58 protein-coding genes and 1 tRNA gene (2 of these 59 cut by a window edge) are annotated in these 56026 nt (G+C 68.2%); 41 read left to right on the forward strand and 18 right to left on the reverse strand.

Translation table 11 applies throughout. The features are described 5' to 3' along the window. On the reverse strand, positions 1-606 hold the 5' portion of the coding sequence (locus ED92_RS19375) for a helix-turn-helix transcriptional regulator (protein ID WP_037340676.1). It extends 159 nt beyond the left edge of the window; the window shows 606 of its 765 coding nt (coding positions 1-606); its start codon is at positions 604-606; the stop codon falls past the left edge of the window. 85 nt (positions 607-691) lie between these two features. Between ED92_RS19375 and ED92_RS19380 the strand changes: the two genes are divergently transcribed. The 4 genes from ED92_RS19380 (at position 692) to ED92_RS19395 (ending at position 7208) form a co-directional block, all read left to right on the forward strand. Then, positions 692-1606: an LLM class flavin-dependent oxidoreductase gene (locus ED92_RS19380; RefSeq protein ID WP_037340680.1), complete on the forward strand. Its 915-nt coding sequence runs from the start codon at positions 692-694 to the stop codon at positions 1604-1606. Positions 1607-1662: 56 nt separating this feature from the next. Then, the gene (gene mfd, locus ED92_RS19385) at positions 1663-5217 is read left to right on the forward strand and encodes a transcription-repair coupling factor (RefSeq protein ID WP_037340682.1); all 3555 of its coding nucleotides are present in this window, start codon (positions 1663-1665) and stop codon (positions 5215-5217) included. 69 nt (positions 5218-5286) lie between these two features. Beyond that, on the forward strand, positions 5287-6291 hold the full coding sequence (locus tag ED92_RS19390; RefSeq protein WP_037340685.1) for a hypothetical protein: 1005 nt from the start codon (positions 5287-5289) through the stop codon (positions 6289-6291). After that, positions 6288-7208: a MazG family protein gene (locus tag ED92_RS19395; protein WP_037340688.1), complete on the forward strand. Its 921-nt coding sequence runs from the start codon at positions 6288-6290 to the stop codon at positions 7206-7208. The genes ED92_RS19390 and ED92_RS19395 overlap by 4 nt, the downstream gene beginning before the upstream one ends. Here the strand turns inward: ED92_RS19395 and ED92_RS19400 are convergent. Next, a complete protein-coding gene (locus tag ED92_RS19400) occupies positions 7205-8119 on the reverse strand; it encodes an NADP-dependent oxidoreductase (RefSeq protein ID WP_037340690.1) in 915 nt (304 codons plus the stop codon). The genes ED92_RS19395 and ED92_RS19400 overlap by 4 nt on opposite strands. Before the next feature lie 65 nt (positions 8120-8184). Between ED92_RS19400 and ED92_RS19405 the strand changes: the two genes are divergently transcribed. From ED92_RS19405 to ED92_RS19430, 6 genes are read left to right on the forward strand one after another with little or no spacing between them, the layout of a single operon-like run. Continuing rightward, a complete protein-coding gene (locus ED92_RS19405) occupies positions 8185-8601 on the forward strand; it encodes a helix-turn-helix domain-containing protein (RefSeq protein WP_037340693.1) in 417 nt (138 codons plus the stop codon). Positions 8602-8655: 54 nt separating this feature from the next. Next, positions 8656-9198, forward strand: a complete 543-nt coding sequence (locus ED92_RS19410; RefSeq protein ID WP_037340696.1) for an RNA polymerase sigma factor — start codon at positions 8656-8658, stop codon at positions 9196-9198. Next, complete coding sequence (locus tag ED92_RS19415; RefSeq protein WP_037340698.1) at positions 9195-10010, forward strand: zf-HC2 domain-containing protein; 816 nt, start codon at positions 9195-9197, stop codon at positions 10008-10010. The genes ED92_RS19410 and ED92_RS19415 overlap by 4 nt, the downstream gene beginning before the upstream one ends. A 17-nt stretch (positions 10011-10027) precedes the next feature. After that, entirely contained in the window at positions 10028-10831 is an 804-nt protein-coding gene (locus tag ED92_RS19420) for an ABC transporter ATP-binding protein (protein ID WP_037342448.1), read from the forward strand. Next, positions 10828-12201 (forward strand): hypothetical protein, encoded by a 1374-nt coding sequence (locus ED92_RS19425; RefSeq protein WP_037340700.1) that lies wholly within the window; start codon positions 10828-10830, stop codon positions 12199-12201. The genes ED92_RS19420 and ED92_RS19425 overlap by 4 nt, the downstream gene beginning before the upstream one ends. Continuing rightward, positions 12198-12770: a hypothetical protein gene (locus ED92_RS19430; protein WP_235213333.1), complete on the forward strand. Its 573-nt coding sequence runs from the start codon at positions 12198-12200 to the stop codon at positions 12768-12770. The genes ED92_RS19425 and ED92_RS19430 overlap by 4 nt, the downstream gene beginning before the upstream one ends. A gap of 67 nt (positions 12771-12837) precedes the next feature. On the opposite strand, the gene ED92_RS19435 is transcribed toward ED92_RS19430, so the two are convergent. The 4 genes from ED92_RS19435 to efeU are packed head-to-tail and all read right to left on the reverse strand — an operon-like array spanning position 12838 to position 16519. Next, complete coding sequence (locus ED92_RS19435) at positions 12838-13248, reverse strand: PPOX class F420-dependent oxidoreductase (protein ID WP_037340705.1); 411 nt, start codon at positions 13246-13248, stop codon at positions 12838-12840. 33 nt (positions 13249-13281) lie between these two features. Beyond that, positions 13282-14547, reverse strand: a complete 1266-nt coding sequence (efeB, locus tag ED92_RS19440) for an iron uptake transporter deferrochelatase/peroxidase subunit (RefSeq protein ID WP_037340707.1) — start codon at positions 14545-14547, stop codon at positions 13282-13284. Then, complete coding sequence (gene efeO / locus ED92_RS19445) at positions 14544-15674, reverse strand: iron uptake system protein EfeO (RefSeq protein WP_037340709.1); 1131 nt, start codon at positions 15672-15674, stop codon at positions 14544-14546. Before efeO ends, efeB begins: the two co-directional genes overlap by 4 nt. 5 nt (positions 15675-15679) lie before the next feature. After that, positions 15680-16519 (reverse strand): iron uptake transporter permease EfeU, encoded by an 840-nt coding sequence (gene efeU, locus ED92_RS19450; protein ID WP_037340711.1) that lies wholly within the window; start codon positions 16517-16519, stop codon positions 15680-15682. A gap of 274 nt (positions 16520-16793) precedes the next feature. On the opposite strand from efeU, the gene ED92_RS19455 reads away from it, so the two are divergent. Further along, positions 16794-17498, forward strand: coding sequence for a murein transglycosylase (locus ED92_RS19455; RefSeq protein ID WP_037340713.1), 705 nt, complete (start codon positions 16794-16796; stop codon positions 17496-17498). Here ED92_RS19455 and ED92_RS19460 read toward each other — a convergent pair. After that, entirely contained in the window at positions 17471-18391 is a 921-nt protein-coding gene (locus ED92_RS19460; protein ID WP_037340715.1) for an NAD(P)/FAD-dependent oxidoreductase, read from the reverse strand. The two genes, ED92_RS19455 and ED92_RS19460, sit on opposite strands and share 28 nt — an antisense overlap. A 54-nt stretch (positions 18392-18445) precedes the next feature. Here ED92_RS19460 and ED92_RS19465 point away from each other — a divergent pair, with 54 nt between their 5' ends. Next, positions 18446-19015, forward strand: a complete 570-nt coding sequence (locus ED92_RS19465; RefSeq protein WP_007028810.1) for a helix-turn-helix domain-containing protein — start codon at positions 18446-18448, stop codon at positions 19013-19015. A gap of 9 nt (positions 19016-19024) precedes the next feature. On the opposite strand, the gene ED92_RS19470 is transcribed toward ED92_RS19465, so the two are convergent. Next, positions 19025-19438, reverse strand: coding sequence for a tetratricopeptide repeat protein (locus ED92_RS19470; protein WP_016337278.1), 414 nt, complete (start codon positions 19436-19438; stop codon positions 19025-19027). 71 nt (positions 19439-19509) lie between these two features. Between ED92_RS19470 and ED92_RS19475 the strand changes: the two genes are divergently transcribed. From ED92_RS19475 to ED92_RS19530, 12 genes are all read left to right on the forward strand, one after another. Then, positions 19510-19998 carry a glyoxalase/bleomycin resistance/extradiol dioxygenase family protein gene (locus ED92_RS19475; RefSeq protein WP_037340717.1) on the forward strand — a complete coding sequence of 163 codons (489 nt, stop codon included), beginning with the start codon at positions 19510-19512 and terminating at the stop codon, positions 19996-19998. A 103-nt stretch (positions 19999-20101) separates the two neighbouring features. Next, positions 20102-21388 (forward strand): phosphopyruvate hydratase, encoded by a 1287-nt coding sequence (gene eno, locus ED92_RS19480; RefSeq protein WP_016337276.1) that lies wholly within the window; start codon positions 20102-20104, stop codon positions 21386-21388. A gap of 195 nt (positions 21389-21583) precedes the next feature. Next, complete coding sequence (locus tag ED92_RS19485; RefSeq protein WP_152610996.1) at positions 21584-21946, forward strand: septum formation initiator family protein; 363 nt, start codon at positions 21584-21586, stop codon at positions 21944-21946. 24 nt (positions 21947-21970) lie between these two features. Continuing rightward, positions 21971-22480 carry a DUF501 domain-containing protein gene (locus ED92_RS19490; RefSeq protein ID WP_037340723.1) on the forward strand — a complete coding sequence of 170 codons (510 nt, stop codon included), beginning with the start codon at positions 21971-21973 and terminating at the stop codon, positions 22478-22480. A 184-nt stretch (positions 22481-22664) separates the two neighbouring features. Then, complete coding sequence (locus ED92_RS19495; protein WP_037340724.1) at positions 22665-23813, forward strand: lytic transglycosylase domain-containing protein; 1149 nt, start codon at positions 22665-22667, stop codon at positions 23811-23813. A 23-nt stretch (positions 23814-23836) separates the two neighbouring features. After that, positions 23837-24790, forward strand: coding sequence for a Ppx/GppA phosphatase family protein (locus ED92_RS19500; RefSeq protein WP_037342450.1), 954 nt, complete (start codon positions 23837-23839; stop codon positions 24788-24790). A 256-nt stretch (positions 24791-25046) separates the two neighbouring features. Next, positions 25047-26666 (forward strand): ABC transporter substrate-binding protein, encoded by a 1620-nt coding sequence (locus ED92_RS19505; RefSeq protein WP_016337271.1) that lies wholly within the window; start codon positions 25047-25049, stop codon positions 26664-26666. A gap of 110 nt (positions 26667-26776) precedes the next feature. Further along, positions 26777-27703 (forward strand): ABC transporter permease, encoded by a 927-nt coding sequence (locus ED92_RS19510; RefSeq protein WP_016337270.1) that lies wholly within the window; start codon positions 26777-26779, stop codon positions 27701-27703. Beyond that, complete coding sequence (locus tag ED92_RS19515; protein ID WP_037340726.1) at positions 27696-28649, forward strand: ABC transporter permease; 954 nt, start codon at positions 27696-27698, stop codon at positions 28647-28649. Before ED92_RS19510 ends, ED92_RS19515 begins: the two co-directional genes overlap by 8 nt. A 6-nt stretch (positions 28650-28655) precedes the next feature. Then, on the forward strand, positions 28656-29648 hold the full coding sequence (locus ED92_RS19520) for an ABC transporter ATP-binding protein (RefSeq protein ID WP_016337268.1): 993 nt from the start codon (positions 28656-28658) through the stop codon (positions 29646-29648). Then, complete coding sequence (locus tag ED92_RS19525) at positions 29641-30639, forward strand: ABC transporter ATP-binding protein (RefSeq protein WP_037340729.1); 999 nt, start codon at positions 29641-29643, stop codon at positions 30637-30639. The genes ED92_RS19520 and ED92_RS19525 overlap by 8 nt, the downstream gene beginning before the upstream one ends. A gap of 77 nt (positions 30640-30716) precedes the next feature. Continuing rightward, complete coding sequence (locus ED92_RS19530; RefSeq protein WP_037340730.1) at positions 30717-32438, forward strand: S8 family serine peptidase; 1722 nt, start codon at positions 30717-30719, stop codon at positions 32436-32438. Between the two features lie 122 nt (positions 32439-32560). On the opposite strand, the gene ED92_RS19535 is transcribed toward ED92_RS19530, so the two are convergent. Further along, positions 32561-33532, reverse strand: a complete 972-nt coding sequence (locus tag ED92_RS19535; RefSeq protein WP_052120840.1) for a hypothetical protein — start codon at positions 33530-33532, stop codon at positions 32561-32563. A gap of 118 nt (positions 33533-33650) precedes the next feature. Beyond that, complete coding sequence (locus ED92_RS19540; protein WP_037340732.1) at positions 33651-35147, reverse strand: S10 family peptidase; 1497 nt, start codon at positions 35145-35147, stop codon at positions 33651-33653. A gap of 28 nt (positions 35148-35175) precedes the next feature. On the opposite strand from ED92_RS19540, the gene ED92_RS19545 reads away from it, so the two are divergent. From ED92_RS19545 to ED92_RS19580, 8 genes are all read left to right on the forward strand, one after another. Beyond that, positions 35176-35856, forward strand: a complete 681-nt coding sequence (locus ED92_RS19545) for an endonuclease V (RefSeq protein WP_037340735.1) — start codon at positions 35176-35178, stop codon at positions 35854-35856. Then, a complete protein-coding gene (locus ED92_RS19550) occupies positions 35853-36545 on the forward strand; it encodes a uracil-DNA glycosylase (RefSeq protein WP_016337262.1) in 693 nt (230 codons plus the stop codon). Before ED92_RS19545 ends, ED92_RS19550 begins: the two co-directional genes overlap by 4 nt. 84 nt (positions 36546-36629) lie before the next feature. Beyond that, positions 36630-37958 carry an NAD(P)/FAD-dependent oxidoreductase gene (locus tag ED92_RS19555; RefSeq protein WP_005155795.1) on the forward strand — a complete coding sequence of 443 codons (1329 nt, stop codon included), beginning with the start codon at positions 36630-36632 and terminating at the stop codon, positions 37956-37958. 167 nt (positions 37959-38125) lie between these two features. Then, positions 38126-38199: transfer RNA gene (locus ED92_RS19560), tRNA-Leu, on the forward strand. Between the two features lie 81 nt (positions 38200-38280). Next, positions 38281-39516, forward strand: coding sequence for a sulfite oxidase (locus ED92_RS19565; protein WP_037340738.1), 1236 nt, complete (start codon positions 38281-38283; stop codon positions 39514-39516). Between the two features lies 1 nt (position 39517). Next, positions 39518-40024 (forward strand): winged helix-turn-helix domain-containing protein, encoded by a 507-nt coding sequence (locus ED92_RS19570; RefSeq protein WP_037340741.1) that lies wholly within the window; start codon positions 39518-39520, stop codon positions 40022-40024. A 39-nt stretch (positions 40025-40063) separates the two neighbouring features. After that, positions 40064-40900 carry an alpha/beta fold hydrolase gene (locus ED92_RS19575; protein WP_037340743.1) on the forward strand — a complete coding sequence of 279 codons (837 nt, stop codon included), beginning with the start codon at positions 40064-40066 and terminating at the stop codon, positions 40898-40900. Continuing rightward, positions 40900-41484: a hypothetical protein gene (locus tag ED92_RS19580; protein ID WP_037340745.1), complete on the forward strand. Its 585-nt coding sequence runs from the start codon at positions 40900-40902 to the stop codon at positions 41482-41484. The genes ED92_RS19575 and ED92_RS19580 overlap by 1 nt, the downstream gene beginning before the upstream one ends. Here ED92_RS19580 and ED92_RS19585 read toward each other — a convergent pair. Together ED92_RS19585 and ED92_RS19590 are read right to left on the reverse strand one after the other, a co-directional pair. Continuing rightward, complete coding sequence (locus ED92_RS19585; RefSeq protein ID WP_037340747.1) at positions 41457-42104, reverse strand: response regulator transcription factor; 648 nt, start codon at positions 42102-42104, stop codon at positions 41457-41459. The two genes, ED92_RS19580 and ED92_RS19585, sit on opposite strands and share 28 nt — an antisense overlap. A gap of 30 nt (positions 42105-42134) precedes the next feature. Beyond that, positions 42135-43334 carry a sensor histidine kinase gene (locus ED92_RS19590; RefSeq protein WP_200882731.1) on the reverse strand — a complete coding sequence of 400 codons (1200 nt, stop codon included), beginning with the start codon at positions 43332-43334 and terminating at the stop codon, positions 42135-42137. A gap of 224 nt (positions 43335-43558) precedes the next feature. Between ED92_RS19590 and ED92_RS19595 the strand changes: the two genes are divergently transcribed. Both ED92_RS19595 and ED92_RS19600 read left to right on the forward strand, forming a co-directional pair. After that, positions 43559-44110 (forward strand): DUF4190 domain-containing protein, encoded by a 552-nt coding sequence (locus ED92_RS19595; RefSeq protein ID WP_037340750.1) that lies wholly within the window; start codon positions 43559-43561, stop codon positions 44108-44110. A gap of 77 nt (positions 44111-44187) precedes the next feature. After that, entirely contained in the window at positions 44188-45306 is a 1119-nt protein-coding gene (locus tag ED92_RS19600) for an acyl-CoA dehydrogenase family protein (protein WP_037340752.1), read from the forward strand. A gap of 109 nt (positions 45307-45415) precedes the next feature. Here ED92_RS19600 and ED92_RS19605 read toward each other — a convergent pair whose 3' ends face one another. Next, on the reverse strand, positions 45416-45862 hold the full coding sequence (locus tag ED92_RS19605) for a heavy metal-responsive transcriptional regulator (RefSeq protein ID WP_037340753.1): 447 nt from the start codon (positions 45860-45862) through the stop codon (positions 45416-45418). Positions 45863-45990: 128 nt separating this feature from the next. Here ED92_RS19605 and ED92_RS19610 point away from each other — a divergent pair, with 128 nt between their 5' ends. Then, the gene (locus ED92_RS19610) at positions 45991-46788 is read left to right on the forward strand and encodes a TIGR03084 family metal-binding protein (RefSeq protein WP_037340755.1); all 798 of its coding nucleotides are present in this window, start codon (positions 45991-45993) and stop codon (positions 46786-46788) included. A 97-nt stretch (positions 46789-46885) separates the two neighbouring features. Then, positions 46886-47527: a histidine phosphatase family protein gene (locus tag ED92_RS19615; protein ID WP_037340757.1), complete on the forward strand. Its 642-nt coding sequence runs from the start codon at positions 46886-46888 to the stop codon at positions 47525-47527. Here ED92_RS19615 and ED92_RS19620 read toward each other — a convergent pair. The 4 genes from ED92_RS19620 to ED92_RS19635 all read right to left on the reverse strand — a co-directional run bounded on the left by ED92_RS19620 (position 47524) and on the right by ED92_RS19635 (position 51914). Continuing rightward, a complete protein-coding gene (locus ED92_RS19620) occupies positions 47524-48729 on the reverse strand; it encodes a cytochrome P450 (protein WP_037340759.1) in 1206 nt (401 codons plus the stop codon). The two genes, ED92_RS19615 and ED92_RS19620, sit on opposite strands and share 4 nt — an antisense overlap. Positions 48730-48766: 37 nt before the next feature. Further along, positions 48767-49471 carry a TetR/AcrR family transcriptional regulator gene (locus ED92_RS19625; RefSeq protein ID WP_037342452.1) on the reverse strand — a complete coding sequence of 235 codons (705 nt, stop codon included), beginning with the start codon at positions 49469-49471 and terminating at the stop codon, positions 48767-48769. Between the two features lie 107 nt (positions 49472-49578). Beyond that, complete coding sequence (locus tag ED92_RS19630; RefSeq protein WP_037340761.1) at positions 49579-50517, reverse strand: PHB depolymerase family esterase; 939 nt, start codon at positions 50515-50517, stop codon at positions 49579-49581. A gap of 155 nt (positions 50518-50672) precedes the next feature. After that, a complete protein-coding gene (locus ED92_RS19635; protein ID WP_037340764.1) occupies positions 50673-51914 on the reverse strand; it encodes a glycoside hydrolase family 3 N-terminal domain-containing protein in 1242 nt (413 codons plus the stop codon). A 261-nt stretch (positions 51915-52175) separates the two neighbouring features. Between ED92_RS19635 and ED92_RS19640 the strand changes: the two genes are divergently transcribed. The 3 genes from ED92_RS19640 to ED92_RS19650 are packed head-to-tail and all read left to right on the forward strand — an operon-like array spanning position 52176 to position 53622. Further along, entirely contained in the window at positions 52176-52526 is a 351-nt protein-coding gene (locus ED92_RS19640; protein ID WP_152610997.1) for a metalloregulator ArsR/SmtB family transcription factor, read from the forward strand. Between the two features lie 29 nt (positions 52527-52555). Then, a complete protein-coding gene (locus tag ED92_RS19645; protein ID WP_037340769.1) occupies positions 52556-53050 on the forward strand; it encodes an SRPBCC family protein in 495 nt (164 codons plus the stop codon). Then, positions 53047-53622 carry a TIGR03086 family metal-binding protein gene (locus ED92_RS19650; RefSeq protein ID WP_037340771.1) on the forward strand — a complete coding sequence of 192 codons (576 nt, stop codon included), beginning with the start codon at positions 53047-53049 and terminating at the stop codon, positions 53620-53622. The genes ED92_RS19645 and ED92_RS19650 overlap by 4 nt, the downstream gene beginning before the upstream one ends. A gap of 6 nt (positions 53623-53628) precedes the next feature. Here the strand turns inward: ED92_RS19650 and ED92_RS19655 are convergent, their stop codons facing one another. Continuing rightward, positions 53629-54042 (reverse strand): MerR family transcriptional regulator, encoded by a 414-nt coding sequence (locus ED92_RS19655; RefSeq protein ID WP_037342453.1) that lies wholly within the window; start codon positions 54040-54042, stop codon positions 53629-53631. A 67-nt stretch (positions 54043-54109) separates the two neighbouring features. Here ED92_RS19655 and ED92_RS19660 point away from each other — a divergent pair, with 67 nt between their 5' ends. Together ED92_RS19660 and ED92_RS19665 are read left to right on the forward strand one after the other, a co-directional pair. Then, complete coding sequence (locus ED92_RS19660) at positions 54110-55204, forward strand: alkene reductase (RefSeq protein ID WP_037340773.1); 1095 nt, start codon at positions 54110-54112, stop codon at positions 55202-55204. Positions 55205-55232: 28 nt separating this feature from the next. Beyond that, positions 55233-56026 carry the 5' portion of an amidase gene (locus ED92_RS19665; RefSeq protein WP_037340775.1) on the forward strand. Its footprint extends 532 nt past the window's final position, so 794 of the gene's 1326 nt are visible here — the first part of the coding sequence; its start codon is at positions 55233-55235; the stop codon falls past the right edge of the window.

A 56026-nucleotide genomic window follows, 5' to 3' on the forward strand; every position in this document is an offset into this window, starting at 1 on the left:
GCCGAGGTGATCGGGCCCGGGCGGACCAGGAGCCGGAACGTAACCTTCGAGTTCGGCCAGCAGCGCGATGAGCCGTTCGTCGGGCGCGTGGGCGATCTCCTGCGTCAACCGTTCCAGGATGTGCCGGGCCCAGTCCGCGAGGTTGCGCACCCTCGGCGCCATCCCCTTCGGGTGCAGCGCGAGCCGCAAGGTGTTGACCGGTTCCTCCAGCAGTTCCGGCGCCACGTCCTCGAACAGCAGGTCGAGCGCGTCGTTGCGGGCGACGAGCACGCCGTAGCGGTCGACCACGATGGCCGGATACGGGCGGTGCCCGTCGAGCAGCCGCCGCATACCGTCGAGGACCGGCCGCAGGCTCGGATCGTCCAATTCGGTTTCGGGGAAACCGGGGGCGAACCCGGCGGCGAGCAGCAGGCCGTTGCGTTCACGCAGGGGCAGTTCGAGCGATTCGGCGACCCGCAGCACCAGGCCGCGGCCGGGGATCGACCGGCCGCCTTCCAGGAAACTCACGTGCCGTTGCGTGGTCCCGGCCCGGATCGCCAGCTCCAGCTGGGAAAGCCGCCGTCGTTCGCGCCAGCCCCGGAGCGCGGGGCCGAATCCGGAAACCATGGCGTCATCTTGGCCGAGACGTCGTCGGCGTCGCCATTCCCTCGAAGGAATTGAGACGATTCCCCGCCGCGGAGATGCTTCCGGCATGAAATTCGGTCTGGTCGTCCCCAGTTATCGGTCCACCCTCGACGCCGGGCGCACCGCGCCGGAAATGGTCGCCGTCGCGGTCGAAGCCGAACGCCTCGGCTTCGATTCGGTCTGGGTCGGGGACACGCTCGCGAAGGCGCCCATCGATTCCTTGACGTTGCTCGGCGCGTTCGCCGCCAGAACCGAGCGGGTCACCCTCGGCACCGCCGCGCTGCTGCCGGCGTTGCGGGATCCGCTCCTTTCCGCGAACGCGATCCTCTCGCTCGACCTGCTCAGCCAGGGCCGCGTCACGCTCGGCGTCGGTGCCGGATTCGCGGGTCGCAGCGAACCCGAATTCGCCTTCACCCGGGTCCCGTGGGAACGCCGCCGCGCCCGCCTCGACGACATCGTCGCGTTGTGGCGGCACGTGTGGAGCGGGAAGAGCGGCCCGTTCCACGGCGAGGTGCTGCACTACGACGCCCTGCCGGAGTACCCGGAACCGCACCGTCCCGGTGGCCCGCCGGTGTGGCTGGCCGCCTTCACCCCGGGCGCGCTGAAGCGTGCGGGACAGCTCTACGACGGCTGGTTGCCGTATCCGCCCGACGTCGCGGACTACACCGACGGCCTCGCGAAGATCCGCGAAACGGCCGTACGCCCCGTGACGCCGGCGCTGTTCGCGACAGTGCTCATCGAGGATGACCCGATCAGGGCACGCGAGCGGCTGGAGGACTACGCACAGCGGAACTACGGCGTCCCGCTGGACTTCGTCGAGAAGATCCAAATGCTGGTCGCGGGCAGCCCGGAGCAGGTCGCCGACCGGTTGCGCGAGTACCAGGACGCGGGTGCCGAACACCTGCTGATCCGCGTCGCGACGCAGGAACCGGCCGAGTTCGACGAGCAGCTCCCGAAGGTCTTCGACGCCCTGCCCCGGTAATCGCGCGGCGGACTGTCGGTGCCCCCACGTAGGCTGGGACGGTGACAAACGCTCCATTGTCCGGACTCCTTCATTCCATCCTTCCCGATCCGGCCCTTCGCGGGGTCGTGGAGCGGGCCGGTGCCCCGGTGCTCGAACTCCAGGGCGCGATCGCCACCCGCCAGCTGGTCGCCGGTGCCCTCGCCGCGGACGAGGGCGCCGGCCGCCCCGTGCTCGCGGTGACCGCCACCGGCCGCGAGGCGGACGAATTGACCGCTTCCCTGAAGTCGTTCCTCGGCGAAGGCGCCGTCGTCGACTTCCCGTCCTGGGAGACGCTGCCGCACGAGCGGCTGTCCCCGCGGGCGGACACCGTCGGGCGGCGGCTGGAGGTGCTGCACCGGCTCAAGACGGGCTCGGACGGTCTGCGCGTCGTCGTCGCGACCGTCCGCAGCCTGATCCAGCCGATGGCGCCCGGGCTCGGTTCGCTCGCGCCGATCGACCTGGTCGTCGGCGAGGAGCAGAGTTTCGAAGGGCTGCTGGATCGGCTGGTCGAGCTCGCGTACACGCGGGTGGACATGGTCGAGAAGCGCGGCGAGTTCGCCGTGCGCGGCGGCATCCTCGACCTGTTCGGGCCGACGGCGCAGCATCCGGTGCGGGTCGAGTTCTGGGGCGACGAGGTCAGCGAGATCCGCGCGTTCGCGGTGTCCGACCAGCGGTCGCTGCCGGGGGAGATCCAGCACGTCAGCGCGCCGCCGTGCCGTGAGCTGCTGCTCACCGAGCCGGTCCGCGCGAAGGCCGCCGAGCTCGCGACGACGTACGAGGCGGACGCGCAGCTCACCGAGATGCTCACCAAACTCTCCGGCGGAATCCCCGTCGAGGGCATGGAAGCGCTCATCCCCGTGCTGTGCGAGGGCGAGCTGGACCTGCTGACCGACGCGATGCCCCAGGGCACGCACGTGCTGCTGGCCGATCCGGAGAAGATCCGCGCCCGCGCGGCCGACCTGGTCCGCACGGGGCAGGAGTTCCTCGAAGCGTCTTGGACCACGGCCGCCGCGGGCGGTCAGGCGCCGATCGACCTCGGCGCGTCCGCGTACCGGGACCTCGCGGAGATCGCGAAGCACGCTCAGGAGACGAAGCGCCCTTGGTGGACGCTGACGCAGCTGGCCAGCGACGATCCCGACGTCTACCGCGTCTCGATCGAGGCCGCGCCGAACTATCGCGGCGAGGTCGAGCGCGCGACGACCGATCTGCGCGCCCACACGGCGGCGGGCGGGACGGCCGTGCTCGTCGTCGCCGGGCACGGCACCGCTGCTCGCGCCGTCGAGCAGCTGTCGGCGGGAGATGTCCCCGCGTCGCTCGCCGAAGGCATCACCGGTCCGCTGACGCCGGGCGTCGTGACGGTGACGTGCGGCGGTCTGTCGGACGGTTTCGTCTCGCCGGAGCGCGCCCTCGTGGTGCTGTCCGAATCGGACCTCACCGGCCGCGGCTCGGGCGCCGGAACGTCCACAAAGGACTTCAGCACCAAGATGCCGTCGCGGCGCCGCAACGCCGTCGACCCGCTCGCCCTCAAGGCGGGCGACTACGTCGTGCACGATCAGCACGGCATCGGCCGGTTCGTCGAAATGGTGCAGCGCACCGTCGCGGGCGCGACCCGCGAGTACCTGCTGCTGGAGTACGCCTCCTCCAAACGCGGGCATCCCGGGGACCGGCTGTTCGTCCCGACCGACCAGCTCGACGAGGTCTCCCGCTATGTCGGCGGTGAGCTGCCCACGCTGAACAAACTCGGCGGGTCGGACTGGAAGAACACCAAGGCCAAAGCGAAGAAGGCGGTCAAGGAGATCGCCGCCGAACTCGTGCAGCTCTACGCCGCGCGGCAGGCCGCGCCGGGGCACGCGTTCGCGCCGGACACCCCGTGGCAGGGCGAACTCGAGGACGCCTTCCCGTTCACCGAGACCAACGACCAGCTCGCCGCGATCGACGAGGTCAAGTCGGATATGGAACGCGGCGTCCCGATGGACCGCGTCATCTGCGGCGACGTGGGCTACGGCAAGACAGAGATCGCGGTGCGCGCGGCGTTCAAGGCGGTGCAGGACGGCAAGCAGGTCGCGGTGCTGGTGCCGACGACGCTGCTCGCGCAGCAGCACCTCAACACCTTCACCGAACGGATGAGTTCGTTCCCGGTGAAGATCAAGGGGCTCTCGCGGTTCACTTCGAAGCCGGAGTCGGACGCCATCCTCGAACAGCTCGCTTCGGGCGACGTCGACATCGTGATCGGCACGCACCGCCTGCTGCAGACCGGGATCCGGTACAAGGATCTCGGCCTGGTGATCGTCGACGAGGAGCAGCGGTTCGGCGTCGAGCACAAGGAGCACATCAAGGCGCTGCGGACGCACGTCGACGTGCTGACCATGTCGGCGACGCCGATCCCGCGGACGCTGGAGATGTCGCTCGCCGGCATCCGCGAGATGTCCACGATCCTGACCCCGCCCGAGGACAGGCACCCGATCCTGACCTACGTCGGCGCGTACGACGACAAACAGGTCGGCGCCGCGATCCGGCGCGAGTTGCTGCGTGACGGCCAGGTCTTTTACGTGCACAACAGGGTTTCCTCGATCGAGAAGGCAGCGAAGCGCATTCGCGAGCTGGTGCCGGAGGCGCGCGTCGTCACCGCGCACGGGCAGATGAACGAGGAGAAACTCGAGAAGATCATCCAGGGTTTCTGGGAGAACGAGTACGACGTGCTCGTCTGCACCACGATCGTCGAGACCGGGTTGGACATCTCGAACGCCAACACACTGCTGGTGGAACGCGGTGACCTGCTGGGGCTCGCGCAGCTGCATCAGTTGCGCGGCCGGGTCGGGCGTGGGCGTGAGCGCGGGTACGCGTACTTCCTGTACCCGCCGGAGGCGCCGCTCACCGAGACGGCGCACGACCGGCTCGCGACCATCGCGCAGAACACCGAGCTGGGCGCCGGTATGGCCGTCGCGATGAAGGACCTGGAGATCCGCGGCGCGGGCAACATCCTCGGCGCGGAACAGTCCGGGCACATCGCGGGAGTCGGTTTCGATCTGTACGTGCGGCTCGTCGGCGAAGCGGTCGACGCGTTCCGTCGGCACGCGGGCGCGGAAACCTCCGAAGAGGAGGAGCTCGCCGAAGTCCGCGTCGATCTCCCGGTGGACGCGCACATCCCGCACGACTACGTGCCGGGCGAGCGGCTGCGGCTGGAGGCGTACCGCAAGATCGCGGCGGCTCCCGACCAGGCCGGGCTCGACGCCGTGCGCGAGGAACTGATCGACCGCTACGGTCAGCCGCCCGCCCCGGTGCGGAGGCTGCTCGCGGTCGCCGCGTTCCGGCACACCTGCCGTGCGGCGGGCGTCACCGAGGTCGCCGTCCAGGGCACGTCGATCCGGTTCGCGCCGCTGCCGCTGGCGGATTCGCAGATGGTGCGGCTGAAGCGCTTGTACCCCAAGGCTCTCTACAAGGCGGTGACGAACACGGTCTCCGTGCCGAAGCCGACGGAGGGCCCGGCCGGTGGTCGTATGGGTGCCCCGGCGCTGCGCGACGAGGAATTGCTGGACTGGTGCGCGAAGCTGCTGACGAATCTGATGAAGTCGCCGGCGCCCGTCGCGTGAGCCGAGCTCGAATCGCGACTTATGACCTGGTTCTCTCGCCGGGGCCGGTATGAGAGGGTAGGCCCTGTGATGCGGATCATGGGGCGCCGTCGCGCGCTGGTCGGGGTTCTTGCCGGTTCTCTCCTTCTCGCCGGATGCAGCGCCGGTCCCGGGCAGGTCGGTGCCGCGGTGATCATCGACGGCAAGACCGTTTCGGTGGATCGTGTGCAGCAGCTGATCGACAAGGCCGTCCGTGAGCACCCGTACGGGCAGCAGCTCGCCAGCGAGCACAAGCTCGACCTCGTCGGCCGCGAGATCGTCCGGCAGGAGATCCTGCACGACCTCACCGAGCGTGCCGCTCAGCGGGAAGGCGTCCGGGTCGACGAGTCCCTCGTCGTGAACGCGCTGCAGAACGACCCGCTGGCCAAGCCGATGGAGGCCAACCCGCAGAACGATCCCGCGCTGAGCGTCCAGCAGCTCGTGGCGCGGGTGCGGGACCACCGCGACGCCCTGGTCGACGCGGCGCTGCAGACCCAGCTCGCGATGAAGTACCTCGACAAGCTCACCGTCACGTTCGATTTCAGCTCGGTCTCCTCGACCGACGCCACCGGTGCCGACGCGGACAAGCTGCGTGAGCAGGCGATCGAGAAGGCCAAGAAGTTCGCCGCGTCGCCGAACGCGGCCGCCGAGCTGATCGCGCAGGACCAGCAGACCGCCGACACGCAGGCGGGCACCGGCCAGAAGCTGCCGGCGATGCAGTCGCCCGCGACCGCGGCCACCGTCCTGTTCGGTCTCGAACCCAACACCGTCGCCGCCTTCCAGCCGACACCGCAGCAGCCGCTTTGGGTCGTCGTCGTGGTGCGCGAGCGGGCCGCCGACAAGCCCGTCGCGTCGGATCAGGCCGCGCAGCCGAGCGCTCAGCAGCTGGCCGGAGTGGGTATCCGGCTCCTCCAGCCGTACCTCGACCAGGTCGACCTCAAGGTGAACCCGCGCTACGGCGTGTGGGATGTTGTCGGCATGGACCTCGCGCCCAACGAAGCTTCGAAGAAGGGCATCGTGCTGCCTGTGCACGGTGCCGCGCCGCAAAACCCGTGACCGCTGCCGTCGTCGTGATCGCCCGCGGGGCGACACTGCCCGCCGCGGCACTCCCGATCCTGCGAAGCGGCGCCGCGGTGTACGCGGCTTCCGATGTCGATCCCGACGTTTTCGGGGTGCCCGCGCTCGGTGATACGCAGGCGCGCGACCTCGTACTCATCGCGGGTTCGCGCCGGGAAGCCAAGGCCGCGGCGCTGATCAGGGCGGGCGCGCGGGTGATCGAGGCGCCCGTTCCGCCGCTGGTCGAAGCCGCCGAGGTGATGGACCGCCTGCGTTCGCCGGGCGGATGTCCGTGGGACGCCGTCCAGACCCACGAATCGCTGCGCCAGTACCTGGTCGAGGAGACCTACGAGCTGCTCGACGCGATCGAGGAGGGCGACAGGGCCGCCTTGCGCGAGGAACTCGGCGACGTCCTGCTCCAGGTGCTCTTCCACGCGCGCGTCGCCGTCGAGGACGCGGCCGATCCGTTCGGGATCGACGAGGTCGCGTCCGGACTGGTCGCGAAACTGGTCGGACGTCATCCGCACATATTCAGTGACGCTCCTCGGGTCGAGACCGTCAGCGATCAGAACCTGAAATGGGAAGAACTGAAGCAGGCTGAGAAGAGCCGTCAGTCCATTGTGGACGGCGTCGCGCTCGGGCAGCCCGCCGTGGCGCTCGCCGGGAAGCTCGGCCAGCGCAGCGGCCGGGCCGGGATCCCGCTCGACCTGTTCCCCGACGGCACCGAGGCGGCGGCCCAGCTGTTCCGGGTGGCCGCGACCGCGCGCCGGGCGGGGATCGATCCCGAAGGTGAGCTCCGCGCCGTCGCGAAGCGCTTCGCACGCGACATCCGGGACGCCGAACAGGCTGCCCGGGACGCCGGTCTGGAGCCGACGACGCTGGAGGCCGACGGCTGGCGCAAGTTCTGGCCGAGCTAGATCGTCAGCACGAGTTTGCCCCGGACGCGTCCGGACTCGCTCAGTTCGTGTGCCTTCGCCGCCTGTTCGAGCGGGAGGACCTCGGCGATCGAGACCCGTAGTGAACCGGCGTCGGCCAAAGTGGCGATTTCGGCCAGATCGGTTCCGGACGGGGAGACGTAGAACTCGTCGAAACGGACCCCGAGTTCCGCGGCTTTCCGCCGGACCTCCGTCCGGTCCGGGCCGTGCCCGACGATGTCGATCAGCGAACCGCCCGGTTCGAGTACGTCGAGCGACCGGGGACCGTAATCCCCGGAGATCGGGTCCAGTACGACGTCCACGACCTGCGATTTCGCAAAATCGTCGGCTGTGTGGTCGATGAGTTCGTCGGCGCCGAGGTCGCGCAGGAACGCGTGGTTCGCCGCCCTGGCGGTTCCGATGACGTACGCGCCGCGGGCCTTCGCGATCTGGACGGCGAGGTGTCCGACCCCGCCCGCCGCGGCGTGGACGAGCACCCGGTGCCCCGGTCGGACCGGGAACACCTTGGTGAACGGCTGCCACGCGGTCAGCGCCGCGATGGGGAGCGCGGCAGCCTCGACGTGATTCAGACTTTTCGGTTTCGGTGCGAGCGCGTCTTCGCTGACCGCGACGTACTCGGCGTACGAGCCGTCCGGCGGGAACGTGACGCCGTAGACCTCGTCCCCGGGCTGGAACCGTGTCCCGGCCGAATCGACCACACCCGAGAAATCGAGGCCGACGGTCAGCGGTAGTTCGCCGACGACCAGCCCGTTCCGGATCTTCCAATCGGCCGGATTGACCCCGGCCGCGTGGACGCGCACCAGGACCTGGCCCGCTCCCGGAACGGGCTTTTCGGATTCGGTGAGTTCGAGGACGTCGGGTCCGCCGAAGGAGATTTGCTGGATCTTCCGCATGGAACGAGCATTTCGTGGTCGGTACCTGTTGTGAAGTAGGCACTCCACTGATATCTAGGTACCTCATGGGTACCTTCGACGAGCGGCGGTTGTTCGAGGAATGGGTGGCCGTGCACGGCCGTGACTGCCCGTCCAGGACGGTCATCGAAGTGCTCGCGAACAAATGGGCGCTCTACGTCCTCGGCGCGATCCGGCGCTACGAGCGGCCGATGCGGTTCAGCGAACTTCGCCGATTGCTCGACGGGATCACGCAGAAGATGCTGACCCAGACGCTCCGCTCGCTGGAGCGGGACGGGCTCATCCGGCGCGACGTCTATCCCACCGTTCCGCCGCGGGTGGAGTACGGGCTCACGCCGCTCGGCGTCGACGTCGGCAGGCTGACGAACGCCGTCGCCGAATGGGCCGTCGAAAACGTCGACCAGATCCTCGCTTCACGTTCCGCTTTCGACGAGAAGGCCGCCGAAGCCGTCCGGCCGCTGTGATGCGGAACACAATCGGGTGAGAACCGGTTCGGTGATCTCGGCGTCTTGCCGGATGTGAAGGGAACGGAACCGGACGAAGAGCAGCTCGTCCGCCGCACCGCCAAAGGCGACCGTGCGGCGTTCGAGGAGCTCTACCGCCGCACGTCGCCGTGGCTGGCCGTGCGCCTGCGCCGTCGCTGCGCCGACGAGCAGATCGTCGCCGAGGTGATGCAGGAGACCTACCTCGCGGTCTGGCGCGCGGCCGGTGCGTTCGCCGGTGCGGCCGTCGGCGGAAGTGCCGTCGGCTGGCTGTGGACGATCGCCGCGAGGCGGCTGGTCGACGCCTTCCGCCGACGGGCGAAATTCGCGCAGCCGTTGCCGGTCGCGGAAGCGGCCGTTGCACCCGCGGCCGAAGACGAGGCGCTGGCCGGTGCGGTCGGTGACCACGTCGGTGACGCACTGCGACGGCTCGCTCCCGAACTCCGACAGGTCCTGCAGGCCATGGTGCTCGACGGGCTGACCGTCCGCGAGACCGCGGTGCTGCTCGGCGTGCCGGAAGGAACCGTCAAAACCCGCGCCAGGCGGGCTCGGATCGCGATGCGGGAGGCGCTGTCGTGAACAAGGAACACGTGTCCGAACAGCTCCTCGCGGGTTACGTCCTCGGTGACGACGGCTTGGCCGGTGACGAGGTCTGGGCGGTCGAAGCCCATCTCGAATCGTGCGCGGAATGCCGGGGTCGGTTGTCCGCGATCAGTCTGCCGTCGGTGTCTGCGCTGGTGGACGACGTCTGGGCCGGGCTGGGGCCGAAACTCGCCGAAGCGGGGCCGAGCCCGATGCCGAGGCGGTGGGCCGGACGGCTGCACACCTGGGTGACGCCGGTGATGCTGCCGTGGCTGGCGATGATCCTCCTGATCCCGGCGATCGGTGTCCTGCTGGACGGGGTCGGGTTCACCGGGAGCAAGGGCTACTCGTTCGTCCAGCTGTTCTCGCCGGTCCTGCCGGTGCTCGGGGTGGCGGTGTCGTGGGCGAAGGGGCTCGACCCCGCGTACGAACTCGTCACTTCGACGCCGAGGGCCGGGCTCTACCTGCTGCTCCGCCGGACGACGGCGGTCCTCGCCGTCGTCTTGCCGATCCAGGCCCTTTCGAGCTGGATCGGCGGCGGAGGATTCGGGCTCGGGCTCCTGCCGAGCCTGGCCTTCACCACCGGGACGCTCGCACTCGGCGGGCTGATCGGCGTGGTGCGGGCGGCCTATGTCCTCGCCGGGGTCTGGGTGGCGGTGATCTTGGCGCCCGCGGTGGCTTCGCAAGGGCGTGCCACCGCGCTCGAACCCCGGCTGCTCCCGGTGTGGGGCGCGATCTTCGCGGTGACCGCGGTCGTGGTGGTGCTCCGGCGGAGCGTCTTCGGCCTGCTCACCGGATCCGAACGGTGAACGAAGGGGAGAAACTGATGCGTGCTGTCGGGGCCGCGGAGGTCGCGCCGACGACCTACGCGTGGCAGATCAAGGCCGAGGGATTGAAGGTCCGGGTCGGCAAACGCAAGTTCGCCGTGAACGGGCTCGACCTGGACCTGGGCACGGGGGTGCACGGTCTGCTCGGCCCGAACGGGGCCGGGAAGACCACGCTGATCCGGGCACTGGCGACGGTGCTCCGGCCGGCGGAGGGAGGGCTGACGCTGCTCGGTGAATCCGTCGGGGGGTTCACCGATCAGCGCCGCCTGCGCCGCCGTATCGGCTATCTGCCGCAGAATTTCGGTTTCTACAAGCGATTCACCGTTCGCGAGTTCGTCGAGTACATCGCTTGGCTCAAGGAAATGTCCAAAGAGGACATTCCGGCGGCGGTGCAGCGGTCGATCGAACGCGTCGGCCTCGCCGATCGCGCCGACGACCGGATGAAGACACTGTCCGGTGGCATGGTGCGCCGGGTCGGGATCGCGCAGGCGATCGTCAACGATCCGGACATCCTCCTGCTGGACGAGCCGACCGCCGGACTCGATCCGGCGCAACGCGTGCGCTTCCGGGAGCTCATGCAGGAACTGGGCCGGGACGCCTGCGTCGTCGTCTCGACGCATCTCGTCGAGGACGTCGCGACGGCGTGCACCGACGTCGTCCTGTTCGAAAACGGGAAGCTGGTCTTCCAGGGCACGCCGGACGAACTGGCCGCCGCCGGGAGCGAGGAGCACGTCGGCGACAGCCCGATCGAGCGCGGCTACTCGGCGCTGCTGGGGCACGAGCCGGGGAAGGGGAACTGGTGAACACTTGCGTCCTGCGGACCGAAGCCCGCCGTTCCATCGCCCCTTGGGCCACGCTCGCGATCCTCGTCGTCGCGTTCGGTTTCCTCTATTCGTTCAGCGGTCCGTGGACGAAGCCGCCGCTCGCCTGGGACGAGCACTGGACGCACGCCGCGGAGTGGAGCCGGTTCCTGCTGGTGTTCCTGTGGCCGATCGCGATCGGCGCCGGGGTCATCCAAGGTATGCGCGACAGCCGGTCCGGCACGGTCGAACTCATGACCACCATGCCGCGTCCCGGTTGGCAGCGGGCCGCGAAACTCGCCGGCGCGCTGGGCGGCCTCCTGGCGTTGGGCTTCCTGCTGATCTTCGCCGTGGGTGGTGTTCAAGCCGCTTTCAATGGCGGGTTCTTCACCTTCGGCTGGCTGCCGATCGTCGTGGTCGGGGTGCTCGCGATGCTCGCGGGCGCCTGGTTCGGGCTCGGGATCGGCCGGTTGCTGCCGCATCCGCTGACCGCGCCCGCGGTGGCCGTCGCCGCCTTCGTGGCCGTGCTCTTGTTCCAGTTCGCCGGGGCGGAGGGCAGCGTGCTGGCCGGGATCGTGCCGTTCCGCGTCTCCTTGCTGTCTCCCGCGATGGACGTCGTCAGGGATCCGTTCAAGACCACAGCGGGCTGGATGGATCTCGGGCAGGGGGTCTGGCTCGCCGGACTGGCCGTGACCGGATTCCTCCTGCTGGCAGCCCGCTCCAAGCGGGCGAAGTGGCTCGCCGTCGTGCCGGCGCTGGCGGCGGTCGTGATCGCCTTGCCCGTTCTTCCCGGCAACACGGCCGAAGCCGAGGTGTCCGACCCGGCCGCGACGGAGATGGTCTGCGACGGCCCGGTCTGCGTCCCCCGCATGCTCGAAGCCGAGCTGCCTCGCCTCGCCGGTCCGGGCAGGGAAGCGTTGCGGCTGCTGGGAACCTTGCCGGACGCGCCGGTGAAGGTCGCAGTACTGGACCGGCGGCTGGGCTACGACGAGGTGCCGCCGCGTGCCGCTGACACCGTCTACGTGGACCTGGTGGACTGGTCCATCCGTTCGGTTCTGAATTCGGACGACATGACGCGGACACTGGTCGCCGGCTCCGGGACGCCGACCTGCTACAGCCCGCGCGGTGTCAACAAGTCCTTTTTGGACGAACTCGCCGCGCGGTCCATCTCGGCGAGCTGGTTCCTCGGCGAATGGAAGGTGACCGGGGCTTCCTGGCTGAGCGACGACACGAAGAACGAGGTCGTGCGGAAGTGGGAGGTCTTCCGTGCCCTTCCGCCCGATGTGCAGCGAGAGCGGATCATCGCGCAGCGGCGGGCGGGCCTGACCTGCGAAGGTGACCAGCTCGGCATCCTGCTCGGCGGTGCGCGATGAGATGGGCGGTGCTGTACGCCCGCTCCCGCGCCTTGCCCGCGTCCTTCGCGGGGCTGGCGGTGAGCATGGCCGTGATCTGGATCCTCGCGCGGGATCATTGGACGGAGGTCCCGGTCTCCCTGGCGCTCCTGGTGGCGATCGCGGTGACCGCCATCGGCCTCAGCGGGCAGGACGCCGACCTCGACCGGACCGCCGCGATCCGCTGGGCGCCCCGCCGCGTCCTGCATCTCCTGCTGATCGGCGGCCTCGGCGCCGGTGCCGCGCTGCTGCCGCGGCTGTGGGAGACGGGGCGGGTCCCGGTGGAGATCATCGTGCGGAACGCGGGCGGGCTGCTCGGTCTCGCCGGGATCGCCGCGGTGCTGTTCGGCGGGGCCTTCGGGTGGACGTTGCCGCTGCTCGGCTTCGCGGTCGCGTTCCTGGTCTGGGCCACCACGTCGAGTACGGAGAGTGCGCAACTGGTGATCACCTGGCTCTTCCAGCCGGCCGGTGTCGCGGAAGCCACGTGGACGGCCGTGGTGCTGGCCGCGGCGGGCCTCGGGATTTACGCGGTCTTCGGCAACCGCCGCTGAAATGTCATGAAAGGGCCGTTCCTGACGTTTTTCGTCAGGAACGGCCCTTTCATGACATCCGCGGGGCTCAGACGTTCCGGTTGTGCGGAACGAGATCGAGCGGATCGTGGTCCGGGTCGTCGACACCGAGGCTGATGATCCGCGACGGGTGGATCCGGATCACCGCGCCGTCGAAATGCCCGTCGGCCGTGCGGGCGCCGGTGAGCGCCTCGGCCCGGCCGCGGATCTCGAGGCAGCGGATCCGAGGCGGGTCCTGTGAAGGCATGTCGTCCACCACGAACGCGGCCTGCCCGTTCGCGGCCACGTTCCGGAACTTCTTGCTCTTCGCCAGTTCGTAGCCGGTGATGTCGATCGTCTTGGTCTCGGTGTTGTAGGCGTAGCCGACGGGGCTGACCTGCAGTGTGCCGTCCGGCTGCGCCGTCGCGAGCCGTCCGAGACCTTGGGCGGCGAGGTAGTCGAGTTCCGCTTCACTGAACATGAGCCCAGTGTGCGACCTCCACTTAACTGGAGGTCAAGAGAACAGGCCCTCGCCCCAGAAACCGCCTTCGCGCACGCCCGGTGGCACGGCGAAATGAGCGGATCCGGTGTGCTGCAGGTACTCCATCATCGCGTCCTTCGACGACAGCGCCTGCTGCATCGGCACGAACTGCTTGCGCGTGTCCCTGTTGAAGGCGAGGAAGAACAGCCCGGCTTCGAGGTGCCCGACACCGTCGGAGCCATCGACGAAGTTGTAGCCGCGCCGCAGGATCCGTGCCCCGTTCAGGTTTTCGTGCGAGGCCAGCCGGACGTGGGAGTCCTCCGGGATCAGCTTCTCGCCGCCGGCGCCGCCGACCTGGAAATCGGGGGTGTCGAATTCGGCGGCCTGGCCCAGCGGCGCGCCCGAGCCCTTCGACCGGCCGACGATCCCTTCCTGCCCCTTCAGCGATTCCCGGTCCCAGGTCTCGATGTGCATCCGGATCCGCCTGGCCACGAGGTACGACCCGCCCGCCATCCACGGCTGCCCGTCTTCGGCCGTCGCCCACACCTGATCGCGCAGGACGTCGGTCTCCTCGGCCTTGATGTTGCGCGTCCCGTCCTTGAACCCGAAGAGATTCCGCGGCGTGGACTGCGCCCGCGACGTCGATGAGCTGCGGCCGAACCCGAGCTGCGACCAGCGCACCGCCGTGACGCCGAAACCCAGCCGCACCAGGTTCCGGATGGCGTGCACCGCCACCTGCGGATCGTCCGCGCAAGCCTGGACGCAGATGTCGCCGCCGCTACGCGCGGGGTCGAGTTTGTCCTGGGGGAACAGGGGGAGATCGATCAGCGCGGCGGGCCTCTTCGAGGCGAGCCCGAACCGGTCGTCGAACAGCGACGGGCCGAAACCGATCGTCAGCGTCAGCGAGGACGCCGCCAGATCGAGTGCCTCGCCGGTGTCGCTCGGCGGGGCGGCGGGGGCGCCACCGACGGCGCCTCCCGTCCCGACCTCCTGGCCCGCGGTCATCCGCCGCGCCGCGTCCGTCCACGTGCGCAGCAGCTTGACCAGTTTTTCCCGATCCTTCGTCGTCACGTCCAGCGCGACGAAATGCAGGTTCTCCTGCACGGGAGTCACGATCCCGGCCTGGTGCTCGCCGTGGAACTCGACGACGCTCTGCGCCGCCTGCGCCGGGCTGTCCCCGCCGAGGAGCTGGTTCGCGCCGAAGCCCGCCGCCGCCCCGGTCCCGACCAGGGCGGCGCCCGCGCCCGCCATGCCGAACAGCTTCCGGCGGGTGACCGGGGTGTGCTCCGCGCCGGTCATTGCGCCGCGACCTCGGCGACCTTGCTCAGCGGTTCGCTCAGCGCGTCCACCGCCGACGCGAATTCCTTGACCTGGTCCTGGCTCAGCGTGGTGTACAGCTTGAAGCCGTCGCCTTCACGCTGCTTGTCCAGCAGTGCCTGCACGTTGCCGAACTCCTTGTCCAAAGTGGACACCAAGGCCGGGTCCTTCGCCTGCAGCAGCGGACGCAGCGAGACGATCGCGGCCTTCGAACCGTCGAGGTTGCCCTGGAAGTCCGAGAGGTCGGTGTGCGAGAACGCCTCCTCCTCGCCGGTGATCTTTCCGGTGGCGATCTCGTCGAGCAGTTCCTTCGCGCCGTTGGCCAGGTCGAGCGCGTTCAGCTCGATCGACGCCGACTTGGTCACCAGTTCCTTGACGTCGGCGAGGAGCTGGTCGGCGATCTGCGGCGAGTCGGCCTGCAGACCGGTCACCCAGAGATCCTTTTCCAGCCGGTGGAACCCGGTGAACTTCTGGCCCGGTTCGAGGTCGGCCTCGCGTGCGTCGATCTTCGGGTCGAGGTCGCCGAACTTCTCTGCCACCGGCTCGACCCGCTCGAAGTAGACGCGCGTGCGGGCGTACGCGGCCTTCGCCTCGTCGACCTTGCCCGCCTTCACCAGCGCGACGAACTTGGCGGTCTCCTCGTCGAGCGCCTTGGTGTTGTTCGCGACGTACTCCGCGTAGCTCTTGACCGCCTGCGCCTTCTGCGAGTTCGGGTCGTTCTGCTTCGCGCCGCCGCCGGTGACGGTGAAGTCGCCGCGAATGCCGGTGCCGGTCATACCGGGTTTGCACGCGGTCTGGTACTTGCCCGCTTCGGCGACCTCGACGATGAGCCGCCGGTTCAGCCCCGGCGCGATGTTCTCGACCTCGCCCATGATCCGGTCGCCCTCGGCGTAGAGATAGAACTCGGTGACCTTGGTGCCCTTGTTGGTGATCTCGAAGGTCACGTTGCCCGCGTTCGCGGTGGTCGCCGAGACGGCGCAGGCCGAGTCGGAGGCTTCGACCTTGATCGGGCCGCCGGCCGCGGTGGGCGTTTCCTCGCCGCCACCGCAGGCGGTGAGCACGATGGCGCCGACGCCGGCGAGCGCGACGAGCGGGAATCGACGAGACACGAGGGTCACTCCTTGATCGCGGCCGCGGCGGGTGCCGTGGCCTTCTTCTTGGGCCTGAGGAACAGCGGCAGCACGATCGCCACGTAGGCGACCCACGCGACGGCCTGCAGGACCGTCGTCTGCTGCGAGTAGTTGAAGATCCCCTTGAGCAGCGCGCCGTACCAGCTGTCCTCCGGCAGGACGGCCGAGGCGTCGAACGCGAGCGTGGTCAGCCCGGGCAGGAAGGCGGCCTCCTGCAGGTCGTGCAGGCCGTAGCCGAGGACGCCCGCCGCGACGAACACCAGCAGGACACCGGTGATCGTGAAGAACTTGCCGAGGTCGAACCGGACGGCGCCGCGGTAGATCAGGTACGCCAGCACGACCGCGACGAGGATTCCCGCGCTGAAACCGATCAACGGTTCGGTCGTGCCGCCCTGCGCGGTCTGCACGGTGGAATAGAAGAACACCGCCGTCTCCAGGCCTTCGCGGCCGACGGCGAAGAACGACAGGACGAGCACCGCGACCGGGCCGACGTCGAGCGCTTCGTCGAGCTTTCCGCGCAGTTCCGCGGCGATCGTCCTCGACGCCTTGCGCATCCAGAAGATCATCGCCGTCACGAAACCGACCGCGACGATCGACAGCGTGCCGCCGAGCAGCTCCTGCTGTTCGAAGGTCAGCTGGGCGGTGGAGTAGGTGAGGATCGCGCCGACCCCGACCGACAGCGCGACCGCGACGCCGACCCCGAGCCAGACCCAGCGCAGCGCGTGCCGTCGTTCGGTCTTGACCAGGAACGCGACGAGGATGCTGACGACGAGGGCCGCTTCGAGGCCTTCACGCAGGCCGATGAGCGCACTCGCGAACCACACGTCGTTCTCCCTGGTCGTGCCGACTGAACCTCCTGGTTTTAGGTAAGGCTTCCCTGAAAGTCCAGGGGGAGTGACACGGTCCAGAACTGGACGAAACGCATGAAGAGACCTTGATCGGACGGGGTGTTTCGAAGCATTCCCAGGTCAGCGTGAACTCGGTGCTTCAGATAACGAATCGGCCGCCGAGGACCGGTTACCGATTCGCTTTACCGTCAGTTGGCTTCGTAAGCCGAATGGGTCATCGCCCGGAAGTGTGGCGCAGTAACCTGTCCGGGTGGCCGAAACCGCCCAGAGCACCGACGCCCCGGAGCATCCAGCGCGCCCTCTGCCGCCGTACGTCCCCAGGCTCGCCTTCGCGGGCGGGCTCGTGCTCACGGGCGTGGTGCTGATCATGACGGTCGGGGTGAACCGGCCTGCCGGCGAGGAACCGCCTCCGGCACCTCAGCCCCAGCCCGCGCTCGCGGTCCCCGACCAGAAGCCGCAGCCCGGGGTGGCGACGCCGCGCGCCGGGCTCGCCGCGCCGCCCGACCGGCCCACCGTTTCCGACGCGGCCGAATTGGAGACCTGGGCGAAGCGCGTGGCCGCGAAGACCCGGCTCTCCGCCACCGATCTGTCCGCCTACGGCCGGGCCGAGATGTGGCTGCGGCGGCAGAAGCCGGGCTGTCATCTCTCGTGGGCGACCCTCGCCGGCATCTCCCACGTCGAGACGGCGCAGGGCAGGCCCGGTCCGATCACGCTCCCGCCCGAGATCTGGGCCAAGCACTCCGCCCGGGCCAGGAGCGACGGCAAGCAGCCGGACCCGAAGGACCTCGACGACGCCGCCTTCGCCACCGCCCGCTACCTCTGCGCCGCCGGCGACGACGTCGCCACCCCGGACGGCTGGTGGAAGTCGATGCGGGTGTTCAACCCCGCGGTGCCCTACGTCCAGGAAGTGTTCAGCGCGGCCGACACCTACGCGGACGCCAGCGTCGCGCCCTGATCTTCGAGCACCAGATCGAAGTTGAGCGCCGCCGCCATCCGGTAGGCGTCACCCGCCGCGACGACGAGCTGCGCCATCGGATCGACGACGTTCCCCGCCGCCCAGACACCGTCGACGTTCGTGCGGCCCTGTGCGTCCACCGCGATCGAGCCCGTTTCGGTCCGGGCGCAGCCGACCTGGGCGAGCAGCCGGTCGTGCGGGACGAACTTCGGGCCGACGAACACGATGTCGCGTTCGACGAATTCGCCGTCGACGAGCCGGACGCCGGTCAGCCGGTCGTTTTCGACGGCTAGCTCGGACACCTTCCCGTCGACGATCCGGACGCCCAGCCCGGTCAACTTCGCCCGGTCTTCGGCCGAGAGCTGCTGGGTATGCGTGAAGAAGGTCAAGTCCTTGCTCCACTGCCAGACGATCAGCGCCTGGTGGACCGAATTCTCGGACGTGGCGAGCACGCCGAACCGCTGATCGCGTACCTCCCAGCCGTGGCAGTACGGGCAGTGCAGCACGTCGGCGCCGAAGCGCTCCGCGACGCCGGGGATGTCCGGCAGTTCGTCGGCCAGCCCGGTGGTCACCACGATCCGCCGTCCGCCGACGACCCGTCCGCTCGCCAGTTCCACCGCCTTGTCGTGGCGCAGCCGGTGGACGACGTCGTCGATGATCTCGACGCCGTACGCGCGGACTTCGTCACGGCCTATCTCCAGTAGTTCTTTGGGTGGAATGCCGTCCCTGGTCAGGAAACCGTGTGCGTGCGCGGCGGGCGCGTTGCGCGGAGTGCCGCCGTCGATCACGGCCACCTTGCGCCGCGCCCTGCCCAGCACCAAGGCCGCGCTGAGGCCCGCGACGCCACCACCGATGATCACCACGTCGAATTCTTCGCTCATGGTCCCGAGCATCCGGATCTCCGCGAAAGTTGGCAAAGTTCATTGCCGATTTGGCAAACTGAAGACATGGAGGACATCGAACGGCGGCTCGCCGAGGTCGGCCCGAAGCTCAAGGCCCTTCGCAAGGAACGCGGTACCACCCTCTCCGCGCTTTCGGAGGCGACGGGGATCTCCGCCAGTACGCTCTCGCGGCTCGAATCGGGCACACGAAAGGCCACGCTTGAGCTGCTGCTCACGCTGTCGGCGGCGCATCAGGTCCCGCTCGACGAACTGGTCGGCGAACCCGAACCCGCCGATCCGCGGGTCCGGATGAAGGCACAGAAGTTCGGCCGGTTCACCGCGTGGGCGCTGACCGCGCAGCCCGGGCAGCCGCAGGCGTTCAAACTGCTGATCCCGGTCGAGGACATCGAGCCGGTGCAGCGCACCCACGAGGGCTACGAATGGATGTACGTCCTCAGTGGACGGTTGCGGGCGTTGCTCGGCGATCGCGACTTCACGATGGGGCCCGGCGAGGCCGCCGAGTTCGACACTCGGGTGCCGCACTGGTTCGGCAGTGCGGGGCCGGGACCGGTGGAGCTGCTGGTGCTGTTCGGCAAGCAGGGCGAACGGGCGCATCTGCGGGCCAGGTCGAAATGAGGCGCCCGGTCAGTCGCGCAACGCGATCCGCGCGCTGACCTCGCTGATCGCTTCCAGATACTCCGGGATCGGATGCATCGCCGACGCTATCCGCATCTGCGCGAGCGCCTCGGTCAACCGGCCGAGGCGCTGGAGGGTTCGTCCGAGTACGAACCGCGCGTAATGATCGGTGGGATCCAGCTCCAGCACCCGGGTGAAGGCACGCTCCGCCCGCCGCAACTGTGCGGAGTGGAAGTACGCGCGGCCCGCCAGCAACTGAACACTCGGTTTGTCGGTTTCGTGTTCCAGCAAGGGCTCGAGTGCCTTGAGCGCGTCGAGCGGCCTCCGGCTTTCGACCAGCGCCTCCGCCTGTCGGAAGGCGCGGAACCGTGACTCGCCGGACGGGTCCGGGCCGGGTTCTGGGGCGGGTTCGGCATCCATCATGGTCCGCTCCACGATACGCCTGGGCAGGGCCGATCTCGACTGCTGAAACGGTCATGGTGGACTGTCCTGCCATGAGCAGTACCGAAGCGGATAGGCCCGAAAACGAGCCCGGATACCTCGGGCTCGCGCCGTACCTCTACTACGCCGACGCCACCGAGGCGGTCGCGTGGCTGGTCAGAGTGTTCGGGTTCACCGAGGAAGTGCGCTTCGCCGACGGCTCGGGAGAGGTGTTCCAGGCCACGCTGTGCGCCGGTCCGGCCAAGATCCAGCTGGCCGGGGTCGGCCCCGAGTACTGGCAGGCCAAGGGCGTCGACGGCCCGGTCGGGCAGCTGAACATCGTCTACGTCGCCGACGCCGACGCGCAGTACGAGCGGGTCCGCGCCGCGCTGGGCGACGACGCCGACATCGACGCGCCCCAGGATCAGCCGTACGGCGCCCGCGTGTTCACCGTCTCCGACATCGGCGGCAACAGCTGGACCTTCTGGCAGCAGTTCTCCGACACGGTCGAGCTCCCGTCGGGCTGGAAGGAAGTCCGGGCGGACGAACCAGTCGAGGAATAGCCCGGTCGGCGGCTGATGTGGCGCGTGCCTCCAACGGGTGAACTGCGGTGACGGCTAGGCTGGGCCCGGTCACCGCAGGCACAACCCACATGAGGAGCATGGCGTGGCGCTCATCGAGCAGGTAGGCGCTCGCGAGATTCTGGACTCGCGAGGCAACCCGACGGTCGAAGTGGAGGTGGCTCTCGACGACGGCACGCTGGCGCGGGCCGCGGTCCCCTCGGGTGCGTCCACCGGCGAACACGAAGCCGTCGAGCTGCGTGACGGCGACACCGGCCGGTACAACGGCAAGGGTGTCGAGCGCGCGGTCGCGGCCGTCCTGGACGAGATCGGCCCGGACCTGGTCGGCACCGACGCCGTCGACCAGCGCATCGTCGACCAGAAGCTGGTCGACCTCGACGGCACGCCGGCGAAGTCCCGCCTCGGCGCGAACGCCATCCTCGGTGTTTCGCTCGCCGTCGCGAAGGCCGCCGCGGAGTCGGCCGAGCTGGAGCTCTTCCGCTACCTCGGCGGGCCGAACGCGCACGTGCTGCCGGTGCCGATGCTGAACATCCTCAACGGTGGCGCGCACGCCGACACCGATGTCGACATCCAGGAATTCATGATCGCGCCGATCGGCGCCGAGTCGTTCCGCGAGGCCCTGCGCTGGGGCACCGAGGTCTACCACTCGCTGAAGTCGGTCCTGAAGGGCCGCGGCCTGGCGACCGGCCTCGGTGACGAAGGCGGTTTCGCGCCCAGCCTGAAGAACAACCGCGAAGCGCTCGACCTGATCCTTCAGGCGATCGAGAAGGCCGGGTACGCCCCGGGCCGCGACGTCGCGCTCGCGCTCGACGTCGCCGCGACGGAGTTCTTCTCCGACGGCGCCTACACCTTCGAAGGCGCGAAGAAGAGCGCCGAGCAGATGTCCGCCTACTACGGCGAGCTCGTCCGCGACTACCCGCTCGTGTCCATCGAGGACCCGCTGAGCGAGGACGACTGGGACGGCTGGGTCCAGCTGACCACCGAGATCGGCGAGAAGGTCCAGCTGGTCGGCGACGACCTGTTCGTCACCAACCCGGACCGCCTCGAAGAGGGCATCACCCGCCGCGCCGCCAACGCGCTGCTGGTGAAGGTCAACCAGATCGGCACCCTGTCGGAGACCCTCGACGCGATCTCGCTGGCCACCTCCTACGGCTACAAGTCGATGATGAGCCACCGGTCCGGCGAGACCGAGGACACCTTCATCGCCGACCTCGCCGTCGCGACCGGTGTCGGCCAGATCAAGACCGGCGCCCCGGCGCGCGGCGAGCGGATCGCCAAGTACAACCAGCTGCTCCGCATCGAAGAGACCCTCGCCGACGCGGCTCGCTACGCCGGCGACCTCGCGTTCCCGCGGTTCAGCCCGGAGGGGTAATCAGCCATGGCGGACCGGGGGAGGGCGCGGACGACGACCCGTCGTAGCGGCGGGCGCGCGAGCGGTGGCGGCTCCAGCAGGGGCCGCCGGCCGGAGCGTGCCCGTCGCACGACGACGACGGAGGTCCGCGCCCGAACCCGGCTGCGCCGCAGCCTGGCGGCGAAACGGGCATCGGGTGCCGCGAAGGTGCTCGGCATGTCCACCACCCGCCGGGCCGCGGTGGTGGCGATCGTGGTGTGCGCGCTCGCGTTCACCATCGCCGTCCCGCTGCGCACGTACCTCAGCCAGAAGTCCGAGGTGAACGAACAGCAGCAGCTGCAGTCCGAACTGCAGCGCAGCGTCACCCAGCTGGAAGGCCGCAAGGCCGAGCTGAGCGACCCCGCGCAGATCGAGGCCGAAGCCCGCAAGCGGTTCGGTTTCGTGAAGCCCGGCGAGACGCCGTACATCGTGCAGCTCCCCGAGGACAAGGCGCCCGAGCAGGGACAGTCGCAAGGTCAGCAGCCGGTGCCCGCGGGCTCCTGGTACGAGAAGCTGTGGGATCAGGTCGCGGGCGGCTGAAGCACTCCCTTTAGCCTTAGGGGTGTGAACAGCACGGAAAAGTCTTCCTTCGAGCCCGTGACCGACGCCGACCGCGAGATCATCGCGGAACAGCTCGGCCGGGCACCCCGTGCGCTGCGCGCCGTCGCCGCGCGCTGCCCGAGCGGCCACCCGTCGGTCGTGCAGACCAGCCCCCGCCTCGACGACGGCACGCCGTTCCCCACGCTCTACTACTTGACCTGCCCGAAGCTGACGTCGATGGTCGGCACGCTCGAAGCGTCCGGGCTGATGAAGGAGATGACCGACCGGCTCGCGGAGGATCCCGAGCTGGCGGCCGCCTACCAGCGGACCCACGAGAGCTATCTCGCCGAACGCGACGCCATCGACTCGCTCGGTCACGAGGTCAGCGCGGGCGGGATGCCCGGGCGCGTCAAATGCCTGCACGTCCACCTCGCGCACACACTCGCCGTCGGCCCCGGCGTGAACCCGTTCGGCGACGAAACCCTCGCGCTGCTCAAGGCGAACGGATGGCCATCGGGCGACTGCCAGGGGTAACACCGGCCACCGATGTACAGATAGTTCCTCCAGGTGGGTTAATTCACCCGATGTCGGCCAACTGGTCGTCCTCAATGGGGTGAAACCGGTCACCGCATGCGGCAGGCTGTGTACCAGTCGTGGGTTTGTCGGGGTGGGTTTACCGGATCACCGAGTCGTGATCCGCCGGGGAGGGTTCAGGGGTATGCGCGTGAGGCAGGTGCCAGGCGCGGTCTCCGGTCATGTCCGGAGACTTTGTCTCCGGCACCGCACGATCGCCGCGGTGGCCGGAGGTGTCCTCGCCATCGTCCCGGCCGGTGCCGCGGTCGTCGGTACCGGCAGCTGGGCCGCGACGGCGAGCACGATCCACACCGACAACGTCGCCCTCGTCGGCGGCTACGACCCCAAGAACCCGCTGGTCCAGCAGATCGGTGTCGACGGCAGCCTGCCGAACGCGCCGACCCCGCTCCCGCTCCCCGCGGACGAACTCCCCAACGGACCGCTCGGCATCCCGGTCACCGCGCTCGCCGCGTACCGCAACGCCGCCGACATCCTCATCGCCGAACAGCCCGGCTGTCATATCGACTGGGCGCTGATCGCGAGTATCGGCCGCATCGAGTCCAACCACGCGCGCGGCGGTTACGTCGACGCGAAGGGCAACACCCTCGAACCGATCCTGGGCCCGCAGCTCAACGGCGCCGGCCCGTTCGCCGCCATCCCGGACACCGACGGCGGGAAGTTCGACGGCGACACGGTCTGGGATCGCGCCGTCGGCCCGACGCAGTTCATCCCGTCGACCTGGGCCCGCTACGCCTCCGACGGCAACGGCGACGGCGAATCCAATCCGAACAACATCTTCGACGCGGCGCTGGGCACGGGCCGGTACCTGTGCTCCGGCGGCCTCGATCTGTCGAAACCGGATCAGTTGCGCGCGGCCGTGTTCCGCTACAACAACTCGGACACCTACGTGAACACCGTGCTGATCTGGGCCGAGGCCTACCGCACGGGGGTGCTGCCGACGCCGGACAGCAAGGTGCCCATCGGCGCGCCGAACGCCGGTGCCGCGCCGCCGCCCGTGTCGGTGCCGCCGCCTCCGGTGCCGTCGACACCACCCGGTTCGGTGACGCCGCCGCCGTCGAGTTCGCTGCCGCCGAGCAATTCGGGTTCGTCGTCCTCGTCGAAGCCTGCAACCACTTCGAATACGTCCACTCCGTCTTCGTCGACTTCTCTGCCGCCCTGCCCGACAGAGAGCCCGTCTTCGACTCCGCCGAGCACGTCCCAGAGCCCCACGGCGACGCCGACGTGTACACCTCCGCCGAGCTCGGAAGGGTCGACCAGCGGCAAACCCACCTGATCGGCATTGACTACGCTGGCGTCATGCCTCGTGTTGCCGCGATCGACTGTGGGACCAACTCCATCCGCCTGCTCGTCGCCGAGCTGACCCCCCGCCACGACGGGACGGTCGACCTGCGCGACCTGCACCGCGAGATGCGGATCGTCCGCCTCGGCCAGGGTGTGGACGCCACCGGCAAGCTGGCGCCCGAGGCGCTCGAGCGCACCCGCAAGGCGCTGGCCGATTACACGATCGCCGCGCGCCGCAAGGGTGTCGAGAAGGTCCGCATGGTCGCGACGTCCGCGACTCGTGACGCGAGCAACCGTGACGAGTTCTTCGCGATGACGCGCGAGGTGCTCGGCACCGAGGCCGAGGTCATCAGCGGCGACGAAGAGGCGCGCCTTTCCTTCACCGGCGCCGTCGGTGAGCAGGATCCCGACGACGGTCCCTTCGTGGTGGTCGACGTCGGCGGCGGTTCGACCGAACTCGTGGTCGGCACCTGGGACGGCCGCCAGGCGGAGGTCATCGCGGCCAAGTCGGTCGACATCGGCTGTGTGCGGATCACCGAACGCGCGCTGAAGTCGGACCCGCCGACCGCGGCCGAGATCGCCGAAGCCCGCGAGCTGGCCGCGAAGGTGCTCACTGAGGCCTTCGACGTCGTGGACGTGTCCACCGCCAAGACGTGGATCGGCGTCGCCGGGACGGTCACGACCCTGACCGCCGTGGCGCAGGGCCTGTCGGAGTACGACTCCGAGCGCACGCACCTTTCGAAGCTCTCCCACGCCGACATCGACCGGGTCGCGCAGTCGCTTCTCACGGCCGACCACGCGACCCGCGCCGCGAACCCGGTGATCCACCCGGGCCGGGTCGACGTGATCGGCGGCGGCTCGGTGATCGTGCAGGTGCTGGCGGAGCAGTTCGCCACGCGCGGTGGTCCCGACGAGCTGGTGATCTCCGAGCACGACATCCTCGACGGGATCGCGCTGTCCTTGGCTTGACAGTCGGGTTTTCTCTTACGTGAAGCCATTTCTTTAGGTGATCAAGTGGTGACCTCCAGCCAGGATTGGGCCATTCGGCGCAGCGTCGTTCCTACCAACGTTGTGCTCTAACCGGGTGGTCCGGGAGACCGTCACACATTTGCAACACCAACGCACTGTGATCGCCTTCACCTGTCCCATAGCGTCGTCTCACCTTCTGGGCGGTAGGGCGCGACCAGCGCCCGCCGACAATCCGACGACGAGAGTTGGAGGGGACATGCGGGCTTCACGCGGGTTCTGGGGAGCGACGGCGGTGGTGGCCACGGCGGCCCTGCTGCTGACGGCCTGTGGGGGTGGTGGGTCCGGTGAGAACAAGGGATCCGGCGCCACCGACGCCAACGCGTCGGTTTCGGTCTACGGCACCGAGCCGGAGAACTCGCTGATTCCCGCCAACACCAACGAGCTCGGCGGGTCCAAGGCCCTCAAGCCGGTCTTCTCGGCGCTGGTCGGCTACAAATCCGACACCGCCGAGCCGTACAACCTGATGGCCGAATCGATCAACACGACCGATTCCAAGGTCTTCGACATCAAGATCAAAAAGGGCTGGAAGTTCCACGACGGGACCGAAGTCAAGGCCAAGAACTTCGTCGACGCCTGGAACTACAGCGCGAACGGCAAGAACGGCATGCAGAACGCGTCGTTCTTCGAGCAGATCCAGGGCTACGACGAGATCAGCGCCAAGGAACCGGCCGTCAAGGAGATGTCCGGGCTCAAGGTCGTGAACGACTACGAGTTCCAGGTCACCCTCAAGGGGCCGTTCTCGGTGTTCGCCACCAAGATCGGTTACCTCGCCTTCGCGCCGCTGCCGGACAAGTTCTTCGCCGACCCGGAGGCGTTCGCCAAGGCCCCGATCGGCAACGGCCCGCTGAAGTTCGTTTCGCGCACGCCCAACCAGAACATGAAGCTCACGCGGTACGACGAGTACCAGGGCGAGGACAAGGTCAAGTTCAAGGACCTGGAAGTCCGCATCTACACCAGCCAGGAGACCGCGTACCAGGATCTGCTGAGCAACCGCCTCGACTTCATGGAGGCGCTCCCGCCGGCGGCGAAGGCCGGCGGCAAGTACAAGACCGACCTCGGTGAGCGTCTGGTCGAAGGGAAGCTGCTCGGCATCAGCGCGCTCGCCCTTCCGTACTACGTCCCGGGTTACAACAACCTCGACCTGCGCAAGGCGATCTCGCTGGCCATCGACCGCGAGCAGATCGTCAAGACCGTCATGAACGACACCTACGCGCCCGCCGACGGCTACGTGTCGCGCGGTATCGAGGGCTACCGGCCCGGTGTCTGCGGCGAGTTCTGCAAGTTCGATCCGGTGAAGGCCAAGGAGTTCTTCGCGAAGTCCGGGTTCACCGGCAAGCTGACCATCGCGTCGAACGCCGACGGTGGCCGCAAGGAGCCGCTGGTCGCGGCGTGCAACAGCATCAAGAACGCGCTCGGCGTCGAATGCGACTTCGTGCCGGCGACCGACTTCGGGCAGTGGCGCAGCATCGTCAACAACCGCCAGCTGACCGGTATGGGCCGCTCCGACTGGTCCGCCGACTACCCGTCGATCGAGAACTACCTGAACCCGCGCTACAAGAGCACCGGTTCGTCGAACGACTCCACGTACAACAACCCGGCCGTGGACGCGCTGCTGACCCAGGCGGACCAGACCGCCGACAAGGCGGCCGCGATCAAGCTGTACCAGCAGGCCGAGGACCTGATCGCGAAGGATCTGCCGCAGATCCCCGTGTGGGAAGAGAAGGGTGTCGGCGGCAAGTCGAACCGGCTCAAGGTCGCGAAGCTCGACTTCGGTCGTCTCGCGGACTACTCGTCCATCGAGGTCGCGGCGAAGTAATCGCGTGGTTGCGCTGGTCGTGAGTGCCGTTTCGGGTTCTAACCCGAAACGCCACTCACGACCAGCCGGACCGAAGGCTCCCACCACGCGATCCCCAGGACGGCACGCCCATGCCCCAGTACATCCTTCGACGACTACTTCAACTCATCCCGGTCTTCTTCGGCACGACGTTCCTCATCTACGCCCTCGTGTGGGCGGTGCCCGGTGACCCGTTCGCCGGCAAATGCGGCCAGGTCGCCTGCCCGCCCGCCTACATCGAAATGATGACGGCGAAGTTCAACCTCGACGATTCGATCTTCGTCCAGTACTTCAAATACCTCGGCAACCTGTTCACCGGCGACTGGGGCGAGACCTTCAACGGTGTCTCGGTCGGCGAGCTGATCGGCAACGCCTATCCGGTGACCGTCCGGCTCGCCCTCATCGCGGTGGCCATCGAAGCGATCATCGGCCTGTCCGCGGGCATCCTGACCGGCCTGCGCGGCAAGGGTTTCCTCGACAACCTCGTGCTGATGTCCACCACGTTCCTGATCTCGATCCCGGTGTTCGTGACCGCGATCGTGCTGCAGATCGTCCTCGGCTCGGAACTGGGCATCATCGACGCGAGCGTGTCCGAGGACGCCACGATCGGCGAACTGATCGTGCCCGGAATCGCGCTCGGCAGCCTTTCCATGGCCTACATAGCCCGGCTGACCAGAACGAGCATCGCGGAGAACCGGCACGCCGACTACGTCCGCACGGCCGTCGCGAAAGGACAGCCGCGCAGCCGCGTCGTCGGTGTGCACCTGCTCCGGAACTCGGTGATCCCGGTGCTGACCTTCATCGGCACCGACATCGGCGCGCTCATGGGCGGGGCCATCGTCACCGAAGGCGTGTTCAACATCAACGGCATCGGCGGGCTCATCTTCCGCGGTATCCAGAACCGGGAGGGCGCCACCGTCACCGGTGTCGTCGTCCTGCTGGTGATGGTCTACCTGCTGGTGAGTCTCATCGTCGACCTGCTCTACGCCGTTCTCGACCCGAGGATCCGTTATGACTGACCCCAATGTGGCCGGCGGGGTGTCCTCTGTGGACGTCGCGAGCGCCGGTGTCGCCGACGACTCCGCGCAGGCGCACAAGCCGCGCAGCCTCGGCGGCGACGCCTGGCGGATGCTGCGCAAGCGGCCGTCGTTCATCATCTCCGCCGTCATCATCGCGCTCGTCGTGCTCATCGCGATCGCGCCCGACCTGTTCAGTTCCCGGCCCGCCGGGTTCAGCGATCTGCTCCACGCCAACGAAGGACCGTCCGCGGACGCCTGGTTCGGTTACGACAACCAGGGATACGACGTCTACGCGCGGACCATCCACGGCGCGCGGGCGTCGCTGCTGGTCGGTGTCTTCGCGACGATCCTGACGATCCTGATCGGTTCGGTGGTCGGGATCGTCGCCGGGTACTACGGCCGTCTCGTCGACAGCCTGTTCTCGCGGGTGGGCGACATCTTCGCGGCGCTGCCGTTCGTGCTCGGCGCGATCGTCATCCTGACCACGTTCAACGCGCCCGGCTCGAATCCCGGTGTGGTCACCATCATCGTGCAGGTGGTCGTCTCGATCGCCGCGCTGAGCTGGCCGGTGGCGATGCGCATCATGCGGTCGGCGACGCTGGTGGCCAAACAGCTCGACTACGTCAAGGCCGCGCGCGGTCTCGGCGCGAGCACACCGCGCATCGTGTTCCGGCATCTGCTGCCCAACACGGTCGCGCCGGTGCTGGTCTACGGGACCATCGCGCTCGGCGCGTTCATCGGCGCGGAAGCGACACTGGCGTATCTCGGCGTCGGCGTGCGGCCGCCGGTCGTCTCGTGGGGCGTGATGATCAGCGACGCGCGGGACTACTTCCGGGTGAATCCGCACATGTTGTTGTTCCCCGCCGGGTTCGTGACCATCACCGTGCTCGCCTTCGTCATGCTCGGTGACGGGATCCGCGACGCGCTCGACCCGAAGGCCCGGTGATCGGCCGTGACCGACGAATTGCTGCTGGAAGTGGAAGACCTCCACGTCGAATTCCGTACCTCCGACGGTGTCGCGACCGTGCTCAACGGGGTCGACTACTCCGTGCACGCCGGGGAAACCCTTGCCGTGCTGGGCGAATCGGGCTCCGGTAAAAGTGTCACGGCGCAGACGGTGATGGGCATTCTCGACAGCCCGCCCGCCGTCGTCACCGGCGGCGCGGTCCGGTACCGCGGCGAGGATCTGCTCACCGCCACCGAAGAGCGGCGGCGTGAAGTGCGGGGCGGGGAGATCGCGATGATCTTCCAGGACGCGCTGTCGGCGTTGAATCCCGTGTTCACCGTGGGCTTCCAGATCGAGGAACAGCTGCGGGTGCGGCTCGGTATGTCCAAAAAGGACGCACGCAAACGGGCGATCGAACTGCTCGACATCGTGCGCATCCCGGCGGCCGCCCGCCGGGTCCGCGAGTATCCGCACCAGTTCTCGGGCGGGATGCGGCAGCGCGCGATGATCGCCATGTCGCTCGCGCTCGACCCGGATCTGCTGATCGCGGACGAGCCGACGACCGCGCTCGACGTCACCGTGCAGGCCCAGATCATGGACCTGCTGGCGGAGATCCAGGCCGAACGGCGGATGGGGCTGATCCTGATCACCCACGACCTGGCGGTGGTCGCCGAGGTCGCCGACCGGATCGCGGTGATGTACGCGGGCCGGATCGTCGAACAGGCCGACGTCGCCGAGTTGTTCCGCTCGCCGGGGCATCCCTACACCGAGGCGCTGATGGCCTCGCTGCCGCGGCTCGACCTCAAAGGACAGACGCTGGAGACCATCAAGGGCCTGCCGCCGAGCCTGTTGAACGTGCCGCCCGGCTGCCCGTTCCATCCGCGCTGCCCACGGGCGGAAAGCCGGTGCGAGACCGAACGGCCCGCCCTGCACAGTCTCGGTTTCGGCCGGGTCAGCGCGTGCCACTTCGCCGACGAGGTGGTGAGCGGCCGTGTCTGAGCCCATTCTGCGGGTCGAGAACCTGGTGAAGTACTTCCCCGTGCGGGCGGGGATCCTCTTCAAACGCACCATCGGGCATGTGAAGGCCGTCGACGGGGTCTCCTTCGACCTGATGCCGGGGGAAACGCTCGGCGTCGTGGGGGAGTCCGGCTGTGGCAAGTCCACGCTGGCCCAGGTGCTGATGCGGCTGGAGGAACCCACGGGCGGGCTCGCGACCTTCGAAGGCCGCGACATCTTCGCGTTGCGGGGAGCGGAACTGCGGAGGCTGCGGCGTGAGATCCAGATCGTGCTGCAGGATCCGTACACCTCGCTGAACCCGAGGATGACGGTCGGCGACATCATCGGCGAGCCCTTCGAAATCCACACCGAGGTGGCGCCGAAGGGGTCGCGGGCGGCGAAGGTGCGGGAACTGCTCGACGTCGTCGGGTTGAACCCCGAGCACATCAACCGCTATCCGCACCAGTTCTCCGGCGGGCAGCGTCAGCGCATCGGGATCGCGCGGGCGCTGGCGTTGCGGCCGAAGGTCATCATCTGCGACGAACCCGTTTCCGCGCTGGACGTTTCGATCCAGGCGCAGGTGATGAACCTGCTCGGTGAACTGCAGAAGGAATTCGGCCTTTCCTATGTGTTCATCGCACATGATCTGTCCGTTGTCCGTCACCTTTCCACGCGGGTCGCGGTGATGTATCTCGGCAAGATCGTGGAAATGGGGACGGAAGAGGAGATCTACGAACATCCGTCGCATCCCTATACGCAGGCGCTGTTGTCCGCGGTGCCGGTCGCGGATCCGGCGTTACGCGGGCAGCGTCAGGTGATCCGCCTGGAAGGCGACGTGCCGAGCCCGCTGGATCCGCCGTCCGGCTGCCGGTTCCGCACGCGGTGCTGGAAGGCGCAGGACATTTGCGCGGATCAGGAACCCGAATTGATCACCCGGTCCGGTGGGCATTTGTCCGCCTGTCATTTCGCGGAGGAGAAAACCGTCGTCCCCTGACTTTCGTAGGGACTTCGTTGATACGTGATGGACAGCTGACGTAGTTTGCACGAATAGCATTCTTCAGGAGGCAGGAAGTGAAAAAGCCAAGATCTCTCGTGATCGCGCTCGCGGTACCGCTGTTCGGTGCAATCGTGGCCGCGCCGACGGCTTCCGCGCAGCCGCAGCTTTCCGGTGCGGCGACCGAATTCTCCGTACTGGCCCGTGAAGGCCAGAGCGTGGCCTCGGTGGAAAGGGCGATCCGCGCCGCAGGGGGCACCGTCGTGACGAGCAACGCCGCGGTCGGCCTGATCACCGCGACCGCACCCGCCAACGGTTTCGCCGAGCGGGTCTCCGCGGACCGCGCGGTCTTCGGTGCAGCCAAGGCGAAGGCGATCGGCACCGCGCCGAAGCAGGGCAAGGCGAAGGTCAAGCCGGGTGTCGTCGAGAAGGAGGGCCGCGGCGCCGCGTCGGCCAAGAAGCCGGTGCAGGCGAACGCCGTCGGCATGGATCCGCTCGACGATCAGCTCTGGGGCCTCAAATCCGTCCGGTCGGACCTTTCGCGTACCAAGCAGCCGGGTGACAAGCGGGTGAAGGTCGGCGTCATCGACACCGGCGTCGACGGCAGCCACCCGGACATCGCGCCGAACTTCGACCGTGCCGCGTCGCGGAACTTCACGAAGGACATCGTCTCCGACGTGAACGGCGGCGTCGTCGACGGACCGTGTGAATTCCGCGGCTGTGTCGACCCGGTGGACCACGACGACAACGGCCACGGCACGCACGTCGCCGGCACCATCGGCGCCGCCGCGAACGGTTTCGGCGTCTCGGGTGTCGCCCCGAACGTGACGCTGGTGAACCTCCGCGCCGGACAGGACTCGGGCTTCTTCTTCCTGCAGCCGACCGTGGACGCGATCACCTACGCCGGCGACGCCGGTGTGGACGTCGTGAACATGAGCTTCTTCACGGACCCCTGGCTGTACAACTGCACCGCGAACCCCGCGGACACGCCTGAGCAGCAGGCCGAGCAGCGCACCATCATCGAGGCGACGACCCGCGCGCTGAACTACGCGCACCGCAAGGGTGTCACCCAGGTGGTCTCGTTGGGCAACCAGCACAGCGACCTGGCCGCCCCGCAGCCGGACGCGTCGAGCCCGGGCTACCCGTCGAACAGCACGCACCCGCGGCAGATCGACAACGCGAGCTGCCTCTCGCTGCCCGTCGAAGGCCCGCACACGATCGGCGTCTCGTCCTTCGGCCCGTCGCAGGCGAAGGCGGACTACTCGAACTACGGGACCGAGCAGATCTCGGTGTCCGCGCCCGGTGGTTACTTCCGTGACTACTACGGCACCCCGTGGTTCCGCACGGTCGAGAACCAGATCCTCTCGACCTACCCGCGCAACGTCGGTGTCGCCGAGGGCATGATCGACGCGGACGGGAACGTCACGCCCGACGGTGTCACCGCCGGTGTCAAGAAGGCGACCGCCGCCGACGGCCGCGTCGGCTACTACCAGTGGCTGCAGGGCACGTCGATGGCGTCGCCGCACGCGACCGGTGTCGCGGCGCTGATCGTTTCGCAGTACGGCAAGGGTTCGCGCGATTTCGGGATGAACCCGGACGCCGTGCAGCGGGTGCTCGAGGGCACGGCTTCGGACATCGCCTGCCCGACGCCGCGGACCGTCGACTACCTGAAGGAAGGCCGGGACGCGTCGTTCACCGCGACCTGCACCGGTGACGCTTCGTTCAACGGCTTCTACGGTCACGGTGCCGTTGACGCCTGGTCGGCCGTGACGCGCGGTTCGGAGTTCCTGCGCGGCTGATCTTCGGTTTCTAGGCGTTGCGTCAGTGCGTGTCGCGGGTGTGGCGCCTGGATGTGTGTCATGAAAGGGCCGTTCAGGTCATAAAACGTCCTGAACGGCCCTTTCATGACATGGGGACGGCATTAGGCGGACAGTTTCCGGGCTGGGACGACGATCACCTGCGGCCTCGGGCGAGAAGACGCCCATTTGCGGGCCGCCCTGAGATCACGGATGACAGCCTCAGGATCAGAACGCAGCTTGCTCGGCAAAGTCTGTACAACCACGATGCCGTTCGCCGCGTAGCGGTTGTTCCGCTCGACGGTCTTCGCGAAGAGCGCACCTTTCTGGTGGAACTCCCAAGAATCGATCTCCCAGGCCATGGCGACTTCGTCGTCCCAGAGATCGGACATCGCGATGAGCCGGCCATCCGGGCCGAAGATCTTGACGTTGCACATCGGCTCGGGGAGTCCGGCGCGTCGCCACAGTGCGACGGCGTCGAGCTCCGGCACGGACCGAACGTCGTCCGTGAGTCTGTGCAATACCGACCTCGGCAACGCGGTACCCCGGCGGCTGCCGGAGTCCAGTTCGGCCACCAGATCGTGGTGAGTGCACAGACCCGATTCGAGAGCTTCGAGCAGGGTGGCGCTCACCAGGTCGAAGTCACGTATACGGCGGAGACCGTCCAAAACCGCCCGATTCGGCGGGGCAAGAGGTACGTCGTTAAGGACGACCGGCTCGGGGAAGTGCTTCGTCCGCTCGACGATCGTGAAGTTCGCGCTCGTGAATCTGTGTTCTTCGGGGACGAGCACATGAACCGCTCGGGTCTTGAGCGTCGCTGACAGCCCGTAGAAGCGCAGTGCCTCGAATCCGGTCACCATGCCGCGGTGATCGCAGTGCAGGAGGGCGGCTTCGATGCGTTGACGCGTCGTCGGAGGTGTTCGGGACAAGAGCACGATCCCTGGCAACAAATGTGTCCATGGACCGCCGGGTTGGCATCTGCGATATGTCGTGCGCTGGGGCACGCCCAGCTGTTCGAGCCGCCAAGCCGTGATCACGCCGTGGCTGCTGTGCTCGAGTAGTAGGGACTGGGTCAGGAGGAGCTTGGATTTGGTCATGTCGGGAATGATCGGCCCGACCTCCGACAGAATCCGCCACGGATATGTCATGAAAGGGCCGTTCAGGACATAAAACGTCCTGAACGGCCCTTTCATGACACTTCTGGCGCGTCTCCGGCTACTTTCCCGAGGCGGCCTTGATGAACTTCGCCAGGTCCTTCGCCTGCCGCACCCGCGACTCCTCGTGCACGTACATCATGTGCCCGGCCGGGTAATACGCCGTGTCGATGTTCTCCCGCAGTTCCTCGGGAATCTGAAGCCGCGCCAGCACGTGCTCCGACGCGAAGTACGGCGTCGCGCCATCGTAGTGACCGAAGGCGACGTGCACCCGAAGGTGCGGGTTCGCCCGCATGGCCGAGGCGAGCGAGTCCACAGAGGACACTGAGCGTCCCTCGAAGTCCGAGTACGACCAGGCCTTGAAGACGTCCGTCGAGAGGATCTCGTACGGCAGGTCGTTCTCGTATCCCAGTTCGGCCCGCACATAGTGGTTGAGCCCGCCCGTGTAGGCGCCGATGATCCGCGAGATCGACGGGTCGTCGCTCATGTGCTCGCGGCCGCCGTCGGGCTCCCACGTGGTGAACCGGCCGTCCATCCGCCCGACGACCAGCCCCTTGTCCCGCAGCAGTTCGGTGAAGTACCGCACGTGCTCGATCCGCAGGTTGACCCGGTCCACATAGGACTCACTAAGTCCGGTCAGCGAAGCGAGTGTCGCCACCGCTTCCGCGCGGTCCTGTGTGGACAGACGGGCGCCGCGGGCGAGGGCCCAGGGGAGTTCCTTGGCCGCGAAGTCCTCGGCGTCGGCGAGGACGTCGTCGAGCGGCCGGTCGCCGTGGAGACCGTGGTAGTGCGCGATCGCCGCGTAGGTCGGCACGTAGAGCGAGTACGGCAGGTCGTTGCCCTCGGTGAACCGCAGTGTGCCCAGGTCCAGCACGGACGAGATCAGCAGGAGCCCGTTGAAGTACATCCCGTGGCGTTCCTGCAGATGCGACGCCAGCCCGGCCGCGCGGAGCGTGCCGTACGACTCGCCGGCCAGGAACTTCGGCGACAGCCAGCGCTGTTTGCGCGAGACCCACAGCCGGATGATCTCGCCGATCGACTCGATGTCGGCGGTGTACCCGTGGTACTCCTTGGCCGCCTCGCCGTCCACGGCGCGGGAATAGCCGGTCGACACCGGGTCGATGAACACCAGGTCGCTGTGCGCCAGCAGGGTTTCCTGGTTGTCGGTCAGCCCGTAGGGCGGCGCGACCGGGTCGTCGACATCGCCGGAAAGCACGCGGCGCGGGCCGAGCAGGCCCATGTGCAGCCAGACACTCGCCGAGCCGGGCCCGCCGTTGAACGCGAACGTGACCGGCCGCGAGCCGGGCTCCGCGTCGTCGAGCGTGTAGGCGGTCAGGAACACCTCGGCCTTGGCCTTGTGGCCCTCGGACTTGCCGTCGGTGATGACCTCCTTCCGCAGCACGATCCGCCCGGTCTGGGCGGTGTACGCGAGCTTCTTGCGCTTGAGCGTCAGCGTGTGCTTCGTGGTGACCAGGTCGTCGGTCGGCTCGACCTTGGTTTCCACCGACGGGGTGTCCTTCTCGTCGGTGGCCTTCGAATCGGGATTCGTGTCCGGCATGCCTCCAACTTACTGGCAGTCTGTAGGAGTGGACATCGTCACGGCGCATGATCGCCCGAGCACGCCCGGGCAGGCGGTCGAGATCCAGGAAACCCTGCGTGGCCTGGTCGATCTCGAAGATCGCTGTCCACAAGAGATCGTCACGGTCACCGGGCTGGACGTCGCGTACGACGAGGCCAGCGGCCTGATCGCCGCGGCCGCCGTCACCCTCGAAACCTCCGGATTCCGCGTCGTGGAAAAGCGATCGGTCGTCTCCCGGGTTTCGTTCCCGTACGAACCGGGCTTTTTCGCGTTTCGCGAGCTTCCTCCGCTGCTCGACGCCCTCCGCGCGCTCGATCACGTCCCGGATCTGCTGGTCTGCGATGGGCACGGCCTGGCGCACCCGCGCCGATTCGGGCTCGCCTGCCACGTCGGGGTCGTGACCGGCCTGCCGTCCATCGGGGTCGGCAAGACCCGGTTCGTCGGTGAGCACGACGAACCCGGCGGCACCCGTGGCTCGCGGGCACCGCTGCTGGACAAAGGCGAGGTCGTCGGCTCGGTCCTGCGCACCCAGGACGATGTGAAGCCCGTTTACGTCTCCGTCGGTCACAAGATCTCGCTGGAGAACGCGTGCTGCCAGGTGCTGCGGCTGGCACCGTCGTTCCGTCAGCCGGAGACGACCCGGCACGCCGACCGCCTCGCCCGGGACACCCTGAAAGAAGCGTTATGAGGTTCCGTTCGCTCGCCGAACTCGACGCCGAGGTCGTGGACTGCCGTGCCTGCCCGCGGCTGGTCGCCTGGCGCGAGGAGATCGCCGTGGTCAAACGGGCGGCGTTCGCCGGCGAGACCTACTGGGCCCGGCCGGTACCCGGCTTCGGACCGCCGGACGCGTCACTGGCCATCGTCGGCCTGGCTCCCTCCGCGCACGGCGCGAACCGGACCGGCCGCCTGTTCACCGGCGACCCGTCCGGTGACGTTCTCTTCAAGGCGCTTCACCGGGTCGGGGTGGCGTCGCAGCCGACGTCGACCCATATAGGTGACGGGCTCGAGCTGCGGGGCACCCGGATGGTCTCCCCGGTGAGATGCGCGCCACCCGCCAACAAGCCCACACCTGAGGAACGGGAAACCTGCCGATCGTGGCTCGCGGCCGAACTCGCGTTGCTGAAGCCGACGCTGAAGGCCGTCGTGGTGCTCGGCGCGTTCGGCTGGCAGGCGTTGCTGCCGGTGCTCGCGGAGGCGGGCTGGCCGGTGCCCGCGCCACGCCCGAAGTTCGGTCACGGGGTGGAAGTGGAACTCGGCGACCTGCGCCTTTTCGGCTGTTACCACGTGTCGCAGCGCAATGTCCAGACCGGCCGCCTAACGCTTGACATGGTGTGCGACGTCCTGGCCTCCGCGACCTCGGCGGCCGGCCTGAACTGAATCGGTGCGGAAACCGTGGCGACGCTGGTCACAGCCGGATGGGGTCTGCGAGCGATCTCAGCAGATGGGTGCGACTATAGGAATATGGCTGGTGTTAAGTCGGAACCGACACGGATCCTCGTCCTTGGTGGTGGGTACGTCGGGCTCTACACGGCGTACGGGCTCCAGAAGATGCTCCGGGCCAACGAAGCGTCCGTGACGGTCGTTGATCCGCAGCCGCACATGACCTATGCCCCCTTCCTGCCCGAGGCGGCGGCCGGTGCGATCGAACCGCGGCACGTGGTCGTGCCGCTGAGGCGCGTGCTCAAGCGCTGCCACGTGCTCACCGCGCGCGTGACGAAGATCGAGCACGAGCGCAAAGCCGTGACGGTCGAGGCCGCCGACGGGCACGTCGAGCAGCTGAACTACGACGTCCTCGTGGTCGCGCTCGGCGCCGTCGCGCGCATCCTGCCGATCCCGGGCCTGGTCGAGGAAGGTATCGCCTTCAAGACCATCGGCGAGGCGATCTACCTGCGCAACCACGTCATGACGAAGCTGGACGAGGCCGCCAGCACGCTCGATCCCGAGCAGCGCAAGCGCCTGCTGACGTTCACCGTCGTCGGCGGCGGGTTCGCCGGTATCGAAGCGCTCGCCGAACTCGAGGACATGACCCGGTTCGCGGTGGAGAACTACTACCCGAACCTCAAGGTCGAGGACATCCGCTGGGTGCTCGTCGAGGCCGCCGGGCGGATCCTCCCCGAGGTGCGCGAGACGCTCGGTGTGTACACCGTCGAGCAGCTCGAGAAGCGCGGCATCGAAGTCTATTTGTCGACAGCCGCGAAGTCGTTCGAGAACGGCCACGTCGTGCTCTCGGACGGCACCGAATTCGACACCGACACGATCATCTGGACCGCCGGGGTGAAGGCGAACCCGGTGCTCGCCAGCTCGGACCTGCCGCTGGACAAGCGCGGCCGGGTCGAGGCCACCGCCGCGATGCAGGTCGTCGGGCACCCCGACGTCTGGACCGCCGGTGACAACGCCGCCGTGCCGGACCTCTCGCGTACCGAGCAGGACCCGACCGCGACCTGCCCGCCGAACGCGCAGCACGCCGTCCGTCAGGCGCGTCTGCTGTCGAAGAACATCATCAAGGTGATCCGCGGCGGCAAGCCGAAGGACTACTACCACAAGAACCTGGGTGCGGTGGCCAGCCTCGGCCTGCACAAGGGTGTCGCCGACGCGCTGAACCTGAAGATCAAGGGCTTCCCGGCCTGGCTCTTCCACCGCGCGTACCACCTCAAGGCGATGCCGACGTGGAACCGCAAGATCCGCATCCTGTTCGACTGGATGCTCGGTGGCCTGTTCCGGCGCGAGGTCATCTCGCTCGGCCAGATCAACAACCCGCGCGAGGAGTTCGACCGGCTGTCGAAGTCCTGACTTCGTGGTTCCGTGAAGGCCTCCTTCCCTACGTTCAAGGTAGGGAAGGAGGCCTTCACGGCGTTCGCGCTCCGGCTCTTCCGGCTCCGCGAGGAGCTCGGACTCCGTTGGCTCGAATATCGGCGTACTGAAGCGGCGAGCTGACAGGGATCGCCTAGGCTGTCGGTGCCCCGGTAGCCCAACTGGCAGAGGCAGTCGACTTAAAATCGACACAGTGCGGGTTCGATCCCCGTCCGGGGCACGAACGGCGTTCCGGACCTGAAGTGTTCCGCTCTGTGGACATGCTGGTCCGCGCGGTCGGCCGCTGCCGACAATGAGCCGCATGACCGGAACCGGCCTGACCGACGAAGCCACCTACGACCGCAAGCGGATCGAGCAATGGCGGGCGGGGAACGCGCTGTCGCGGCGCGGGATGCTCCGGCTGACGGCCGGCGGCTCGCTCGCGCTGACGGCGCTCGGCGCGCTTCCGTCCGGTACGGCGTCGGCGGCCACACCGATCGTGAAACCCCTGCCGCCGGAGATCTTCGAGATCTACGGCACCAACGCGGAGACGCGCTGGGAGGCGCTGAGCGGCCAGGGCTATCTGACCCCGGTCGAACGGTTCTTCGTGCGGAACCACACCGCCACTCCGGCGATCGACGTCGGCACCTGGCGGCTGAAACTCTTCGGGAGCGGGCTGCGTGGTGGGCCGGTCGAGTTCAGCTACCGGGATCTGCTCCGATTGCCGTCCGAGACGATCACTTCCGCCATCGAATGCGCGGGCAACGGACGGAGCTACTTCACCAGCCAGCAAGGGCAAACGGTGTCGGGCACGGCCTGGAAGCTCGGCGCGATCGGCGTCGCGCGCTGGCGTGGTGTCCGGCTCGCCACGGTGCTGGCCAAGGCGGGCCTGACGCGGAACGCGGTCGACGTCCTGCCGGAGGGGCTGGACGCCGATTACGTCACCGGCGGGGTCAACCTGGGAAAGGTGCGTCGTCCGCTGCCGGTCGAGAAGGCGCTGCAGGACGTTCTGCTGGCGTATGAGATGAACGGGCAACCGCTCCCGCCGGATCACGGCCATCCGGTCCGGCTCGTCGTGCCGTCCTGGGCCGGAATCTCGTCGATCAAATGGCTGGGGCGCATCGAAGTCTCCGAAACGCCACTGGTGTCCCCGTGGAGCACGCAGTACTACCGGCTGCTCGGGCCGGGCTATCCGGCGGAGGGCACGCTCGTGACCCGGCAGGTGGTCAAGAGCGCGTTCGAACTGCCCTGGAACGCCGAGTTCGCGGCCGGTGACAGAAAGGTGCTGCGCGGCCGCTCGTGGTCAGGCAACGGCCGGATCCGGCGGGTCGACGTCGATACCGGAAACGGTTGGCGGCAAGCGAAGTTCGTGGGCGCGGCGGCGGACCGGGGGTGGCAGCGTTGGGAGATCCCCTGGCGTGCAGGCGTTCCCGGTGTCCACACGCTGCGGGCGCGTGCCACCGACATCACCGGTGTCACCCAGCCCGAGGTCACCCCGCACAACACCCAGGGCTACCTGTTCGACGCCATCGTCCGGCATCCGGTCCGGGTGGTGTGAGATGACGCAGTCGGTCGCGGTGAGCATCGAGCCGACCGTCGAGCTGACCCTGGCGTTGCGGGTGAGCACCGACTCCGAGCACGCCGCCTCGATCGCCGCACGCCTCCTGGAGTCCTTTGAGGACACTGTTGGCGTGACGCTGACCGCGCGGACCGTCCAAACCGGCCAGGTCGTCGAACTCGCCGGACGGCGGCGGTCCAGTGAGTCCGCCCCGCCGCTGCGGATCGAGCCGGATTCGCGGCGAGTGCTGCTGCGCGGCGAGGTGCTGGAGTTCACCAGGCTCGAGTTCGACCTCCTGCTGTTCCTGAGCCGGAATCCGGACCGCGTCTTCGACCGCATCACGCTGATGGAGCGGGTGTGGGGCCTGTCCGGCGGCAACGTCCGGACCGTGGACGTCCATGTCCGCAAGATCCGGGGCAAGCTGGAACCCGTGCTGACACCGATCGCGACGGTGCGCGGGGTCGGTTACCGGTTCGACGGGGCGGGGCAGGTGCTCATCGCGGACTGAGCCGTCGGCCGGGCAAAGCCGGGATGTCAGGATACGAACGTGAATCCCACTTACGTCCTGCTCCACGGTTCCAACAGCGCCTCGTTCACCTGGGGACCGCTGCAACGCGAGCTCGCCCTGCTCGGCCACCGCACGCTGGCCGTCGACCTTCCCGGCCACGGCTTCGCCGCCGGTTTCCACGCCGCTTACCAGGCGCCGCAAGACCTCGAAGCGCTGGCCACGGCGCCGTCGAACCAGGCGGGCGCCACCTTGGCCGAGGCCGTCGAGCAGGTGGTGGACGTCGTGCGCAAGGTCGCCGAGCACGGTCCCGTCATCCTGGTCGGGCACAGCCGCGGTGGGCTCCCGCTCACCGGCGTCGCGAACGCCGTCCCGGAGCTGATCGACCGGATCGTCTACATCTCCGCGTGGTGCTGCGTCGACGCGACGGTGGGCGAGTACATGCAGGGGCCCGAGTACGCGAGCAGTGCACTCAACGACGTCGGCGGCGTCGTCGTCGCGAATCCGGCCGAACTCGGCGCGCTCCGGATGAACTGGCGCACCGCCGATCCCGCGCTGCTGGCGGCGTTGAAGATCGCGATGATCGAGGACGGCACCGACCAGGAGTTCTTCGCCTACCTCAACACGCTCGAACCGGACGAGAGCCTCGACGCCGGCACCGAACTCGCCGACGCCGCCACTTGGGGCCGGATCCCGCGCACCTACATCAGGCTCACCGAAGACCGGTCGATGCCGCTCGCGCTGCAGGACCGTTTCATCAAGGAGGCGGACGCGCTCACCCCGGGCAACCCGACGGACGTGCGGTCGCTGACGAGCAGCCACGTCAGGTTCCTCGTGCACCCGCAGGAGGCCGCCGCCATCCTCGCCGGGCTCGCGTGATGACGGACGCGCGGTTCACCAAAGGGCATCTGATCACCTTGCTGATCAGTTCCGCGATCGGCGTGGGATTCGGTGCCGGATGGTGGTTCTTCGGCGCCTCCTCCGTCGGAGACGGATCGACGCCGCTGGTCGTCGTGGGCATCGTCGCGGTGCTGGGCTTGGTGGGCTGGCTCGTCCTGACCGCCCGCCGGGGTGCCGGGCTGCCCGCGGGCGGCGGCCGGGAGGAAAGCCCGTTCGGCAAGCAGTACGGGATCGCCGTGCTGCTCATGCTGGTGGGGATCTTCGCCGGAGCGCGAGTGTTCTCAGCGGTCTTCGAACTTCCCGAAGCCGTGCCGGCGTGGGTGCTCTTCGTGGTCGGCCTGCACTTCCTGCCATTTGCGAAATTGTTCGGCTCACGGCGTTTCCTGGTGCTGAGCGCGCTGTTGTGCGCTGTCGCCGTACTGGCCGCCGTGCTCGCGATCGCGGGCTGGACCGCGGCCTGGCAGCTCGTGCCCGGCTTCGGAGGCGCCGTGGTCCTCTGGGGGACCGTCGCCGCCGGGCTGCTCGCGACGGAAGGTCAGGGAGCGACGAGCCCGGCTTCGTAGGCGAAGATCGTCAGCTGGACCCGGTTGGTCGCGTCGAGTTTCGCGAAGATCCGGGTGATGTGGGTCTTCACCGTCGCCTCGCTCAGGTGCAGTTCCGCGCCGATTTCGGCGTTGGTCCCGCCTTGCGCGACGGCGGTGACGATCTGCCGCTCACGTTCGGTCAAGGTGTCCAGCCCGGCTCGCGCCCGATGACGGCGCGGGCTCGTCCTGGTCGCGACGAAATGCCCGATGAGTTTCCGTGTCGTCCTCGGCGAGAGCATCGCCTCACCCGCCGCGACCACGCGCACCGCGTCGATGATCTCCTGCGGCGAGCCCTCCTTCAGCAGGAACCCGCTGGCGCCCGCGCCGAGCGCGTCGAAGACGTATTCATCGAGATCGTAGGTGGTGAGCACGAGAACTTTCGGCGGGTTGGGGAGCGCGGTGACCGCGGCGGTCGCGGTGAGACCGTTCATCCGCCGCATCCTGATGTCCATCAGCACGACGTCGGGCGCGTGCATGGACACCTTCGGCACGGCTTCGTCGCCGTCACCCGCTTCCGCGACGACCTCGATGTCGCCCGTGCTGGACAGGATCATCGACAAACCGGTTCGCACGAGCGGGTCGTCGTCGACGAGCAGCACTCGCAGTGGGCGCTGGTTCACCCGGACAGGTTAGTGGTGTCCCCACGGTAGCCAAGCCCGGACGGCGAATGTGCGCTCTTCGGTGGGGCCGGCGCTGACGTTGCCGCCGATCAGCGTGACACGCTCACCGATCCCGGTCAGTCCGGCTCCCGCGCCCGGCGGCTTTCCCGCCGCGGCGATCGCGGGCAGCGGATTGACGACCTCGACGGTGAGCCCGTTCCCAGGCCCGCCGCGAACCGAAACCTCGGCCGTCGCGCCAGGAGCGTGTTTCAGGATGTTCGTCATCGACTCCTGCACGATCCGGTACGCGGTCGTGCCGAGCAACGCCGGCGCGCCGCCCGCGTCGTCGAGCAGGATCGTCACGTTGACCCCCAAACCCGCCCGGCGGGCGTTGGCCACGAGTTCGGGGATGTCCGCCAGCGTCGGCTGCGGCGGCTCCGGATGGATTCCGTTCTCGCTGGTTTCGCCGAAACCCTGGCCATCGCGGAGGACCCCGATGACCTGCCGCAGATCTTCGAGCGACTGGCGCGCGGTCGTGCGGACGGTTTTCGCCGCTTCCGTCGTCGCGGGTCCCTTGCTGACTTCGAGCGCACCGGCTTGCAAGGACAGCAGCGAGAGCCGGTGCCCGAGGACGTCGTGCATCTCGCGCGCGATCCGGGTGCGCTCCGCGCGACGGGTCATTTCGGCGCGGAGTTCTTCTTCCTTGGCTTCACGGATCGCGAGCGTGTCCTGCATCCCGCGGACGACTCCGACGGTGAGCGGCACGGCCGTCATCACGACGGCGACCGTCAACGTCCCCATCAGTTGCACGGCGGAGAACTGCTTGCCGACGATCTGCCCCGCGACGGTCACGTCGGGATGGCGGTTGGCGTCGCCGAACAACGCCCACGCGGTGGCGACGTAGACCAGGACGGACCCGCTCCACAGGACGCGGTCGCGGCGGCGCGCGGCCAAGGCGGCGAGGGCGACCAACGCGGCCAGCGCGTCGGACCGGAAACAGAGCGGGGGTACCAAGGCGATGCCGAGCACGAGTTCCGGCCATTTGTGCCGCCAGCAGAGCATGACCGCGGCCGCGATCCCGGTGAAGAAGCCGAGCGTGGACCACCATGTCGGATCGAAGGATTGCGTCGCCGGAAGGTAACCCTGGGCGCTGAAGACGAAAATGCTGCTGATCACGCACGCCGCGACCGCCACGACGGTGAGCACCACACCGAGCACACGCCTTGCCATGCGCTGAGCGTACGCAAACCCGCTTGGCCGGAGGCATCAGCGGAAACGGTCCTTCACGACGCGTGGATTACGACTTTCGTCGTACCGGGTTCGCGCGCCGAGGACGACGCGGGCACCTCGCGATCGCTGGTTGTATGCCGCCTCGTTCATCCCTTTGGAAAGGAAAATCCCCCGTGCCCCAGCAAACCCCCTACACGCCGGCCCCGCAAGCCCCCGCCAGCCCGATGCCGCCGCGCAACGGCATCGGCGTCACGGGCTTCGTCCTCGGCCTGGTGGGGCTGGTCTTCTCCCCGATCCCGTTCGTCGGCGTCATCGCCTGGCCGCTGGTGATCCTCGGCCTGATCTTCTCGATCATCGGGCTGATCCGCGTCAAGAACGGGAAGGCCTCCAACAAGGGGCTCTCCATCACCGGTATCGCCTTGTCCGCGCTCGGCCTCGTGGTCTGCGTGGTGTGGATCTTCGTGTTCAACGCGGCGGTCAACGAGGTCAACGACGAAATCAACCGCACCGCCAAGGTGTCCTACGAGGTCACCGGCGACGCCACGAACGTCGAGGTCATCTACGGCGAGGTCCTCAACCCCGTCACGGAGACCGTCCCGGCGCTGCCGTGGAACAAGGAAGTCGAGAACAAGGGCGTCTACAAGGGCGGGACGCTCACCGTCACGACCGGCGAGACCGGTGGATCCGTCACCTGCAAGATCACCGTCGACGGTGCGGTGGTCTCCACCAAGACCGCTTCCGGCGAATTCGCGATGGCCGCCTGCACCGGAGTGTGACGGTCGGACCGTGAAAGGCCTCCTTCGCCATTCTCGGGGTGGCGGGGAGGCCTTCGCGTTTCCGGCATGATGCGGTCATGACCGAGCCCGTCCATCCGTTCGCCCCACCCGCCAACGAACGTCACTGGATCGAAACCGTCACCGAACTGGCGAAGGATTTCGCCGCGAGCGCCGCCGAGTTCGACGAAACGGCCGAGCTTCCCATCGACAACCTCCGTGCCTTGCACGCGGCCGGACTCGACCGGGCCACCTTGCCCGCGGAGTTCGGCGGCGAAGACCGGACCTACGGCGAGATCGTCCGGATCGTCAGCGCGGCCTGTTCTTCGACGGCGTGTATCTGGGTGATGCACATCGGCGCCGCCGTCGGACTCGCCCAGTTGTCCGCCCCTGATGTGGGGCGCTTCTACGCCGACGAGCTGATCGGCGGCAAGCGTTTCGCCAACGCGCTGTCGGAACCGAGCAGCGGCAACATGTTCCTGATGCCGCAACAGGCCGCCGAGCCCGTGGACGGCGGATACCGGCTCACCGGCGCCAAGCGGTTCGTCTCCGGTTGCGAGGTCGCCGACCACTTCCTGGTCAACGCGCTCGTCGGCGGCGTGCCCACGTTCTTCGGCGTCGCGCCGGACGACACGATGACCTTCGTTCCCATCTGGGACACGATGGGATTGCGCGCCAGCCGAAGCCAGCTCGTCTCGTTCGAAGGCACAGTTCTGCGGGAGGACCGCCGGTGCCCGCCGTCGACCGTGCGGCGGCCGAACCACATCGCGGCCGGCCTCGCCTTCCTGTCGCTGGGGATCGCCGACGCTGCGGAGCAGGCGCTGATCTCGCACGCCCGGAGCCGCGTCATCCCCGCGACCGGGGAGCCGCTCGCCGGAATGCAATGGCTGCAGTTCGAAGTCGCGGACGTCCACGCCCGTCTCGAAGCGTCGCTCATGTACGCCCGGAACATGGCGTGGCTGGCGGATCAGAACTCGCCGGAGTTCCTGCCCGCGACCATGACGGCGAAGGTGCTCGCGAACGACATCGCCCGTGACGTCGCCCAAGTCGCGCTGAAAGCCGGCGGGGGATCGGGCTTCCTGCGCACTTCGCCGATCCAGCGGCTGTTCCGGGACGCGCAGGCGGGCGGGCTGATGGCCTATTCGGCGGAAGTCAGCAAGGACCGGATCGGGAAGACGGTGCTGCTGCCGCAGGACTGACCTCGGATGGCCGGCCGGGTGACGTCAAGCCCGGCCGGTCCCGCCGGAGCGGGTCAGCAGCAGCCGCTGCCGCAGCAATCGCAGTCGCACCAGTCGTCGTTCCGCATGGTCATCCACCTCCTCCCTCGGGTCCGCATTCGGGCGGGCACCAGGCGCCGGGAAGCGGATCGGCGCATTCGTCGCCGGACATCCCGGACAGCAGGGAAGTGAGCTCGGCGCGCAGCTCGCCGAGGCGCGCCATCTCCGCTTCGATTTCGGCGAGATGGCGTTCCAGCATGGTTTCGGCGGGTTCGCACGGGCACACCCCGGTGTCGCGCACGCTCAGCAGGTCACCGATCTCCGTCAGCGTCAGCCCGAGCCGCTGGGTGCCACGGATGAACCGCAACCTGTCGATGACGTCCTCGTCGTAGCGCCGGTGTGCCCCGGTCGTCCGCGCGGGCGCGGGCAGAAGACCGATGCGCTCGTAGTAGCGCACGGTGTCCGGCCGGACTCCGGCGCGAGAGGTCACCTGGGACATGGTCAACGCCGTCAGCGCCTTCGCCGCTTCGGTTCGCATGATCCGAGGGTAGAACTTGGACCCGGCTCCAGAATCAAGTCCGAATTCGAGGGGGCTCACGAAGAGAAGACGACAGCCCGGCGCGTCCGCATCATTCGAGAGGGTGGAAACGGCGAGAGGACGGCACGGTGACTGACTTCCGGTACGTGATCAGGGACCTCACCACGGAGGGTGAACAGGTCGATGCCCTGGTGGCCGGCCTGGACGACGCGGGATGGGAGCTGCCGACCCCCGCGGCGGGCTGGTCGGTCAAACACCAGATCGCGCATCTCTCCTTCATCTTCAAGATCGCCGGATTGTCCGCGGGCGAGCCGCAGAGGTTCGCCGAAGTCATGAAGAGCTCGATGGTGCGCGGTTTCGACGCCGCGGTCAACGCGGCTCTCGACGACTACCTCGGCGACCCCAACGAGGTCGTGCTCAGCCGCTGGCGTGCCGAACGCGACGCCGGGATCAAGGCGCTCGCCGCGGTCCCGGCGGACCAGGTCGTCCCGTGGCTGGTCAACCCGCTGCCGCCGGCCATCCTCGCCTGCGCCGGGATGATGGAACTGTTCGCCCACGGGCAGGACATCGCGGACGCGCTGGGCGTGCGCCCGGAGCGGACGGACCGGCTCGCGTACCTCGTCGGTTTCGCCGTCCGGGTGCGGGACTTCGGCTACGAGGCCCGGGGGCTGACCCCGCCGGAGCAGGAGTTCCGGTTCGAGATCACCGCGCCGTCCGGGCAGTTGTGGACGTTCGGCCCCGAGGACTCCCGGCAGCGCGTCGCCGGGAGCGCGGAGGACTTCTGTCTGCTGGTCACCCGGCGCCGTCACCGCGACGACCTCGACGTCCGCGCCGAGGGCGCGCTGGCGGACCAGTGGCTCGACATCGCGCAGGCGTACCGCGGTCCCGCGGGCGAGGGACGCTCGCCGGGACAGTTCGGCCGGTGAAAATTTCGCCACGTCCGCGGTGATTGGGCATCCTGGAAGACGCGGTCAACTCCGCTCGGTGCGATCGTCGATGGCACACGGGGTCTAGGAGGCGATCGTGGCACGGGTGTGGCTGATCAGACATGGCGAAAGCGAATCCAACGCGGGGCTTCCCGGCGGCGAGCCGGGAGCTTCGGCGTTGACCGAACTCGGCCGGCGGCAGGCCGTCGAAATCGCGGATTCGCTGGCCGAACCGCCTCGTTTGATCGTGACGTCGCCGTTCTTACGGGCGCGGCAGACCGCCGAGCCGACGATCGAGCGGTTCCCCGGCGCGGAGCGTGAGGAGTGGCCTGTCCAGGAGTTCACCTTTCTCGGCGAACTCCATGGACAGGTCACCACCACCGCCACCCGCAAGCCGTACACGGAGGCCTACTGGTCCCGCGCCGACCCGCACCACGCGGTGAACGGCGCGGAATCCTTCGCCGCTCTCTTCATCCGGACCCAGGAATTCCTGGCACGGCTGGGAGAACGGGAACCCGGGCCGATCGCCGTCTTCACGCACGGCCTCTTCATCCGCGCGGTCATGTGGTCACTGCTGACCGGGACCACCACCCCGGACAGTGCGGCCATGCACCGATTCCGCACTTTCGCCGACACCTACGTCGTGCCGAACGGCAACATCACCGAACTGCGGTACACGCCCGGGAAGCGGATTCCGCGCATGGTGGTCCCGCTCGCCTCCCGGTTCGCCGACCGTTAGGGCTTCAGTAGCAGCCGGAGCTCGTTCACCCCGGTCATGTGCGGGCTGGGGATGAACGACGGCGGAACAGCCGGATCGGTGCGCAGATCCGGGAAACGGTCCAGCAGGATGTTGAGCGCCGTCTTGCCTTCGAGCCGGGCGAGCGGGGCGCCGATGCAGAAATGGATTCCGCGTCCGAAGGCCAGATGCGGGTTGTGCGCCCGTGCCGGGTCGAAGACGCCCGGATCCGTGAAGGTGCGCGGATCCCGGTTCGCCGCGGCGACCCAGATGCCCAGCATGCTGTCCGCCGGGATCGTCTGGCCACCCAGTTCGACTTCGGTCGTCGTGGCGCGGGCGACGAGTGCGAACGGGCTGAGGAACCGCAGGGATTCCTCGATGGTGGCGGGCAGCAACGCACGGTCCTCACGGACGCGCCGGTACTCGTCCGGATGGGAATCCAGGCACAGCACGGTGTTCCCGAGCAGCATCGTGGTGGTGATGTGCCCGGCGAGCAGCAGCACGTTCGCGAAGTTGACGACTTCGTTCTGCGTGAGTTTCGTGCCGTCGACCTCGGCTTCGACGAGTTTGGTCAGCAGGTCCTCGCGCGGATTCCGCCGTCGATCGTCGACGTGCTCGGAAAGGTAGTTCACCAGGTTCTTGACCTGCGCGGACGTTTCCTCGGCGGCCTTCTTGTCCTCTTCGGTCTGCTTGATCAACGACCGTTGCTGGCTGTTCCGCAGCAACGTGTCGACCCATTCCTTGAACAGGTCGCGATCACTCGCCGGGATGCCGAGGAGTTCGGCGATGACGATGACCGGCAGCGGGTAGGCCAGATGGGTCACCAATTCCATCGAGTCCGCGCCGTCGACCGCGTCGAGGAGTTCGTGCGTTAGTGCGGCGATGCGCGGTTCGAGATCCGCGACGACCTTCGGTGTGAAGGCGTGGCTCACCAGCGTGCGCAGTTTCTTGTGATCCGGAGGATCCATCTGGAGCAGATTGCCTTCGACGAACAGATCCTTGTCCGGCGAGATCTCCTTGGGGATCAGCCGGGTGGTGTCGGAAGAGAACACCTTGGGATCACTCAAGGTCTTCAACGCCTCGGCGTGGCCGTAGACGTTCCACATGCCCGTCTCGGCGTCGAAACGGACCGGGTCGGCCGGGAATTCGTCCCGCAACCAGAACTGGGCTTCGTGGACGCCCCAGGTTTCGGCGATCGTGGTCATGGCTTGCCCCCTTCTTCTCGTGGTGGAGGAGCGCGGATCAAGCGGGCTCCTCGGGACCGTCCTTCCGGTAGATCCAGGCGTGATAGGACGAGATCAGATCCTGGAACGCTTGGATCACTTCGGCCGCGGTGGCGGCCAGATTCGCGGTGGACGGTGGCTCCGGCGGCTCGAACGCCGTCCGGATGATGTGCGCGAGGGCGTCGGCCTTCTCTTCGATGGTGAGGTCGGCGCCGTCGCCGGTGAAGCTGTCCATCAGGTAGAACCCCAGCGCCGAAGCACGCAGGGAGAACAGCAGGTTCGGGATGTCGTCGCGCAGGAATCCCCGGTCGGTCATCGTCTTCAGGTACCGCTCGGTCACGACCGCGTCCTGATCCTGCAAGGGATGTTTCTTCAGTCGGCCCAGTAGTTCGGTGTTGCCGGTGATGAGCGCGCCGAGCAACGGGTTTCGCTGGGTGTACAGGAAAGCGGCCCGCTGGAACCGGTGCGGGACGACTTCCGCCGGATCTTCAGCCAGCCGCTCGAGAAGGTTCTCGGCGGCACGGAGGGATTCACGCAGGAGCAGCGCGTGGAAGAGGGTTTCCTTCGTGGGCCAGTGCAGGTAGACCGTGCCCTTCCCGATACCCGCCTGGCTCGCGATGTCCTCGATGGTCACTTTGCGATAGCCCAGCCGCGACAGCAGGACGCCGGCCGCGTCGAGGATGCGATCGGCGCGACCGGCGGTGCGGTCCGGACGTTCTGCCACGTGCGCTCCCATGTTCTGACTTCGTGACCAGATTTGCTCATCTGGTCATCCGGTCAGTTCGACGGTAGCGCCGGATGGGCTCGTCCGGCAAGGAAATCGACGAGTTCTTAACGCAGACGGTGGGCGAGCAGGAACTTCCAGATGACCGGGGTCGCGTCGATGACGGTCGGAGTGGCGGAGTCGTTGTTCGGTGCGGTGCTCGGCCAGACGTGCCCGGCTCCTTCGACCCGGTAGTGCTGAAGCGAGCAACCGAGCCATCGCTGGACGGTGACTTCGGTTTTCGGCGAGTACTGAATCGGTCGCGGGAAACAGCCGTTCCGGTCCGCCCATGCCGCGAGCCAATCCGGCAGGGTCGGCAGGCCCTTGGCGGGGTTCCCGGTGTAGGGGATCGTCGCGTCGGCCGTGCCGTGGAAATCGAGAATCGGCGCGGGGTGCGACGGGTGGCACTCGCCGCCTTGCGGGTAGAACGCGCCGGCGACCGGGGCGAACGCCGCGATCCGGCCCGGCATCCGGCAAGCGAGGACGCCGACGAACCCGCCGCCGTTCGACTTGCCCGTCGCGTAGATCCGGCGGGAATCGACGCACAGTTCCCGCTGGAGCGTGTTCAGCAGATCACTGGTGAAGAGCACGTCGTCCGCGGCGGCCGAGTACGGCGCGCCGGTCCATGCCGACTCCCCATCCGTACCCGGAAGTCCTTGCGGGTAGACGGAAATCGCGTCATACGCGGAAAACCCGGAGAGCTCCTCCTGATACTTCGACGTCCGTTTGTGGCCATGGAACGACAACACCAGCGGGTACGGCCGTGAAGACCGGTACTGCGCCGGGACGTGCACCGTGTACTCGCGGACCAGACCGCCGGACGTCAACGTCCGCAGCGTCGTCGCCCCGGCGGGGACCGGGGACGGACGCTGGCAGCCGGTCGTTCGCACCGGATGGTCGACCGGAGACGGCGTGGCCGACGCCATCGGCGCGGCGAGCAGGCTCAGACCGGCAGCGGCGGCGGCCATCAGCGCGAGACGACGCAGGTATTTCGTGGGACCAGGCACGCGATCCTCCTTGATCGGGCGGCAGGGCGGTGATCAGGGTCACTCCTGACGCGGGCCTGGTCAGCATTGTGTTCATTGAGTTTTCGGACTGCTTTTCACGTCACCCCGCCGGGCGACCCGCCTGATCGACCCGGCCTCCGTCGCGACCGGCCAGGTCAGCCGCAGGCGCGTTTCGCCGTGAGCACGCGGGTCAAGGCCTCTTCGACCCGGGCGGCCGGGAGATCGCCGGACGCCAGCGCTTGCTCCAAAGTGGCCAGCACTGTGCCGACATTGCCGCCGGAGGACCACAGCGCCTGATCCGCCCCCGCCTGCAATGCCTTGAGCACGGCCGTTTGCAGCGGGTACTGCGACGTGATCGCCTTCATCGCGCCGAGATCGTCCGTGATCACGGGGCCGTCGAACGCGTAGTCCTTCCGCAGCAGCCCGTACGCCGCCGCCGACAGGGTCGACGGCGTGCCGCCGGTCAGGTCGGGCACGTCCAGATGTCCGACCATGACGCCGATCTCGCCGTACTCGCCGATGTCGCGGTACGGAACCAGGTCGACCTTCCGCAACGAGGCCAGCGGCGGTGTCCGCACTAATCCCTTGTGGGAATCCCCGCTGGCGTGCCCGTGCCCGGGAAAGTGCTTCAGCACTGGCTGCACTCCGGCGTCCCGCAAGCCTTGCGCGAACGCCAGGACGTACTTGCGCGCGACTTCGGGATTCGCGCCGAACGACCGATCGCCGACGATGTCGCGGTCCGGCTGGTCGGTGATGTCGGCGTCGGGCGCGTAATCGACGGTGACGCCACGGGCCAGCATCTGCCGGCCTCGCTCGGCGGCCTTCGCCCGCACCTGTGCCGGTGTCAGGGTCGAGGCCATCTTGCGTGCGCTCGGCATGTCGCCGTCGAGGGCGTCGATCCGCTGGACGCGGCCGCCTTCCTCGTCGATCGCCACCGAGACCGGGACCTTCGCGGCACGCTGGACCTCGTCCAACGCGCGGTTCCGCAGAAGGGCCGTCTCGTTGCCGCCGAGGAAGATTCCGCCGACCTGCTGATCGCGTACCAGCTTCACCGCCGCCTGCGGGTCACCGGCGTTCACGCCGACCACCACCAGCTGGGCCAGCCGCTGCCGGGGGCTCATCCCGGCGATGACGGCTTCACAGCCTGGAACGGGCGCCTGCTCCACCCTCGGTGACGGCGAGGGTGAAGGCCTGCTGGAGCTGGGTGGGACTGAGGCGACGCTGCCGCGCGGCGGAGGCACCGTCCCTGCCGGCTGCGCTGATCCGGCCTCGTCGTTCGCCGTACCGCACTGCACGCTGGTGAACAGAACTGTCGCGGCTCCCAGGATGACGGTCGCCCATCGTTTCGTCGTCTTCGGTCGCCCGGAGTTCATCGGCTCGTTTCGTTCGTCGTCCATGCCGGTATCGACGGTAACCCCACTTGCCCTTTCGTACGCGCTCGCGTGCCCTTCGGTGCGTGCTTGCGCCCTGCCGGGTCTTTGGTCTCCTCTCCTTCCTCTTCTGCGTTTTCCCTTGTCAAACGGATGCTCGGACTTGACAGCTCGATCTGCTCCGTCGTAGATTACCACATGGTTATGGAACCGCAAGGTTATCAAGCGGAGCCGGCCGATCGTGAGAAGTCGAACTCGTGAGAACAGATGAACGAAAGGCGGGCGACCGTGGCACAGGATCTGCTCGATGTCACCTTCGCGGCGCTCGCCGACCCCACCCGTCGCGCGATCCTCGCCCGGCTCGCGCGGGGTGAGGCCACGGTGACGGAGCTGGCCGAGCCGTTCGCGATGAGCCAGCCCGCCATCTCCAAGCATCTGAAGGTGCTGGAGCGGGCGGGGCTGGTGGCGAGGGGGCGCGACGCTCAGCGCCGTCCCTGCCGCCTGGTGGCCCAGCCACTGAAGCGGGCGAACGACTGGCTCGGCGGCTACCGCCGCTACTGGGACGAGGCCTTCGCGGACCTGGATCTCGTCCTGGAAGGGGAGATCCAGCACCGGGAACGCCACGGCAAGACCGATTGACCACCGCACGAGCGGAAAGGAACAGCACGATGGGAAGAACTCTCAGCGTGACGAAATCCGGCGATCTCGAGATCGTCATGACGAGGTCCTTCGATGCGCCGAGGGCGCTGGTGTTCGACGCGTGGACGAAACCCGAGCTGGTACGCCGTTGGTTCGGTCCACGCGACTGCGAAGTCGTCGAATGCGAGATCGACCTGCGGGTCGGCGGCAGATGGCGCTACCGGCTGCGCCACGGCGGCGGGATGGAGATGCTGCTGCAGGGCGTCTACCAGGAGATCGATCGTCCTGGTCGGCTGGTCTCCCTCGAAACGAACGAGGACTGTGAGGCGTCCGAAGGTCAGGCCTTGGCGACTCTGACGTTGGTCGAACACGACGGTGTCACCACGCTGACCCAGGTGGTGCGGTACGGCTCGGAGCGAGTCCGGGACGCCGTGCTCGAATCCGGGATGGAGCGGGGCGTCGGCGAGGGCTTCGACAAGCTGGCCGAGGTCATGGCCGTTCCGGTGCGGGTGGGAACACGATGAACGCCATCGCCGACCGTTATCGCGTAAGGGCCGACGCCTTCGAGAGCAAGGTCGCCGCCGTCGAGGCCGGGCAATGGGAGAGCAAGTCTCCTTGCGCGGAATGGAACGCCAGAGATGTCGTCGGGCACATCGTCGACATGCATGGCGCGATGCTGAGCCCGTTCGGGCTTGCCCTCGGGCCGGCGCCCTCGCTCCTGGACGACCCGCTGGGCGCTTTCCGGGCGGCCCGCGCCGATGTCGAAGCCATCCTCGGCGATCCCGTGCTCGCGGCCACGGAGCACGAGACACCGACGGGGAAGATGACCGCCGAACAGCACATCGATCAAGTCGTCAGTGCCGACATGGTGATCCACGGCTGGGACCTGGCCAGGGCCACCGGTCAGGACGACACGATCGATCCGGAAGAGGTCGAGCGGATGTGGCCGGCGGCGCAGGCGATCCCCGACCAGATGAGGATCCCGGGCGCCTTCGGGCCCGGCATCGTCGTCTTCGGTCCTGAAGTGAAGGTGCCCGAAGACGCGCCCTTGCAGGACAGGCTGCTCGGACTGATGGGCCGAGACCCCAACGCCTGATACAGGTCAGACATGGATCCCGCGATGACGCCGGACGGGCCGGGCGGGAACCGGTACCTCGGCGGTACCGGTCCCCTTGGCCGCGGCCAGGACACGTTCCAGAACCGACAGAGAGGTGGTGAGCAAGGAAATCTGGTTCTGGATGCGGATCTTGGCGATCTCCAGTTCGCCGGCCAACTCCGGCGAGGGCACCAAATGCGTGTGATCCCCGGAAACACAGGGAAGGAGTTCCGCGATCTTGCCGCTGCACAACCCGGCTGAATAGAAGAGCTGGATCTGCAGCACCCTGGCGATGTCGTCTTCGGAGAAGGTCCGGTAGCCGTTGCCGCATCGGTCGGGTCGCAGCAGGCCTTCCGTTTCGTAGTACCGCAACGAGCGGACGCTCACCCCGGTTCGCTTCGCCAGTTCGCCGATCCGCATGAGTCCACAGTAGCCGCGGAAACCGGGGTTGACCGTGACGCCGGTGTCAGGGTTTAGCTTCGCGTCCATGAGGTTGCTAGAAGCGTTCCGCGGTGCCGCGATCCAGCTGCCGAACCGCATGGCGATGGCTCCGATGACCAGGGGCCGTGCCGACGATCTCACCGGCGTGCCGCATCCGCGGACGGCCGAGTACTACTCGCAACGTGCGAGCGCCGGGTTGATCGTGAGCGAAGGCATCTGGGTGAGCAGGACCGGCAAGAGCGGCCCGGGAATCCCAGGGCTGGTGACAGAGCAGCAGACCGAGGCATGGCGTGAGGTGACGGCGGCCGTGCACGAGGAAGGTGGTCGGATCTACGCGCAGCTCTGGCACGCGGGACGGGTCAGCCATCCCGGCGTGACGGGCCGGGTACCGGTGGCGCCGTCGGCGGTCCGGCAGGCTGGACGGATCTTCACGGCCGGCGGCTGGACGGACACCATCGAACCCCGCGCGCTCGGCGAGGAGGAGATCGGCGAGGTCGTCCAGGACTTCGCCGAGGCGGCACGCCGGGCCATCGAGGCGGGATTCGACGGCGTGGAGCTCCACGGTGCCAACGGCTACCTCATCCAGGAGTTCCTCGCCGGCAACACCAACCGCCGGGAGGACCGCTACGGCGGTTCGGTCGCCGCCCGGCTCACCTTCCCGCTCGAGGTGGTGGCGGCCGTGACCGAGCGGATCGGTGCGGCCAGGGTCGCTCTGCGAATCTCGCCGGGCAACCCGGAGAACGACATCGTGGAAGACGATTGGAAGGAGGTGTACTCACGACTGCTCGCGGAACTCCGCCGGTACGAGCTCGCGTACCTGCACGTCATCGATACCCCTGACGTCGAGGTGCTGTCTCACCTGCGACCTTTGTGGCCGGGAACGCTCGTCGCGAACCTGCGATCCGAGAAGCCGACCAGCCGCGCCGAGGGGGAGTCCTTGATCAGAGCCGGTCTGGCCGACGTGGTCGCCTTCGGCAGGTTGTTCATCGCTAACCCGGATTTGCCTGCCCGATTCGCTCTCCACGCCCCGCTCGCCGAGGCGGATCGCGATGTCTACTACGGCGCCCGGCTCGACGGCTACACCGATTTCCCGGCGTTCGAACCGGACTCGGCGAAGTTCGCCTGTTCGGCGCGCAGCTGATCTTGGCCGCCCGTTCTACAGTGCGGGGATGGTCAAGACGGCAGTGGAAATCGCGGCGGCTGTGCGCGCCAAGGAACTCGACCCGGTCGAGGTGACGCGTGAGGCGTTGGCCCGGATCGAGGCGGCGGACGGGGTGGTCGGCGCGTTCCGCCGGGTGCGGGTCGAGGAAGCCCTCGCCGAGGCCGCCGCTGTGGCCGAACGCGCGGATCTGGCCGATCTGCCCCTGGCCGGAGTGCCGGTCGCGGTCAAGGACGTCGCGCCGATCGAGGGGGAATACGCCTCGTGGGGTTCACGCGCGGGTTCGTCGACGCCGTCCACACAGGACGGTGAGATTGCGCGGCGATTACGCGCCGCCGGTGCGGTGATCGTCGGCCTGACCCGGGTGCCGGAGCTGTGCATCTGGCCGTCGAGCGACGATCCGGACGGGACGGCGCGCAATCCGCGCAACCCGTCGTACGCCGCCGGCGGTTCGTCGGGCGGGAGTGCCGCGGCCGTCGCGGCCGGACTCGTGCCCATCGCGCACGGCACCGACGGTCTGGGCTCGATCCGGCTGCCGTCCGCGATGTGCGGGATCGTCGGTCTCAAGCCGGGTAAGGGCGTGGTCCGCATACCGGGGGAGGACGGCTGGTTCGGCCTGTCCACGCACGGTCCGATGACGACCACGGTGGCGGACGCCGCCGTGCTGATGTCGGTCCTCGCCGAGCAACCCGGCCTGGCGGATCTCACCGAGCCGAAACGGTCCCGTATCGCCCTGTCGACCCAGGTCCCGTTGACGAGGGCGCCGCTGCCGCGCGCGTTCAGGCAGGCCGTCACCCGGGCCGG

Source organism: Amycolatopsis sp. MJM2582 (assembly GCF_000754115.1).
GTDB lineage: Bacteria > Actinomycetota > Actinomycetes > Mycobacteriales > Pseudonocardiaceae > Amycolatopsis > Amycolatopsis japonica.

Coding starts and splice junctions, on each gene's coding strand:
- ED92_RS19470 (WP_016337278.1), bottom strand. CDS start 19,438: ATGATGGATGCCGAACCCGCCCCAGAACCCGGCCCGGACCCGTCCGGC.
- ED92_RS19500 (WP_037342450.1), top strand. CDS start 23,837: ATGCCTCGTGTTGCCGCGATCGACTGTGGGACCAACTCCATCCGCCTG.
- ED92_RS19390 (WP_037340685.1), top strand. CDS start 5,287: ATGCGGATCATGGGGCGCCGTCGCGCGCTGGTCGGGGTTCTTGCCGGT.
- ED92_RS19600 (WP_037340752.1), top strand. CDS start 44,188: ATGACCGAGCCCGTCCATCCGTTCGCCCCACCCGCCAACGAACGTCAC.
- ED92_RS19595 (WP_037340750.1), top strand. CDS start 43,559: ATGCCGCCGCGCAACGGCATCGGCGTCACGGGCTTCGTCCTCGGCCTG.
- ED92_RS19590 (WP_200882731.1), bottom strand. CDS start 43,334: ATGGCAAGGCGTGTGCTCGGTGTGGTGCTCACCGTCGTGGCGGTCGCG.
- ED92_RS19550 (WP_016337262.1), top strand. CDS start 35,853: ATGAGGTTCCGTTCGCTCGCCGAACTCGACGCCGAGGTCGTGGACTGC.
- ED92_RS19660 (WP_037340773.1), top strand. CDS start 54,110: ATGAGGTTGCTAGAAGCGTTCCGCGGTGCCGCGATCCAGCTGCCGAAC.
- ED92_RS19620 (WP_037340759.1), bottom strand. CDS start 48,729: ATGACCACGATCGCCGAAACCTGGGGCGTCCACGAAGCCCAGTTCTGG.
- ED92_RS19420 (WP_037342448.1), top strand. CDS start 10,028: ATGCGTGCTGTCGGGGCCGCGGAGGTCGCGCCGACGACCTACGCGTGG.
- ED92_RS19535 (WP_052120840.1), bottom strand. CDS start 33,532: ATGACCAAATCCAAGCTCCTCCTGACCCAGTCCCTACTACTCGAGCAC.
- ED92_RS19485 (WP_152610996.1), top strand. CDS start 21,584: ATGTCCACCACCCGCCGGGCCGCGGTGGTGGCGATCGTGGTGTGCGCG.
- ED92_RS19580 (WP_037340745.1), top strand. CDS start 40,900: ATGACGGACGCGCGGTTCACCAAAGGGCATCTGATCACCTTGCTGATC.
- ED92_RS19505 (WP_016337271.1), top strand. CDS start 25,047: ATGCGGGCTTCACGCGGGTTCTGGGGAGCGACGGCGGTGGTGGCCACG.
- ED92_RS19400 (WP_037340690.1), bottom strand. CDS start 8,119: ATGCGGAAGATCCAGCAAATCTCCTTCGGCGGACCCGACGTCCTCGAA.
- ED92_RS19465 (WP_007028810.1), top strand. CDS start 18,446: ATGGAGGACATCGAACGGCGGCTCGCCGAGGTCGGCCCGAAGCTCAAG.
- ED92_RS19435 (WP_037340705.1), bottom strand. CDS start 13,248: ATGTTCAGTGAAGCGGAACTCGACTACCTCGCCGCCCAAGGTCTCGGA.
- ED92_RS19635 (WP_037340764.1), bottom strand. CDS start 51,914: ATGGACGACGAACGAAACGAGCCGATGAACTCCGGGCGACCGAAGACG.
- ED92_RS19405 (WP_037340693.1), top strand. CDS start 8,185: ATGGGTACCTTCGACGAGCGGCGGTTGTTCGAGGAATGGGTGGCCGTG.
- ED92_RS19510 (WP_016337270.1), top strand. CDS start 26,777: ATGCCCCAGTACATCCTTCGACGACTACTTCAACTCATCCCGGTCTTC.
- ED92_RS19430 (WP_235213333.1), top strand. CDS start 12,198: ATGAGATGGGCGGTGCTGTACGCCCGCTCCCGCGCCTTGCCCGCGTCC.
- ED92_RS19475 (WP_037340717.1), top strand. CDS start 19,510: ATGAGCAGTACCGAAGCGGATAGGCCCGAAAACGAGCCCGGATACCTC.
- ED92_RS19645 (WP_037340769.1), top strand. CDS start 52,556: ATGGGAAGAACTCTCAGCGTGACGAAATCCGGCGATCTCGAGATCGTC.
- ED92_RS19515 (WP_037340726.1), top strand. CDS start 27,696: ATGACTGACCCCAATGTGGCCGGCGGGGTGTCCTCTGTGGACGTCGCG.
- ED92_RS19565 (WP_037340738.1), top strand. CDS start 38,281: ATGACCGGAACCGGCCTGACCGACGAAGCCACCTACGACCGCAAGCGG.
- ED92_RS19650 (WP_037340771.1), top strand. CDS start 53,047: ATGAACGCCATCGCCGACCGTTATCGCGTAAGGGCCGACGCCTTCGAG.
- efeB (WP_037340707.1), bottom strand. CDS start 14,547: ATGACCGGCGCGGAGCACACCCCGGTCACCCGCCGGAAGCTGTTCGGC.
- ED92_RS19655 (WP_037342453.1), bottom strand. CDS start 54,042: ATGCGGATCGGCGAACTGGCGAAGCGAACCGGGGTGAGCGTCCGCTCG.
- ED92_RS19605 (WP_037340753.1), bottom strand. CDS start 45,862: ATGCGAACCGAAGCGGCGAAGGCGCTGACGGCGTTGACCATGTCCCAG.
- ED92_RS19460 (WP_037340715.1), bottom strand. CDS start 18,391: ATGCTCGGGACCATGAGCGAAGAATTCGACGTGGTGATCATCGGTGGT.
- ED92_RS19555 (WP_005155795.1), top strand. CDS start 36,630: ATGGCTGGTGTTAAGTCGGAACCGACACGGATCCTCGTCCTTGGTGGT.
- ED92_RS19570 (WP_037340741.1), top strand. CDS start 39,518: ATGACGCAGTCGGTCGCGGTGAGCATCGAGCCGACCGTCGAGCTGACC.
- ED92_RS19540 (WP_037340732.1), bottom strand. CDS start 35,147: ATGCCGGACACGAATCCCGATTCGAAGGCCACCGACGAGAAGGACACC.
- ED92_RS19380 (WP_037340680.1), top strand. CDS start 692: ATGAAATTCGGTCTGGTCGTCCCCAGTTATCGGTCCACCCTCGACGCC.
- ED92_RS19495 (WP_037340724.1), top strand. CDS start 22,665: ATGCGCGTGAGGCAGGTGCCAGGCGCGGTCTCCGGTCATGTCCGGAGA.